Genomic DNA, 57,671 nt, shown 5'->3' with positions numbered 1-57,671 from the left:
AGGATCCTGCTTTTTTTTATAGTCAGTGCAACTATACAAGTACTTATTCTTTATCTTCTGGACGGAAAAAGCCTGATCGATTCGATATATGCTACTGCTGCTACGCTAACTACAGTAGGTTTTGGAGATGTGTCTCCAAGTTCACCACTGGCAAGGCTCCTGTACATCCCCACCATGGGTATAGGTGTGCTTATGCTTCCTATTGTTGCCGTGTCGATATATGAGATGCATCAGAAGAAGGTGAGAGGGTTGAATAAATCTAACCAAAAGGATCATGTTGTCATACTTGGAAGTTCGAATGAAATTATAACGGCTGCTGTACAGGAAATAGCTGATTTCCAGGAAATTTGTCTTGTCTCTGAGATATATAACCTGAATCCATTCCCAGACAAGGTGCATTTCATCAGGGGAAGTCCGATAGAAAAGGTTTTTCTGATCAAGGCCAACATAGCTGCAGCAAAACATATTATTGTTGAAACGGGAAACGACAGTACCAATATACTCGCCACGGCCCTTGCAAGAGAACTTAACCCAACGGCTGAGATAATTGCAACCATCACTTCAGAAGAAAGGTACGGAACCCTGAAATCACTTGGAGCTAACCATATCATTAATACTGATACCTTCACCGGGCGCTTACTTGCATCAGCAGTCTTTGAGCCTTCTGTTGTTAATCTCATATCAGATGTCACAACTTCTCTTGTAGGACATGATTTTGTGGAAATGAATATCACAGAAAAACTCCTGGGAAAAACAGTTGGTGATATAATAGTTGACCTTAAGGCAAAGGATGGCATGACCCTGCTTGCAATCTATAGGAACAGGGAAAACATAGTAAATCCTGCCATAGACATAGTACTTGAAAAGGGAGATAAGCTAGTGGTGCTGGTGTGATGGAATCGTATGATATCCTTATTCTAGAATTGAATCCATGTACTTTTTCAGATAAGTATGCAGGCCGTCTATTTCACGGTTATGCGGAAGACTATTGATCACTTTATCAATGTAACCTCTTTCCCTGACAAGCCTGAAAGTTTCGATGAAGTTCAGATCGAACAACCATGCAAGACGGGTGAGTTTCATATCATTGCATGTTCTGATATTTTTAACACTTAATACTTTGTTAGCGAAGATATCCTTTATCAAGTCTGGGGAATATTCCGAAATGTCAGATAACCCCATATCGATAGCAGGATTTGGGGATGTTTTTTTTATTTCATAGTAATCGGTCAGGACTTGATATATATCCAGTTTATCCGCATCCCTGATAAGTCTGGAATGAAGGAGTGTTCTTTGATCAAGACCATCTGGTATTCTTTGAATGTTATGATTCATGATGGCTGTAAGGATGATTTCCTGCTCTTCCGAAGGCAGATCTGAAAGAATTCCTGCTGCCTTCAATATCTCCATTCCCAGAAGGGCATGGTTTTCAGATTCAGAATCCTTGAAAGTCCTGTATTTAAGAATCTGTTCGAACCGGCCGATATCGTGGAAAAGAGCAATCGTTCTTGCAAGATTATAGTCTTCAGCATCCAGATTCTCAGACCTTGCGATCAGGGAGACATTATCACATACCCTGATACTATGCTCTTCCTTGAGTATGACATTCTGCTGAATAAAGGCATCATCTGAATAAAAAGACCTGACATAATGGTAGAACCATTCATTGAAATTGAGAAAATCTTCTTCTTTCATTGGTTTACCCCTTGCAGGTCCTGACTTTACTATCCTCTGATAAAAATCATTTTATCGCCGCTTTCACCTACATAAAGTACAAGCTGATCGTTTTCTATTGATATTGATGTGACATTGCCCAGAAAAGCTATGTATTTATAATCCAGTGATTCAGAGCCACAATATACTAATGTCATCGGACCTGGGGACAATGTCATTTGGTCTTCTTCCAGAACGTAGCTTCCACTTCCACTGTTACAGTCTGCCCTGATAAGATACGTTCCGTCTGCTGAAAAGGTAATCGTATACTTTTCCGGCTCCGGAACAAATAACTGGCCAGAGGGTTCTGTTTCAACTGACTCAGACCATTGCCATTTTGCGTCAATGATATTATTAAGAAGGATTATGTGAGACTCACCTTCTTCTGTTCTCTCGTCCAATTCAGTACATCCGGATACTGAAAGGGCAGCTGTGAGCAAGCTGAGAATAAGAAGTAAATATAATAATTTTGTTATAACATTCACTGTTTTCGCCTCTTTAAACCAGATATGTATTCTTACTATTTATGCCCATTCTAAACCTCAAGCCAATTCAAAGTCACCTGATGTGTATTTGTATAAAGCTATTTAAAAGCACAATGGAATCAATCCAGACTGTATTAGCAACCGCCCAGCCCTTTGTCTCAAAGCTCTTTGCTGTTTTCAGGACTGGCAAATCCTCGATATTTGATACGATTATATGCTATACAAGAAACGATGAGGCCCCTGGTTTGAGATTTGTTTTATATTAGTAACCACATAATTAGTTAAACAAAAGCATATTGTGAGGGAAAAATAACAATGCCAGATGGAAAAACCCATGACCTGATAAATGCAACAGTACTGATAATTGTTTTATCGGGCCTGTATTATCTAGGCAAGGAAAGAACTATCGACCTGAGCTATCTGAACATGCCAATAATACTGGCATTTTCGACTGCCTACCTGTTTGCAACATTCTTCCTTAGCCCGGACCTTGATATTAACAGCAAACCCTACAAAAGATGGGGGATTCTCAGGATAATCTGGTGGCCATATAAAGTTGTTTTCAAGCACAGGGGTCTCTCACATCATCCGGTGGTAGGTCCTCTTTCAATAGTAATGAACCTTGCAATAATAGTTGCTTCACTTCTCCTGCTTGCTGGCTTTGAGTTGCATAAGATCCCCGGAACTTTTATCATAGCAGTCACAACCGGAATGATCATGTCAATGGAAGTTCACATTATATCGGATTGTCTCATCTCAAAACTTAAAAGTATTTTTTGACATGGCTTACAAAAGGATGGAAAAAGAATAAAACAGCAGGAAGTAAAGATGAAAGCAAGGGTTGGACCCTTACTTCTCTTTCCTGCGCTGCAGGAAGAATGCCAAACCGATTATTGCTGCCATTGGCAGTGCAATGGTCGGGAACTCCGGAATACTCTGATTTTCATCAGGAATGCTCTGGTCTTCACATGGTTCATCAAGCCATGTGAAAATATTGCGTGTAAGTTGCTCGTTGTCCTCCAACTTAATATAATAGTTGCCGCAGAAACTGGAGTCTCCTGTGATCACAACCTTACCCGGGCAGCTCACCACGGTCATAACAGCACTTCCATTACCGTCCCATGCAACTTCTTCAGAGGGATTCGAGCCTGAGATCTCACCTGCCGCACGGAAAATGAACCGGGATACACCATCATAGATGGGATGGGATGCCGTGTTTGTGATGTAAAGGTCCGATGGGCTAATGTACGATTCACCCAGCTGTGTGCCGAATAGGTCAGCCACAGGTTGGATATTTTTATTTGGAACATGTGTGTTATCCCCCGTTACCAGGAGACCGCCGCCGTTGACCACGAATTCTTCGATGGCAGCTACTTCGACTGGGCTGTATTGGGTGTCATTGGATGAAGCGATACAGATGACCAGAATATCATACTCTGACAGGTCGACATTATTTAAGCCGATATCTGTTGTCTGGACTGTGTACCCCATACCATTTAAAATAGTCACAAGATCAGTGTAGCGACCAGAAGGTTGGTAATCTTCGTATACTCCATGTGTCAGATCCCACAGGATCTTCTGATCAGAATCCTCCACCGGGGCAGAATGGGAATAAAATACTATATTACTTTTACTTTCCTCAATATACTCATTTCCGGTCATGAGGTCAATGCCAGCAGCAGATGTTGTTATTGTACCTGCCATTGCTATCATCAGGACTGCAATGACCACTAAAATTATTTTGCTTCTATTTGTTTTCACTTGTACCACCTATTTTCCATTATATACCTCTTAAGGACTATCTAACCCACAGAGATAGCTGTCAATAAGGCAGGAAATCCCAAAACAGTGCAATGCACAAATAAAAGGCAGCTCTGTCTCTACAGACAAAGATTAGTCTCTTCTCAAAAATGGATCTTGTCGTATATATACATTCTTAATTAATTATAATACTCCTCAAATATATTGTTATTGTGTGAGATGTTAATTATGGTGATCAAATACATGGTGATGAAATACAATTACAAAATGGTGATGTATTGTCTTTATCCATGATACTCCTCTTGAAGAGCTTCGTTTACATTGAATTTGAAGTAAAAGCTGCATCAGACCAGAGGGAAGCCCACATCGGTCAAGGTTTGTCCAGGTTATTTCTTATTTCCTTTTCAAGCGTTTCAGGGATTGGTGTATTCATGAAGAAATTTCTGATCCTCATGGACAGGTCCCACATCTCTTCCCAGCGCATATCCTTGATATCCTTTCTGGCAAGCTCAAGTGTTATCCAGCCTTTCAGTGAGCTGAACTTCAGGTATTTATCATAGGCTTTGGTGGTAATACATGTATATGGAGGAACTTTTAGTCCCTCATCATGAAGTACATGGAGGGAGAATGCTTTTGAGCCGATAAGTTCTCTGTGTTTTTCAGTTATATCCCCCATAGAAATAACAAGTTCCTTCATGCCATATCTATCTCCACGACATTCTGGAACCTGCTAGCAACAATATATCTCTTAACTTCCATTCTCATCAGGGCCGATGAAGGAGAATTAAGGAAATCTTTGAGATAGGGGTGTTTTTCCAGATAGAGTGAATTAAGTTCATCGGTTTTTTCAACTTCCAGAACAGTACCTTCTGCATTCACAGCCATAGCATCCTTAAAATCACTCTCCTTGTTAGACCTGTTATCTATCATCATTGAAGCTTTTCGGGAAGCAGTCAGATATGAATATTTTCTTGTGGCCATAGGGGTAACAAAAAAGATGTGTTTAAGGTCATCACTCGTCACGAAGGCTACAAGATTGGTATACGGTTCCCCATCATGGCATGTAGCGAGAACAGCAAGCCTTTGCTCTTTCATAAGGGCTTTCAGATTTTTTTCCAGGTTACTCTCAGACATTCAGGAATCACCACTTAAATCCACATTTTAAAATTGGTTCCTGTGTATTTATGTTTTATTGGATTTGTAGAAAATGTGTCAAATGACATTTATAAAAATAAGAAATGTAGACATCCTGTAAAAGAGATATCTACGAAACCAAAAAAGGATCATATCATGGAAATTGCTTTCTCAAATAATGCAATATTAGCAGATGAGTCTTCTTCAGTTGCTGCTTTTGCGGAGCTCATCTTCGTTATAGCAGCTAGCTTCACCTGAGCACCAAGACCGCCTTTTGCTTTTGCGGTTGCAAAATATGAAACTAATTTCTGGCCCATATTTACACACCACCTTCAATTGAATTTTGTTCAACTTCATCCGTAAGGAATTCTACTACTGCAAGAACGCTCCTCATACCTTCATTCAATTCGTATATCTCTGATTTTGACTTTATTTCCGGAAGGTCTACGTTCAATTCTCCATTTGAGATACTATTCGCAACTTTAGTGATGCTATTCAATTCCTTAATAATCGTTCTTGAGAAATACAGAATCACTGAAGTAGCAGCAAGTATTGAACCAACCAGTATATAGTAGACAAGGGAACTCAGGAAGTCCTGCTTCTCTTTGACTGTAGCGATATCAAAATCAACTCCAAGGACACCTGCAACATTACCATCTGAATCATATATTGGTGCATAGCCTGTCATAAACGTGCCCCATTCATCTGTATATGGCTCATCTGATGCATGGGGTCCAACCATACCTTTCTCAATGTCTTCAATTGGAGCATCTTCATAAAGATCGTCAGCGTAAACGTCTACGATTCCATCTTCAAGATAGTCGACATCTACAATGAATCTCGCATTTCCTTCATCATCCAGTCTCAGGACGTAAAGGTAAGTAATTATGTCAGTATTATCCCCTCTTAATTCGTCTAACTTTTTATAGACCTGTATAAATGCCTCATTTTCAGTATCTCCTTCACCGTGTATCTGGTTAAGAAGATCTCCATCGACCTGACTCGACATTATATTTGCAGAAAGGATCAATTCCTCCTTCATCTGATCGGTTATAGCTGTTTTTGCTTCCTGTACCGTAAAAGAGAATGTGCTCATTGACACAAGCAAAATTAAAACTAAAAAGCTTACAGTTAATTTTGTTTCCAAACTGTTGTACCATTTAACCATTTTCTACCTCTTTACTTAGAATGTATCGTTAATTGAATTGATAAACTTGTATTTTATTATAAGTATATAAATATCTGCTTGGATATCCTGTGTGATTTATCAGACTGGATAAATGGAATATCCGTGAGGTTCTCAGCATGGCAACATTTTTGGGAATTATAGGCGTTATATCTTCATTCATAGTTTTTTATATCGGACTGCATGTGCTGAATCTGGACCAGGATGTTTTGCAATCTTTCATATTCCTTAAACTTGCAGTTGCCGGGCATCTTACGATATTCCTTGCCCGCACCCGTGGTCCATTCTGGTCCATTCTGGTCCATAAGACCAAGTGGGATTCTTTTCTGGTCAACCATCGGTACGAAACTGCTGGCGACTCTTGTTGTGGTCTATGGTTTCTACATATCACCAATTGAATGGAAACTTGCAGTCTTCATCTTGCTGTATGCATTGGTGACTTTTGTTGTAACTGACCTCATAAAAGTGAGATTATATGACCTGCTGGATCATAGCGGCTTGATCTTCCATAGATAAAAAGTGGATAAAAAAATGATTCAATAACACACGATCATTGGATTATATTTCATTTCTTTTTCAACTATATGCTGAATCTCATATGTGCACAAAATATTAATAAGTTAAACTCATATTTTTTAAATGTAGGTGAATGATATCATGAAAGTCATAATTTTGTTAGTGATTGCAATCTTTTTTGTTTCTATGCTGCCTGTTGATGCGGATATAATGCCACCGGGTATGAAAGGTATCAAAAGATGTGTAAAAATAACAGATTTAAGTGATTTTCCAGAAGTGGCATTTGTAGGATACATAAGAGGTCCGGTCATCCAGTGTGAGAATCCATATATTATTACATCTGATGAATGCCTGACGCAATTCTATAAAGCCAATGATTTGACGATATATGCAATGGAAAAGGATTACCTTACTGCAAAAGGCCTTGAAAATATAGACTTTGATTCCGATAATAATATACGTGGCTATCAACTTGACTTAAATCCTGACTGGAGTTTAGTAGCTATAGTAAATCCGTTAAATGAAGAAGAAATCTTCTATTCAGTGGCAGGTTTCACAGATGATAAATTGGTACTCTATGAATCAAAAAAGATATCCAGATATGTAGCGGGTATACCAGACAAAGTGGAAATGTTCGGTAAACCTGAAGTATCCGGCCTGAAATTAATTTTTAACAATTCCTCTTCAATTGTAAACGAGAACATTTCAGATAAACTGGAATTTGAAGATGATACTGACGGAAATATTGAACAAGTGATAAATTCTTCTTTTTCCAGTAATCAAAGTATAGCCGGAGACAATATTCTTGAGAGGTTTATTCACTTTTTCCAGCGCCTATTCGGAACAAATCCTGATGATCACAGATGATATATGAATACAGATTTTTAGTGTCCCTGGTACTTACAATAGCTATAGAAACCATCGTTTTATTTCTAATTGCCAGATCTATTTTTAAGCTGGATAAATCTCATATCAAAGATAGAATACTGATATTTGCAGGATTCTTTTCTTCTTTCGCAACACTTCCATATCTCTGGTTCATATTCCCCCTCATAATAAGATCATACTATCTTCTTAATGTGTTTGGAGAACTTTCCGTTTTTCTGATAGAATCCATTATCTATTATTTTGTATTGAAAATAAGTATTAATAGGGCATTACTACTCTCTTTTATCTGCAATATTACTTCTTTTCTGTTGGGTTTGTTATTCAGTTATGTTTTTTGATGTCTTTCGCGTGAAAAATATTAAATAACATGTTGGGAACTTCTCTAAACTATGAAATGTCAGGATGAAGAGTTTCAAGAAGAAACCTTTGAGAACACCAATTTTACAGGTATATCCTTTAAAAATTCAAAATTCATTGATTGTAACTTTGAAAACTGCAACTTATCAAATGTAGATTTGAATAACACAAGATTTCAGGATGTAATATTCAGGAACTGCAAAATTCAGGGCCTGGATTTTTCAAAATGTAACAATTTTATACTTACAATCGGGTTTGAACATTCTTTCCTTTCCTATTCCATATTCTCAGACATTAATCTGGAAAATACTGTCTTTATTAATTGTCAGGTTTATGACTGTGATTTTATGAATACAAACCTTAAAAAAGCAAATTTTGAAGGCTCTGATCTAAAGAAAAGTCTCTTTCGAAATACAAACCTGAGCTTCACATCATTCAGGAATGCAAAAAACTATGACATTGATCCGAATAATAATTTCCTGAAAAAAACAAAATTCTCCATTCCTGAAGTAATCTCTCTGTTAAACACCTATGATATTGAACTGGAATGAGCAACTGCGAACCTAAATATTAGCAGTTTTTCGTGTTATGTTAACAATATTGATTTTTAGTAATTATTCAGCCTGATAAAAAACCATCATTCACCAACCTTAACACAAATTTGAGACGTAAATTATATAAGGATTGTTTATTTTGATTGTTGCTATTGATTGTTTTTTTGATTCTTAGGTTGTTATTGAGCAAACATCTCCGTTACGATGAGATCAGCATCTACCGGCAGATTTTTGTAGGCTGAATAGTTACAACTGTTTTTATATTGCATTAACAAGATCAAATCGAAAACTTATTATCCATATTCAGTATAACTTTAATTGTGGAGAGTCTGAAACTGGAAATAACCGAACCGCGAATGCTGGTGTTGACTGGTGAGAAATCTTTTGAGGATATGAAGGAACTTGCCTGGAACAAGAAAACTGCAGCATTTGGTGGACTCAAGAATCTATTATCCCGGCCAAAACCAGAGGATATCAACATAACCCATGCAGAAAAACAGTATAAGCCTTTCTGGCATGCTGTATGCTCAACTCATTTTGAATACAAGCGCAATACAGAGTTCATAATAAAGATCCGCGATCCTGCCGTGCAGAACGTAATTATCTGTAATGAGGAACGGGAAATAGATAAGGATCGAAATGTCAAACTTCATGGTATTGAACACTGTCTGGAATCAAGCACCAGGGAAGTTTTCATGGATGCATATACGGAAACAGAAGATGATTTCTCCAGGTACCTGAGCATGGAAACCCGTGCGATATCACAGACTGAAGAACTGGATGTTGAAGATAACATCGTAGTCCCGGTAAAAGTAAAAGCGGCATATCTTGTAAGGAAACTGCTGAACAGTATGATAAAGCCCATGGACGCTGACGAGGTGCTGGATGAGACTGTGCGAATAGAAAGCCTGGATCTATATTTCAGGCCTATATATGCTTTTGAATATACCTGGCTTCCAAAGAACAAACAGAATGTCCTGGAATTCGATGGTATTACAGGCGAATTCTATGCCGGCAAAGTACTCAGGGAAAAGATGGCAGAGATCTTCACCGAGGAAACATTGTTCGAGATTGGCGGGGAAGTAGCAGGAGCAATTATTCCGGGTGCAGGTATACCTGTGAAGATATTACAGGAATCACGAAAGAAAAAGGGCAATAAAGATTGATAACTATATTCCCTATTTAAAGGATGGATGTTTTTCCCGGTATTATGCTTTTTTCCAGTCAATCAGTACTCATTATTTTGGTCATAACTCACATTCTTTTTATATATTGATGCTTTCAGTAAACGATGACCTTGCTGATCAGTGATATACATGGTAACAAAAAAAAATGGTACCGGACCATCTGCTGAAGGCCCCGGACTATTTCCTGAGATTGTGGGAACAGACAAAAAACCTGCTATCCCTATACACAACACAGAAAAACAAATTGTACTTCTCATCGCGATACTTGCGGGATTCATTACCCCTTTCGATGGTTCGGCAGTAAATGTTGCACTGCCGACACTTGGAGCGGAATTCCATATGAATGCCATAGCTCTTTCCTGGGTTGCCACCGCATACCTTCTTTCTTCAGCAGTGTTCCTTGTACCGTTCGGAAAGATCGCCGACATCTATGGGAGAAAAAGGGTCTTTCTATATGGCATAATTATCTTTACGTTCTCATCCCTGGTAATGACAATGGTCCCTTCTACAGAAATGCTGATTGGGGTTCGGATACTCCAGGGTCTGGGAAGTGCCATGATCTTCGGGACCGGAGTAGCTATTGTTACTTCCGTTTTTCCACCTGGGGAGCGTGGACAGGCTCTCGGTATTTACATCACAGCAGTTTACATTGGGCTTTCCGCAGGTCCGTTCGTTGGCGGCATAATGACCCAGCATCTTGGCTGGAGGAGTATTTTCTTAGTAAATGTTCCCATAGGTATCGCAGCAATTATCCTGATTCTCTGGAAGCTTAAAGGGGAATGGGCTGAATGCAAAGGAGAACGCTTTGACCTGAAAGGTTCACTTATATACGGTGCATCGGTAGTGGCTGTAATGTATGGTTTTTCAACCCTTCCGGATCTTAAAGGCGCTTCTCTCATAGCAGTGGGAATTATCGGAGTCATAATATTTGCCCTGTATGAGATGCGAATTCCTTCCCCTGTGCTGGATATCAGGCTTCTGACTAAAAATAGGGTCTTTGCCCTGTCAAACCTGTCTGCACTCATTAATTACAGTGCAACTTTCGCAGTGACTTTTCTCCTGAGTCTTGACCTGCAATACACTAAAGGTTTCACCCCTCAACATGCTGGATTTATCCTTATAGTGCAGCCAGTTGTCCAGGCCATGATCTCCCCAGTCGCCGGCCGTTTATCTGACAGAATCGAGCCACGTATCATTGCATCAACAGGAATGACATTTACTGCAATAGGACTCCTGCTCCTGACTTTCATTACGGAAACAACACCCATGTGGTACATGATCATAGCTCTTCTGGTACTTGGTACAGGATTTGGGCTCTTTTCGTCCCCGAACACAAATGTTATCATGAGCTCAGTGGACAAAAAGTACTACGGCGTCGCTTCCGGGATGAACGGAACAATGAGACTTCTTGGCCAGATGCTTTCAATGGGCATTGCGATGATGATATTTTCAATTGTTGTAGGTCCTGTTGTAATAACGCCCAAATACCATCAGCAGTTTATGTCAAGTCTGCACTATGCATTTATCCTGTTTACGATCTTTTGTATTCTGGGAATATTTGCATCTCTTGCAAGAGGGAAAAACAATCATGCAGCTCATTTTGAGAAAAAGTAAGAGATACATTATTCATTGTTTTGCATTTCATTACATCTTATTTTTAAGTTTTATCTGATTTTTCAGAAAAATACAAATATATAGAAAACTCATAGGTATATGAGGATTTGAATGACTAAAAAAAAGGCAGATAACACAGCTTGTAATTCTTATGGTTTAGTATGTGATTGTAATCCGGATTCTGCATACAAGATAGAAGCAATACTTAGTGTGGATGAAAGGGGACAAATGGTGCTTCCAAAGGATGTGCGGGAAAAAGCTGGCATTAATAGTGGGAGCAAGCTTGCTTTGATAAGCTGGGAAAAGGACGGTAGCATCTGCTGTTTTGCCCTTATTAAGGCAGAGAACCTTAGCGGAATGGTAAAAGAAGTACTTGATCCATTGATGCACAAGGGTGATTAAGGGAAGGAGATAGTAGCACATGGATACAAATAGGACTAGAGATTCACAGTTTCTATGTGCATCGAAACCGGATACATTGCCATTCATAAATCTTATCAATAATAGTCCGCCATCTGAAATCACTACGATTACAGGTAAGCTTACGCTTAACGACAGGCTCAATCACTTCTTGGTCCGCTGGGGTGTAAACCGGATGGGACAGATTGTAAATCCCGGCCTTTACAAAATAGGAAAAACTGATGCTCATTCCATGATTTTTGTTTCGGCAAACTACACATTGAGTTTTGATGCGCTCCGATCTGCACTTGAAGACACAGATAGTTATATTCTTGTCCTTGATACAAAGGGAATTAATGTATGGTGTGCTGCAGGCAAGGGCACATTCGGAACAGATGAACTCGTGCGATGCATAGCATGGACAGGGCTTGCCGGAATTGTCAGTCACCGTACCCTCATACTGCCACAACTCAGTGCTCCGGGAATCTCGGCACATGAAGTGCAGCGCCTGTCTGGTTTCAGGGTAGAATATGGCCCTGTCCGTGCCAGTGACCTTACGAAATACCTTGAAACACACAAAGCAACACCCGAAATGCGCAAGGTTCAATTCTCATTCAGGGACAGGCTGGTACTCACACCAGTGGAACTGGTCCATGCAATAGTACCAACAATTGCTGCTGCTATCATTCTTTACTTCCTTGCAGGCCCTATTGCAGCCCTTGCTGCAATTACCACAGTACTTACAGGAACCGTTTTCTTTCCAATATTGCTTCCGTTTCTTCCCACGCATGATTTCAGTACAAAAGGACTCATACTGGGAGAGATTGTTGCCATTCCATTTGCAATTTCCTTTGCTGCTGATTCTGCAATGCCCCTCTGGACAACTGTGCTTACAGCACTGGTTCCACTTCTGCTAATTCCGGCAGTGACGGCATACTTAGCCCTTAATTTTACAGGTTGCACAACATTCACTTCAAGAACCGGTGTTAAAAAAGAAATTTTCCGATATATACCTGCCATGGCGCTTATGGCAGGATCCGGACTACTTATCACAGTCCTGCTGGGAATAATTAAGATCATGAAGGTGATCTGATGTTTGATTCTTATCGTGAAAACACTCTCCAGTATTATCCAGACAGGTGCATTAATTGCCTGCGATGTACGCAGGTCTGCCCCCGTGGAGTTTTTACTGAGGGAAAAGAACATGTTGAACTTACGCAGCCAGCCGCATGCATGGAATGCGGTGCATGTGCCCGGAACTGTCCTGTCCTGGCAATTGAAGTGCAGAGCGGTGTCGGCTGTGCATGGGCAATGATTGGCGCAACGATCAGGGGAAAGGACATGGACAGTGCTGATTGTTGTTGCGGAGGAGATACCGGTTCATGCTGCGGCGGGAGTGTTAAAAATAAAAGGGATCAATAAATAATTGAGTTTAAAGCCCCTTTTTTATTGCATTTTATAACTGCACATTTGGACTGATAAAACGTTTACTCTAAACTCACTGTTTTCTGTCACCAAAAATAGCAGAACCAACACGAACTATCGTTGCTCCTTCCTCTATTGCAACTTTGTAGTCACCGGACATTCCCATTGACAGTTCCCGAATCTCGATGTTATCCTGATTTTCCTGCTTTATCTCATCGAAAAGCAGCTTCATCTTCTTAAAATATGGACGCACTTGCTCAGCGGATAGAAAAGGAGGTATACACATGAGTCCTGTCACCCGGACATTTTTGAGTGAACGGATCTCTGTTATTGCCGGTCTAACATCGTTGAGTTTGAAACCGTATTTCTGCGGCTCATTACCTACGTTGACCTGAAGGAAGACTTCCTGTACTTTACCGGCAGCTCCAGCTTTCGTATCTATTTCCTGTATCAGTTTAAGCGAATCGACCGACTGGATAAGATCAAAAAATTGAACTGCCTTTTTAACCTTGTTCGTCTGCAAATGTCCTATCAGATGCTTTTCACATGGCAGGAGCTGATCATATTTCTCTTCGAACTCACGAACCCTGTTTTCTCCTATGATGGTGGCTCCTGCACAAATTGCCTCATTTATTCGTTCAGAGCACACTGTCTTAGTCACACAGACAAGCTTGGTGTTTTTGAGTTCATTACAGATAGACTTCAGATTTTGAGTGACTGACATTCGAATTCCCAACGATTATAGTATTATTAGTTAAATTAAATGCAGTTCATATAAAAATTCGTTTGGGTCCATTTTCTTAACATATAAGACTGAAATACAATACCGACCGGGGAAGGATTTTAATCTGGAAACGTTCAAATAAATTAAAGATCCAATGCAGCCAAAAAAAGGAAAAGAGGTCCCAGCAGACAGTCAAAATGAAGTGAAAATGTGTCCCCTATACGACGGAAAAGTAAGTACACGGATTATCTGGGTGATTATACTGTTCATTGTTTCGTGGTCAATTCTTCTTTACTATCACCCTCCTGAAGAACTTGTTGATAAACTGGGAGTAAATAATGTTTATATTTTTGTCTTTATGCTTGCTATGATTGGTGGTGTTTCCACATTTACCTCAACAACGTTCTATACAGCATTGATCACAATAGCACTGGGGGGAGTAAATACGATATTGATTGCAGTATTTGCAAGCGTTGGTCTTACTTCTGGAGATCTCCTTTTTTACTATATGGGTACTAAAAGTAAGAACTGTATCAAAAGCAGGTATGCAGATTATGTTCTTGCCCTGACAAAAAGAATTGAAAATATTGATGACAGAATGATTATGCTACTAATTTTCCTGTATTCTTTGACCCCCCTTCCAAGTGATATAATTGCAATAGCACTTGCAATAGCTGAATTTTCATTCAAAAAAATGATTGTTCCGTTGCTTGTAGGTAATTTTATACTTATAATTATACTTGTAGAACTTTCAAAATTAGGATACAGTCTGGTCTGAAAAACAGTATCTTTTTTCCCGATTAGCTAAGCGTATTATAGAAATAATATCGAATTATATATTTCAATATAGACCGGTATTTTTGATTTGCTGGTATGGATAGGGAGTTCCATGACAGCTGAGCATTTGTGTAATTAATGGTACCGGATTGAAGGGGGTTACAAATGAAATACTTACTTCTTTGTCTGTTCGTAATATCCTTTGTAGGAATATCAGGCTGTATTGGCGATATGAACGAAAATACCGATGTTACAAATGGGATCGATGATGATGAAATGGAGAACAATGGAACTGGAACAGAAATCCAGGTTGAAGGAATGGAAATCGAAATTGTCAGCGGCGATCTGACCTATCCTGTTTATATTGCTGCACCTTCAACAGGGGACAGGAAACCGGCAATTGTGCTTATACATTCATTCAACGGACTGGAACCAGGCTATATGGATCTTACTGACCAGCTTGCTTCAGAAGGCTATGTAGTAATATCTCCCAGGTGGCAGACCTTTGAGACATCTCCCGACGATGCAACTGTAGCACAATTGATCAGGGATTCCGTCGACTATATGGCAAACAGATCCGATGTTAACATTGCAAGCCTTGGTCTGACCGGTTTTTGTGCAGGCGGGCGTTACACTATGCTTTTCCTTCCAGAAATAGATGATTTTGTATCGGGGGTTGCATGGTACGGTTTCCCTTATTCGGGTGGGGAGGAACATCGACCGGACAGACCCGTTGATGTACTTGAAGAACTTGATGTTCCAATGCTGATAATTCATGGGACAAGCGACCAGGCAAGCAATATATCAAATATTTACAGTTACGCTGCTGAACTGGATGCCGCTGGCAAGTACTTTGAACTAAAAGTCTACCAGGGACAGCCTCATGGGTTCGTGCTTGAGGAAAGCCAGTTATCAAGGAGCTTTGAAGCAGAAGATGCTTACTGGCAAATGGTCACATTCTTTGATCGCACGCTAAAATAAAGGAATTGATGGTAGAGATGCAAACTGAAAACAACCAGATGAATAGAAACAAATGCTTTTTATTCATTGGATTCCATTTTTGTTATATGTTCAATTATCTTTGACGGGGATATTTGGAGAGCTTAATTATAAGTCTCTAACGATGTGCTTTTAAATAAGGAATTACCCTGTGAACTTTTTTCTGGTACTCCCTGTATTCGTCACCAAACTGTGCCACAAGCCTGCTTTCCCAGTGCAGAGACCCCATGAACAAGTATATGGTCGTCAGGATGTATATAATAAGTAGGTTGACGGTCATAAAAGGAGTGAGCCACATGATGACCAACCCGGAGAGAAGGAAAGGATCTCTTATCCATCGATAAACACCCCGGATATCCAGGGGAGTTGCTTCAGGAGCATTTGGCCCAGATAGCTGTGAACGTATCATAAATCTGTGAGGTGCATCCCTCAGAGCCCTTGGACCAATGATGGCAGCAATAATCTGTCCGCCGACCATAAACCAGCGCCAGGGAGATGGTATTATGTAGAGGAACGGTCCCGGATTCTTATAGAGCAGATAAATAAGCGGCAATAGCGTTACAACTGCGATGAGACTGTATACCGGCATATACAATTTGTCTGCTCTGGAACCTAAAAACTGCACGATTTGGCGTTTAAAGCGCAGGCTTGCAATAAGGCTGTGAATAGCTGCAAATCCCACCAGACAAAAAATAAGGATCACTATGGATGAAATCAATTTTTATATCCTCCCTTTAGAAATAATGATGGATTTCACTTCCCTTTATAGAAGTCGATGATCCATCCAATTCCAAGGATTATTAAAACTATGGGAAACCATGGAATATCAATTGTTAATATGTGCAGGTCATTTATTAACCACAAAATGCCAGTAACTAATATTATTACCGGAAACGTTGGAAAAACCCGTTTCTTGGGATTTATTTCATGTTCCATAATACTCCTCCAAATTAGATATGGTTTCAATTACGTATTAAAGCTTCTTATACTACGCAATTTTACAATACAACTCCCATAATATTATAAAAAACAGGGAAATTTTATTTATATATAAATTGATTTTTTTTAATTTATATTATTTTTAATTAAAATTACTAAAAATTATTAATCAAAAATAAAATATGATTTTTTAGAACTAGATAGCAAAACATATATTATTGTAGTAGACACGTCAAATACCTTAATTAGTTTGTATTTACGTATTCATTCGAATACAACAATATAAACTCTTCAGTTATATTTGGCTGTCACGGTTGGGATATTGAGTTAAATAGAATGAAGCCGAAATTATTATAATATTTTTAGAATAAGGGCTGGTGTTATAATTAGCAAAGAAAAAGGAAAACTCACGTATGTGTTATTAGCAGTTTTTGTATTAATTCTAGCTAGTGTATCTTGGGTCTATGCAAGTTTTTCATTACTTGGGCCTAAAGATCTTGGAGTTGACTACACTCATGAAGACTATTTAAGTGCCCTGGAAAAAACCGGTATGCAAATAGAATATGAAGGCATGACCGGTGCAGAACTGGAAGAGTATAAAAAAGATGCAGAGAAGAAGTCAATCAATGATTATGATTTCGAGTTTTCAGATTACCAAAGAAAAGAATTTACTTTAACTGCAGAAGAGTCAACGGCTTTACTGAATGAAATTGCACCTGGATTCTGGTGGTTTGATAATCTGCAAGTAAAAGTGTTACCAGATGGAACTATGGAAGGATCGAGTACTGCTGATATAAAGAGACTTAAAACCGATCTGTATTCAGATGTTGCAGACGATGTTCCTCTTCCGCTGCCAGATAGCCTGAATATCTATAGTAAAGGAAGGATCAGTGTTACAAACAATCAATTAAGCGGGGATCCGGAAAAATTCTCTCTTGGAGCCGTTTCGCTTCCGGATAAATATCTAGAGGATGAAAGCGTAAGTGTAATGGAAGATTACTTCCCCCGGATATATACAGTTGTTCCGGGGCTTGAAATAACCAGCTTGACCTCTAATTCAGATGGTGAATTTGTTTTTGACGGTGTTATTCCACAAAAAGTATCCGTGACTAAAAAATAACAATCGGGGTATTGCAATTGAAGTATTTAATGATCAACGGGAAAAGAGAAGAAATACCTCCTTTCCCACATCATAAAGCATACGTCTACCAGTGTAAGCAATTCTTTTTTGCTAAGAGTATGACCACTCATTTTACCATGAGCAATTTCGTTACTTTGAAAGAGCTATACAGAGGGTTCAAAAACAAAAGCTCCATTCCAAGGGACCTTATGATAGATCCGACCAGTGATTGTAATCTCAAGTGTAAAGGCTGCTGGTCTCAGGATTATAAGAGTGGCCATAACATTTCATATGAAAAGTTTGACAACATATTAGATCAAGCCGAAGAATTAGGGATAATGGAATGTTTAATGACCGGTGGTGAACCTTTACTCCGGAAAGATGATATCCTCAAATTATGCAAAAAGCATAACAAAATGACATTCGGTGCATTTACTAATGCCACTTTGATCGATGAAGAGTTTGCCAATGAAATGGCTGAAGTCGGGAATTTGAATGTCTTCATAAGTATTGAAGGCACAAAAGAAGAAACGGATTTCAGAAGAGGTGCCGGTGTTTATGATAAAGCGATCAAGGCCATGGATATTTTAAAGTTAAGAGGCATTGCGTTTGCTTTTTCAGCCTGCTATCATTCAAAGAATTACAAGACCGTAGCAAGTGATGAGTTTCTTGATCACATGCGAGCAAAAGGTGCCTGGTTTGGCTGGTTATTCCAGTATATTCCTGTCGGAAGCGATGCTGATCTTTCATTGGTATGTACCGCCCAGCAAAGGGCATATGTACAGGAAAAAATCAGGGATTACTGTATAAAACACGACTATGTGGTCATAGATTTCTGGAACAACGGTCATCTATCGTTTGGTTGTATTGGCGCAGGTGTTGGTTTTGCTCATATCAATGCTAAGGGTGACGTTGAGCCATGTGCATTCTGTCACTATTCAGATTCGAACATATATGAAGTATCGCTTGCTGAAGCTCTCAGGTCCAAATTCTTTACTGCTTTTAGAGATGCTCAGCCATTCTCACAAAACCCATTGAGACCATGCCCTTTAATAGATAACCCACAAGCAATCATTGATGTGGTCAATGCCGGAGATGCAAGATCGACTCATCTAGCCAACCCGGAATCCGCTGAAAATCTTGCTCAGAAAAGTTATGAGCGAGCTAAAGAATGGGAAGTAATATCAGACGAACTATTTAAGAAAATGCCAGAGTATAACCAGAAGAATTTTCCTATGTTTTTAAAATATTTTTCTTTTAAGAAAGGAATAACCGATGGCAGAAGAAAAAAGATTTAGTGCCCAGGTTTTTCATAAAAAAGATTCTGCTGAATGGATAGTGTTTATTCATGGTTTTGGAGGTAGTGCCAGAACATGGAAAAAACAGATCGAGTTCTTTTCAAAATACTATAACCTGCTTGTGCTTGAAATGCACAAGAACAAAGTAGATGAATATCTTGACCTGGATAAAATATGTAAGCTTATAACTAACACAGTGAATCATTATCAAATTAAGAAGGCTCATTTCCTGGGCTTTTCCTTTAGTTCTTTAATATGCTTACGATTTGCGGTATTATATCCCGAAAAAGTAAACTCATTAATTATGGGTGGAGGAATCATCAAATTCAATTTTAAAACAAGGTTCTTGCTGTTCTTAGCAATAACTTTCAAAAAAATGATCAATTATATGGTCCTTTACAGATTTTTCGCTTACATTATACTACCTAAAAAGAATCATAAAAGATCAAGGGATATTTTTGTAAATGAAGCACAAAAACTTGGTTACAATGAGTTTTGTAAATGGTTGGATATTATTCCACAAACAACACAAAGTTTAACCTGGCTGGATAAACTAAATGATGATATTAAGGTCCTGTATGTTTCAGGAAATGAAGACTATCTTTTTTTGAAAGACACTTTAAAATACAGTAAGAAAATAAGCAATTCCCAGATCGAGGTAATTGATAATTGCGGTCATGTATGCTCAATTGAACAATCGGATAAGTTTAATAATGTTGTTTTTAAGTATTTAAACTCAAATTAATGAAGTCCCCTATAGATCATAACGTTGGAGGGCGGAGGCCATCAATGTACAGTTATACTGCAATATTCAAAAAACAATAAATGTTGTTGTTGATGCCGATGACATCGGCACCCATTTATAGTATTAACTCCAGTTCTGAATACTTGAAATAAATTAGATACTCCTTAAGTGCATCAACAAAATATTTAAATGTCATATGCTGTTTCTTTACTTAGATTGTTTTTAAATGACGTGATAATAACAGAGAGTGAGCATGTTCCCAGGACTTCCTATACATGAGCCAGTACTGATCTTCGCGCTTTCGATGCTTGTGTTTCTCATAGCACCTCTTCTTTTGAAGTTATTCAGGCTGCCAGGGATGATAGGAATAATAATTGTTGGTGCCTTTATCGGACCAAACGCATTGCATATACTGGATCGTAATGAAACGATCATACTTCTTGGAGAAATAGGCCTTGTTTACCTGATGTTCATAGCCGGGCTGGAGATCAACATAAATAAGTTCATCGAGAAGATAGACAGAAGTCTGGTATTTGGTATATTCTCATTTATAATACCACAATTAGCAGGTACTGCCGCCGGATATTACATATTAGGCCTCTCTTTCCCTGCAGCACTTCTTTTTGCTTCTATATTTGCGTCACACACTTTGCTTGCTTATCCTGTTATCAAGAGATTGGGGATCGTTAACAACGAAGCTATTACAGTGGCAGTTGGTGGTACAATAATGACTGACACAATGGCCCTCATGGTCCTTGCAGTTGTTGTACCTTCCCTGGATGACAGCCTTGACATGTTCTTCTGGATAAGACTAGGACTCGGACTTACTTTGTTCTTTGTGGGTTCATGGCTAATTGTACCACGAATCGCCAGATGGTTCTTCAGTAAACTTACTGATGAGAGTTATTTTGAATTTCTTTTCGTGATGGCTGTGGCTTTTGTAATTGCATATTTTGCAGAAGTGGCAGGTGTTGAACCTATCATTGGAGCATTTCTTGCCGGACTCTTACTCAATCGCCTGATCCCAAGCAGCAGTCCTCTCATGAACAGGATAGAGTTCGTGGGGAATGCACTATTCATACCATTCTTCCTTCTTTCAGTAGGTATGCTGGTGAACATCCGCGCATTCGTTGAAGGCGGACACCAGCTCACACTTGCAATCTGGATGATAGGACTTGTGCTCATCACAAAGCTGGGAGCTGCATGGATCACAGGTCGTATGTACAGGTATGGCAACGATCAGATAATGAGCATGTTCGGACTATCGGTGGGCCAGGCTGCAGCAGCGCTAGCAATTGTGCTGATCGGCTTTAAAGCCGGTCTTTTTAATGAGAGTATGATAAATGCTGTAGTAATGATGATGCTTGTTGTCGCAATAATTAGTCCTCAGATCGTTGAAAGATATGGCAGCAGAGTTTCACTTACAGACAAGGCCACATACAATCCTGCAGAGATAATCCCTCGTATTCTCGTTTCTTTTTCAGCACAATCAACTTATAAACAGCTTTTGATGGATCTGGCCCTTATGATCCGGGACAGAAAGTCCGATGAGCCTTTGAATGTGCTTTCCGTCGTGAAGCGTGATGCCGGCAATTCCGAAAAAATGGTGGCAGAGGCCGAGAAGATGCTCCAGGAGACTCTAAACTATGCAGCATGTGCCGAGGTTCCTGTAAATACTCATGTGCGTCTTAATTATAACATAGCTTCCGGTATCATGGGGACGGTCATTGAGAACAGGATCTCAACCGTTGTGATCGGATGGGATGGAGTTCATTCTCCAAAGGAGAATGTGATCGGGTCGATCATTGACCAGTTGCTTCGCGGAACTGAGAAACTTGTGCTAGTTTCAATGATAAGGCATCCTCTGTGCAACACACAGGAGATTACCCTTATAATACCCCATGGCATTGATCATAATACAGGATTGTATTCTGTAGTAGATACAATTAGAAGGATTTCAGAAGGTACATCAGCACCTGTAAAAGCCCTTGTTGTAGGTGATGACCCGGCAATTTATAAAGAAATATTTAACAAATTAAGCCCTGACCTTCCTATCAGTTTTGAAGGCCTGGGCGGATGGAGGCTCCTTTTGGACATGTTGCATGCAAGAGGCGAATCTCCACATGAACTAATTATCAGTCTCAGTACCCGAAGAGACACTCCGGGTTGGCATCCCATGCTACAAGTGCTACCAAGGCGTATTACATCATATTTCAAGGGTAACCTCATTATAGCCTACCCGCCGATCGGGGAAAGACCGGACGATCTAAAGTTCTTTGGTATCGAATAATCCATTCCATTATGTAAAAGTTGGGTTTTATAGAAAACCATTAATGAACTATGAACTGTAGGTGTCTATCATTCAGGGAGATGGGTTCATCTGCAGTTCATGTTTGCACATCATCTTTCTATTGCATCGCTTATCGACAGAACTCAGTTCATGAGCCTTTGCGGTATAATTGCATCAGCCTGTTGCTTTTGAAGCATAGGTAAGCTATTTAATTGATTAAGTTTCAGATATTAATTAAATTTAAAGATGGGAGTGAGTAAATTGTCTGTACAGGCATATATAAATTATAACGGGAACTGCCGTGAAGCTGTAGAATACTATGCCGAGGTTTTCGGAACAGAAAAACCTCAGATCATGTTCTACAGAGATGTACCGCTTGATGAAGACTTTCCTCTGACGGAAGAAACGATGGATCTGGTAATGCATACCTCTCTTGACATCGAAGGAAGTACTGTGATGTTCTCTGATGTCCCACCCGGCATGTCCTTAATCACCGGGAACAATGTAAGCCTTGTAATTATTAGTAAGGACATGGATAAAATAAAGGCAATGTTTGACAAACTCAAAGGTGATGGCACCGTAGGCATGGACCTACAGGAAACATTCTGGAGTAAATTATACGGCTTTGTGACGGATAAGTTTGGGGTTGGCTGGCAGTTTAATTATGATAATGAATTAGAGCAATTCAACCAAAAATGAACTAACTACACATACATCAAATTTTGAAATTAGTTGACTATTAACTATAAAGGTGCTGGTATGAATGAAGAATGCTGTCCGAAATTCGATCCGGGATAAAAAAGCATCTTAAATTCCCTTGGGAAAAAGATGGATCATCTGAGAGCAAAGAGTTTATTTGACCCCCGGAAACACATCTTCCAGATAACTTACCAGGACTTGCTGAACGTTGGTATCCCTGGCTGGCATTTTACCACATTCATCTGACTCCATGATATATTTTAGGAAAAGATAAATCCAGCCACCTGTCATTTCTATGATTACGCGAAGCTTACTTCCCCCGACCGTAAGGGCGAATTTAAGCTGGGAAAGGCTGGACATGCCTTCCGGGACCATCAGAACAATGGAGCCTGTGAAGAAATGATAAATGAGGGCTTCCTTTATTGCAGGATCATAACCTATCGCAAATTTAGGATTGGAGGATGTGTTTTCCCTTATATAACCAAGGACTTCATCATAGAGGTCACAGCTTCGGCTAAATGGCTGAATGAATAGTACACCTTCTGAATGTTTACTGTGGAACAGAGACAAAGGATTTTCGATTACAGTGGCCAGGATGTCGGAGTAAGTGATGCCGAATATCTCAGTATCTTCTATAATCCGTGCCAGTGGAACTTCAAAAGTAAGAGGGTCTTCACGGGTCCTGGAAGATGGGTAGTTTTCAGTGTACTGGGAAATCATTGCTTCTATCAGGGCGTGTTTTATTGGTACGGGTAATTTCATAAGAAGACCCCTGGAATGGAAACTATTCTTTAAATATGGATGGGTGTATCGGATATTTAAAACAAGCAAATGATGTCATGAGGAAATAGATCCTCACAAACATCCTTTGATTTTAGTTCTGCCCAAATGATTGATCATTGAAGGAAGATAGCTTGGTTGATAGCATTAATGAGTATCGTCATCTGATAAAGGAATAACTATCATTCAACTATCACTGTGTACCGGATGCATGACTGTCCGGGATTGCATGTACTTTGTGTTCTGTTTTTGCATTGCTCAATTTGAATCCATGCAATACAGGTGGTAATGGTGAAGTAGTAAATACTCGCTCTTCTATTTTTTCAGACATAGATGTTTCTCCTTTATAGTCAAATGGTTTTTAAACGTTTTTCCGCTGTCCTTATTCGATAACCGGCATCCTTTAACTGATATATTATTATTTAAAGTTATCGTCTTTGCGGTTTTATTGCTTTAAGAATTTAAGGAGGATACTTTAATCGAAAAGGTTTAGTATAAAGTGATAGCTGCACGTACAAAAAAAGCAGGGGAATGATGTCTTGAATTTCCAGGTATTTTATCGATATGCTGGAAAAAGAGCGGCAAGCAGAGATAGGATTGCTGGTATGATCCTGCCAAAAACCAAATGCATTGATAGGTTTACTCACAAATGCACAGATTATTTTAATAGTCCTATAAATGATTTAATAAATCGAATGAGTTTTGTAGTATAGCTCCCAGGCTCATCAATGTTTTCAAGGTGACTATCATTGGTAGTTGTGTTATGTGATATTGTTGATTTGTCAATTAGATTGACAGCATTATTTTCAAGCACCATTGATCCGATATTATCATCAAGTTCTACTGTGGTGTTTCCGAGGTCATCCAGACTTATATATTCATAATCGAAAAACTCATCGCGGTTATCTTTCAACATTGTATATACTCTGACCACACCTGTTTCATTTGGAATGAAATGGAAATAAGTCCCGCTTTCCCAGTGTTTTGAGAACACGCCCGGGAAATCCTCATAATAGGGAACTGTCATAGTTCCATTCACTATCTCCAGCTCATATGTTATGTTTATCTGAGCTTCGTGTATCAAAAGCCTGTTAGCATCGATCTTGTAATTGGTCATATGAGGTTGAACACTAAAACGCGGTGACGGTGAAATAATAACTATTCCCCACCCGGGATTGTTCCTTGAGTAGTTCACTGCATGATCCACACACACCCAGTCATCTTTATTCTCATTCAGCAGGTCCCAGTTGTTCCTGTACGCAGTATAATCAATACTGTTTTCAGCAGCAATGACACCTAAGGGCAGTATCATCAAAAGTAGCAGCATAATAACCATTTTTTTTATTGTACCACACTTCCAGGTGTAATATTTTCATATGGTGTTCTATAGCTTAAATAGCTGATGAATTTCTGAGCCTGGATGCTAATGTAGAAGGAGGAAAAGATGTAGAATATTAAACAGTAAAATATTAAAGTTGTAAAGCAGTAAAACAGTAGTGATCACACTGACCTGAGAAGACGGAAACCAAATGAGTAGCAGCCGTAGTCCGGGTCGAAGCTAATTGCAATATGCCAATCGGCATTTTCTGGTACAGTTAACCAAGCCACTGCCATGCATATCATATAGTCCCCATGGATTCGTTTTCTTCTGGCCTACCGGGCGAGTTTTATGCTCAGAGTTGCCATAATACCGGGCATACTCACCCAATTAAAAATCTGCATCCAAAAATGAATATCTAGTAGTCGTTCCCGTCCTGCAGGCATATTCACACTCATCTTCTGATAAAGGTTATCTTACTTTGAAAGGAATGGTTCTGCTCTATGAAAAGCTCAGCAACAGTTAGTAACAGTTAGTAACAGCTTACAACGGAGTATTTTAGCACTCATGCCATTTCATGTAAATTGTCATTATCTCTTCCGCATTTTCCTTTCCCATCCTTTCACTTATCAATTCAAGGAAAATGGTCATGTAATGTGGTGGCACACACCCCAGACTCTCTTCTCCTGTTCTTATGAGTGACAGGAGATATTCAAGATCATCACCATTCAGAGCTGAGATGCGGCTTTTGAAATCATCTTCACTTTTAGCATAGTGGTTTGAAAGCGGAGGAAGTATGGATTTATAAGGAGCTTTTGAACCTGCACATTCAAGTCCTGCACACTCTGGAGCAACCTTTTTCAACACGTCTATATCCTTGGGGGAAAGTTCTCTTGCCATTTTCTCACCTGAATTTTTTTTTGTTCAATGCTTTCAATATTCTTAAATCAATATGAAGCGTCAGTTTCACGATATGTATGGCGATCTATAGCACGCCTTTGAAATAGTGGCCCCGATCATATTCCTCATTCCTTGATGATTTCAATTTGATCTGTTTACCGTCAAGCGCTCTTCTGAAATTACGTGTGATATCCTTCACGTCCTCTTTCCCGTAAAGTGACAGGTCAAGCCTCAGCACATCGACATCTGAGTCACAAAGTTTGCTAGTTTCCTCTACAGTGTTCAGGACAGTTGAATTATAGATCAGGGTACGTTCATCTTTCCTTTTCACCGGGAATGACCCTTTGGTGTTGTCTATAAGCAGTACATCACTGTCAGCTTCAATTACACCATCGTCAATGAGCGGTTTTAGCAGGTCATTCTTTGTCACAAGCAAAAGCTCACGCCCATAAGCCATGATCTCTACCTGGATATCAGGGTCTGTATTAATACAGACTTCACTTATTTCCTCAAGATTAAGTTCAGTTGAAAGTGTCACACGATAAGCACCAGACGAATGGAATGCACTTGCTGTCCAGGCATTGAAAGCATTGAATTCCTTCTGGGCAACGAACGGTGCATTCAGTTCATTTGCCAGTTGGACAGTTCCGTAATTGCAACATGCGACCTTGAATCCTGCATTAGTTACCTGTTGCATCAATTCTTTTAGAGCAGGCATTTCCTCTTCAAAGCATATCTGCGGTGTTATCAGGACAAATTCCACATCCTTTTCCTTCAGACCCTTAGTCCTGAGAATATTGTCCTCATTTATCAGTTCAGGAAAAAGGCCAATTGGGGCATAAACAATATCTGCACCTGACTTTGAAGCGGCAAATACAGACTCAATATCTGAAACTTCTACACTCAGCAGGGGTATTTCAGATCCCGTGGAAGATTTTTTCCGCTTATATCCTGTGGAAACATCAGGACACCTTCGATTCCTGCCCTGCACCGGGAATCTGGAATTGTACAATTCTTCAACTGCTTCCCTTCTTGTGCCGGAGAGTGCTCCCAGAGGGATGAATATATTGTCATCCACATCAAGAATGATGTCCTCTGCATGGAATGTCGTATCACCAAGTTTTCCAAGGGCTGTAATTATCTGTTCACGGCTGGTGGGTGAACTTTTTGCTTCCTGCACAACATAATCACTTGTGGCCTGGGTTCCCATGTTCCTGCTTTTGATATCTATATGCAGTTTTTCTCCCTTACGTGCACGGATCTTTATTATCAGTGGGGTTGTCTGCAGTTCCATATTCTGCAATCTTTCAAGTAACTGGGGGTCAGTAGACACATAGACCTCATCGTGCTTTCTTATTGATTTGCTTGTCTTTGCACTTATGAGCAAGGTTGCCTTTTCTCCTTTCCTGGCAATCTGTACAGCTTCCCCGTTAACGAGAATCCCGTCAACACGGCAACCTATTATCCTGATGCTTGTGTTTATGCTGATGCCATCATTTACCTTAATATCCTGAAGGGGCTGGATAGTGAGCTGACCCTCTTTTTCGGACTTGGTGATGTTCGCTACTTTTCCAAGATAAGCGCCGTAATTGGCACTGTACTTACGTTGTGTGACATCTTCTTCACCAAGCACAAAACCCCGTGTAAAGCCCCTGTAGAACAGTTTTGCAAGTTCTGTCTCCATTTCTTCCAGTTCGTCGCTGCCGAAATTCTCACCTGTATCACATACTTTTTCCACGACTCTTCTGTAGGTTCTTGCACTGGCGGTCACATACTCGGGTTTCTTCATCCTTCCTTCGATCTTCAGACTCTTCACACCGGCTTTTATAATATCCTCAAGTCCTGGAAAGGTACAGAGTTCGGCACAGCTGATAGGGTAGTCACCTACCAGTTTACTGTCTATGATCTGTCCGTTGGCAGACAACTTATAGGGTCTTCTGCATGGCTGGAAACAGGCACCCCTGTTTGCGCTCCTGTCTGTTAAGGCAGTACTGAACAGGCACCTGCCTGAAAATGAATAACAAAGAGCACCGTGAACGAAAAGTTCAATCTCTAAGGACGACTTATCGATGATGCTTTTTACCTGTTCAGTGGTAAGTTCTCTTGAAAGAATAACCCTAAAAGCGCCTGCATCTCCTATGAAATCAACTCCCTGCGGATTATGTATGGTCATCTGGGTGCTTGCATGCAAGGGAAGATCGGGGAAATGCTTTTTTAACAAAAAGAACAGGCCCAGGTCTTCAAGTATAATGGCATCAATGTTGTATGAATAAGCCTTATGCACGATATTTATGGCCTCTTGCATCTCTTTTTGCTTGAGAGGAATATTCAGGGCCATGAACACCTTAACACCATAGGAATGCGCAATATCTATGTTTTCCCTGAGCTCTCCAATTGAGAAATTCTTTGCACCCTGGCGTGCATTGAACTGCCCGACTCCCAGATAAACAGCGTCTGCTCCCCCTTTAATAGCAGCTCTCAGGGCTTGGGGGTCACCGGCAGGCGCCAGGACTTCAGGAGGTGTATAGTTTGAGGATTTATTACTATGCATGCAGATCAATTTTTTGTTAGATTAAATGTTAAAGCTATAATTATGTGTAAGCACGAAATAAGTATAAATGCCTAAATGGAATAAGCAAAATCAGTTCTAATCTTCCATATCATCATATTGGGATTCAATAGTGGTTCCTTTTCCTATGAGCAGGTTATATGAGTCATTTACTTCATTGTATTTGACAAGCACATTGAATATCTTAATTATACTTCCATATCCTGCTTTTGTGATAGCTTCGTTCTCTTCCATGAGATTATGGGATGGTAGCACGGCGTAGATTGCCTTTCTGGAAGTGCCGTCGCATATCCTGTAGAGTTTGTATTTATCATCACCAAGATCACCGGACATCAATGAGCATAAAACGTTTATACGTTTCTTGTCATGCATCTCCATTTGGGACATACGCGCGAATTTTGCTTTGGAAGGAAAGAGAAACATCTGCTTTGACAGTTTATCTTTCCTGAGTATAGCATATGAGTATTTGATATCTGTATTGATGTAACGATACGGCTCATCGCATTCTGCCAGCTTTTCCATAAGCCTTGTAGGTTTTATGTCTCTTTTATGCTCAAAGCTCCAGCATGTATCAAGAGTACATTCTCCTGACCACATGAATGTACATGGACTGTATATCTTGATGCCCATTCTTTTCAGCATTATGGTGAGTTTTCGCATCTCAGTGGAGTTGACCTTATCTGCAGGTTCTATTAGTATAATACTGCCATCCTCTGAGAGTTTTCCTGACATGTTCCTGACAAGCTCGGCTTTCTGTTCCATGCTCAGTTCTTTCATTTCATTAAGAACGTTGGAAAAGACCATAAGATCAATGTTATCAGGCAGTTTTTCGATATCTAGTTTATTTACATCAGCCCTGATTGGCTCTTCAACAGTGACATTTGATTTTCCACCGGCATACTGCGGTACAAGGAAATTGTATGCTTCGATGTTCTCGTCGAAAAGTTCAATGGTATGGATGTTTGCCTTACGATTATCAAGACGGTTGTACAGATCGATTATGGCCAATGGAACTGTACCTGGACCGGTTCCAACGTCCAATACCTTCATGCGGTTTTTCAACAAGCCGTCCTTTGCAAGTTCGTAGAGAAGATATTGGAACTGCACAAAATACACTGGAAACTGATAAGACAGATACCCAAGGACACTATATCCTTTTTCGTAGCTTATGTTCCTTGATTTATTTTCTTTCCAGTAACTAGCTTTTTGGGAACGGATTGCATTTCTTATTTTTTCCATTACAATCGGATCGTCCCAGTTTTTACTGGTCTTCTTTTCGATATATTGTTCAATAAGACGTTCAAGCTTCCTGGAAACGCCGGATGAATTGAAAAAGAGATCATTCTTTTTAATTTCGTCATCTTTCAGTTCCATTTTCTTTTGTGGAGCTGCCCGGATCAACCTGAAATCCTCCTCTTCTGCAACAGCATCGACCCCGAGGTCAAAAAGCAGGGGTTTAAGGATTTTATATATATGTGGAACCGATGCCTCTTCTTTCAGATAACTTCTAAGTTCCGATAACATGAATTCTGGTTTCATACGTAAAACGTATTTGAATGTAGATATGATCTCCCTGTCTGACATTATGGATTCATAGCCCTTTCCTCATGATAAATATACTGATAGAATTTTTTTGTGTCGTGCTTTACTTTTGAATTTAATGTCAACCGTGCGATTTATATAATATATGCGTCTACTAAACTTTAGTTGTCTTAAAACAAGTAAAATGGACTACCTCCAAAGATCAAGGCGACTAACATGGGTTATATTCCGAATGGACGAGGGGTATATCATAAATAAAAGAAGGATTGGTTATATGGAACCTGAAAGACCATTATTCCAGAAAATAATAGAAAAAGCACGGGATTCCATCTTGAATTTTGACAGCAGGGAAGCTGAATCTGCCGTACGGGAAGCGGTTGATGCAGGCATGGACCCTGTTGACTTAATAGAGCTTGGGTTCATCGAGGGAATGAAAGAAGTAGGAGACCGCTTTGAAAAGGGTGATGTTCCTCTTTTACACATATTTGCAGCATCTAAAATTATGGAAAAAGGTCTTTCACTGCTAAAATGTTGTGCGATTGAGAAGAAAATAGATTTCAGGCTGTTTGGCAATATATCAATGAATACATGAATCATGCCCGGCTTGAATCTTATTTATTTATTTATTTATTCATTGTCCCTTTTTTGTTTTCCGCTTTCTATTTTCGGGTCATTTACAGGACTTCAATGTTTATTACTGATGAACATCCATTTTTTACTATGAGCCGTTCTTCCATGCGTGAAGAATCCCTTCTGAGGAGGAATGAGATCCTGGTTGTAGATGGATCATATGAAAAAACCTTAAACCAGTAACTTTTTACGAAAACAGCTTCTATTTATTAATATGTACTGGTATGTAATAGATGCAGTTGATCATGCGATAGAAAGGACACGACAATGTCTCTTTGAGCCTTTTGACATCAAAAAGTGGTTAAAACTTGCTATCATAGTATTCTTTATTGGTGGCTCAGGAAGTTTTAATAGTGGCGGGAACGGCGGCTCGTATGATAGTTCATATGACGGATCTAACCCTGATCTTTCCTGGGTGCCACCGGGATTCCTTGATATCTTAAATAATTTTGCCGGTCATTTGATGTCCTATTCCACATGGGCACTAATAGCCGGATTCTTTGTAGTGCTCTTCCTTTTTATCATTATCATGGGACTGGTTGGAAGCGTAATGGAATTCGTCTTTGTGGAATCTCTTGTCCGCAATGATATAAGGATCCGCAAATATTTCTCGAGGTACATGGGTAAAGGATTGTCCCTGTTCGTCCTGCGTGTGCTATTATTACTGTTGTTTATGATCCCTGTTGTCATAGTATCCCTGCTGATCTTCTCTATGATCGTGACGACTGAAAAGGTAATGCTCGGCAGCATGATGTTCCTGGGTATTTTTTTATCGATTATCTCAATTCTTGCCATCGTTCTCTTATTTGTCGTTGCAGGAAGCATAATAGGTTCCTTTACCAGCATGTCAGTACCGGTTTCCATGTACACAGGATCTGGTATATTCTCAGCACTGTTCAGTGTTTTCAGGCAATTCAGAAGCAATTGGCAACAAATGATAATTTATTGGATAGGCCGTACAGTGCTTGCTATTGCAGCAGGCATAATCGTGATAATCCTTGGCCTTTTGGGACTGGTCATATCAGGAATAGTGTTTTTAATAATTGATGCTGCCCTTTATTTCATCCTTCTGGCAATAATGTCTGATGCCATGGTGTGGTTACTGTTCATTCCGATATTGGTAGTTGAGTTAATATTGATCATGTTCGTAATGGCTTTTATAGGAATGCCTGTAAACGTATTCATGAAATACCATATGCTCAGTTTCCTGGAAAAGTGGTATCCATTGAAAATGCCCATGTTCGATGCTCCTCATAAAATAGCTGACAGTAACCTTGATGAGTGGCTGGATAAGGCCGCATTGCCCGAAGACTGATCTTTTTTAAGGTCAAACGAATGTTTGATCTTAATGCTTTTTAAAAATCCTTAACTACATCCTTTTTTGGGTAAAATCACAAAACAGCAGTCTTCTTTTTGAAAGTATATGGAATTGTCATAAACTAGATATTTTCGCCTGTCTTTTGTATATTCATGAACAAGATAATCCTTGCTTCTGCATCGGCTAGAAGAAAAGAACTACTGGAGCAATTGCTCGGTACGGATTTTAATATCTGCATAAGTTCTTATGCAGAAGACACAGGAAAAGATCTGGATCCTGTTAATCTTGTTATGCATCATTCCCATGAAAAAGCATGTGATGTGGCAAGGAATCTCACAGAAGGCATAATTATCTCTGCTGATACGGTTATCATGTGTCATTATGAGGTACTCGGAAAGCCAAAAGATAAAGATGATGCAAAGGAAATGTTGAGAAAGATTAGCGGGCAACAGATACAGGCAATCACCGGGTTGACTGTAATGGATACTGCCAGCAGGATGAAAATTATGGAATATGAAATAACCAAGATCCTGATGAGGGAGATGTCTGAAAAGCTGATCAATGATTATCTTAGCACAGGTGAACCTCTGGGCAAAGCCGGTGCCTTTGCAATACAGGGAAAAGGGGCCATACTTGTTGAAAGTATTGAAGGTGATTTTTTCAATGTGGTAGGACTTCCGCTTTACAGGCTGTCAAAGATGCTTGAAAAATTCAATATTAGTGTCCTGGATTTACAAAGTTAGAAAGACACAAAAAAGAAAGGAAAGAAAAAGAGAAAATAAGATATATTTAGATTTCCCGTTTCTTCTTTCTTAGAATTCCAATGGCGAAGAGCATGGAAATTGCAAACATTATGGCCTCAAATCCTGGTGATGGAGCGGCATATTCAGCACTGTCTTCAACAGGTATTTCGTCAATTGCTTCATCATATGAAACAGGAGACCCGGATTCAATAAGTGCATATGTTGTTGGTGTTTTCAGTTTGATGTCATGAAGTTTTATTGATGTGCTTGTTTCTCCACTTGCAGTTATTTCACTGTCCACAATGACATTTACTTCGAAACTATAAGATCTGTCGGCAGGAACTGTCATTCTTACAGTAGCTCTTGTCCTCTGATTTTGTTCAAGATTAGAGGCAATTGCACTACCTGTATATCTTGTATACTCATCGGCAACTGCCGTAACAACTACAGTAACTTTATTTGCTTCATCACCCTGATTGTAAAATCCCGGCGATGCTTCAAATATAATGTCCTGTCCGTAGTTTGTTGCCTGTATGGTTTCTATCAAAAGATCGGTCAGGATCACATTTGGAACGGGTTTAACTGCTTCCTCGATCAACTGGACATAGGTTGACTGCTGATCTACCAGATTATTGTCTTCAAATAATTCTACAATGACCAGTTGTTCGCCACTTGTTGGTACATTAAAAAAAAGAGTCTTGTATGACTGTGACTTTGCTTTCAGGTAACCCACACTTTCCATATGTTCTCCAGTTATTAAGTTTGTATACTGATCCTTTGTTTTTACTTTAATGGAAAGTGAACCTGTATCTCTGTCCATTGGGTTTTGCATGTAGACAGTAACTTTAAGTCCGAACTCTTCATCTGCCGGTATTGACATTACATCCACATTGGTGATAAGAGGATGAGGGGCCTCTTCTTTTAGATTTTCATTTATACAGCCAGAAGAGATGCAAAAAATGAAAATTGAAAAGAAAATCAGAAGGTTCACAACTTTCATGTTATCGCCTACAATTTAACTGTCAGCACCAGCATCTGCTCATCTACGATATGGTCGCCATACATTAACCTGACATAGACATCAGTCTCGCCATTTGGTGAATCCTCTTTCACAGGTATCTGCATTCCTTTTGTATAGGATGTTCCACTTCTTGCCATTGCCTGGCTTATATTCATAGATGCCTGGTCGGCTATAAGCTTATTATCAACATCTGCCACAACCACCAGTATTTCGGCAGGTACAGTGCTCTGTCCTTCATTCTTCACGGAGAATGTAATGGTTGCATTACCGCCGGCTTTAAGCTCCCATGTCTGTGACGAAGCTGTGCGCAGTGAGTCCATATCCTCTACAAATCCAAGGAACTGCAGCTTCACATCAGGGAGTACAGTTACTTCTACAGGAATTGATTTTGTCTTGGTTATCTGTAGTCCTTTGTCATCTGCTCCAGAAAGGTAACTAACGGTGACTGCAGAGTCATTTACATCAGTTTCAAAAGCTGGTGCCTTGATTCTGGCATTAAGGATAGAAGATCCAATGACATCTGTTTTGCCTGCAATGTTAATTGAATCTGTTCCTATTACTGTGAATGGAAGAAAATTTGCGACCATTACTGAATCTATGGCTTGTGTATCATTGTTAGTTACTGTCAGGGATATGTCCTGCTCATGGAACTCTTTAATGACCACCGGAGCAGTATTAAGAAGTACATTTTCAGGACTTACTGGATCAACTGGTTCACTCGTTGTCGTGCACCCGGATATCAGTATCAAGGCTAACAGTGATGTAATTACTATTATTTTTTGAAATAATTTGCTCATAATTAGTACCTCACTGTTTAAACTACTCAAATGTTTAAAAAACCTTTGATAATTTTTATCTAGTTTAATTTTCGTATTAATATTTATATTATTGATAATGCATAATAAGAACACAACTAGAATAATGATAAAGAAACCTTATATCCGACTTTCCGCAGATGTCTAGAGAAAAACGGATATTTTCCTTTAGCGTACATTTACACATACTTATGTCAACTTGAAGTGATAATAAATGTTACTTCTCAATTGAATTATGTTACTATTAATTGATAAATAATTGCAATCCAGATAATTGGCAAAATTCGAGGACATCTGCGGAATATAAGTTATATTGATTTAGCAGTGATATTAATTTGAAAATCTACATTTATAGTACTCATGGAGGAGTCTGGCTGTCTGATCTAAGTTTAAAAGAGCGTTTTATTTATTCCCTGGAAAGAAAAAAAGTGGATAAAATACCTGTCTGTTCGGTAACTCAGACCGGAATTGTGGAACTTATGGAAATAACAGGTGCTAAATGGCCTGATGCGCATTATGATCCCGAGAAGATGGCAACCCTGGCTATTGCAGCACATGAGCTCATAGGGCTTGAAGCTGTAAGGTACCCTTTTTGTAATACAGTAATAGCAGAGACCCTTGGTTGTACTATCGAAACAGGGTCGTTGGACACCCAGCCCCAAATGCTTGATTTTCCATGTAAGAAAAAGGAAGATGTTGCCGGCCTTTCCATTCCAGACAAACTGCTTGAAAGTAAAAGAATACAAATAATACTTAAGGCTACAGATATAATAAAAAGCAGGCTCTCAGATGACGTTCCGGTAGTTGCAGGCATACTAGGTCCGGCGGCTATTGCCTGTTATCTATGTGGTGTGAATAATTACCTGCGATGGTGTATCACTTCACCTGAAGTCCTTAATGAACTGATTGCCCTTGGCACTAGTGTTTGTACAGAATATGCAAATGCCTTGTTTGACCGGGGTGTTGATGCTGTGGTTATAATAGATTCTGAGGCAGGACCAGATCTTTTGCCCCCGCCGTTATTTGAGTCACTTATACTTCCTCAGTATCGTCTACTCACAAAAAATCTGAACGGTCATTCAATTCTACATATTTGTGGTGATGCTACGGATGTTTTGGACATGATGGCAGCATCAGGATTTGAGGGACTCAGTGTAGAAGAAAAAGTAAATCTTACTTATGCGAGCCAGGTAATTTCAGGCAGGGCCTGTCTTATAGGCAATGTGTCACCTGCTGTCACATTGCTGGGAAAATCTCCTGAGAACATCAAAAAAGAAGCAAAACAGTGCATTGAGGATGGAGCAGGCATACTTGCTCCCGGATGCGGGATAGCCCCGCGTACTCCAATAGAGAACATCAGGGCTTTTGTGGCCGCAAGAGATGAATATTATTCCGAAAAAGGAGTTTGATGGTTATAGTCTATATTAGCCGTTTTTCTGTAATTCCCATATAATAGTTGTATGATCTTACAGTATTTTGTCGTACACATCTGTCCAGTGGAGCTGGGAACCGGCAGCAATGAACATTGTAACAGACAATGCCTCAGCAACTTCATCATCTGTTGCACCATTGTCTTTTGCTCTCTGGGCATGTATGGCAGTACATTTTTCACATCTTAGAAGCACCGAACATGCAGTAGCTATCAGTTCTTTGGTCTTGATATCAAGGGCAGCATTCCTGAATATAGATGCACGCATGTTTGCAAAGGCCTGGGCTGTTTCCGGCATTCTGTCATTTAAATAGGTCATGATCTTATCCTCATTTGGTAGAATGGCTCAATTGATTTAAGCCTATATATACGTTATATGTTTCTGTATGATTTTAGCCCGGATTTAATGTGTTGGGTTTTTGTTTAGTATATCTATTTTTATTAGTAGCGTGTATTACATGCAAGGCCTATAAAGGAGTTTTAGTGATTGAAAGGATGGATCCTGTATAAGACGCCTCAGAGTTCACTGAGTCCGGAAGCTTATGAAATTCATCGGCTTATAGATAGTGCCGGGAAAAAAGGAATAGAGATAGAAGTAATTTCTCCTGACCAGTTCGATCTTGTAGTAACAAGAGAAGACCGCAAGAGTATATTACTTGACGGAAAAGTTGTTCCGTTGCCGGATTTTCTCCTGCCGCGCATGGGTGCAGGTACAAGTTATTTTGGAATGGCTGTAATAAGGCATCTGGAAAGGCTTGGCGTATACGTTGTTAATTCAGCTCAATGTATTGATACTGTAAAAGATAAACTATATTCACAGCAAATACTGGCAGAGAACAACATACCCGTTCCAAAGACCATGCTTGGTAAGTACCCAATTGATGATTCGCTCGTTGAGAAATACCTGCAGTTTCCTTTAGTTGTAAAGACACTTTCAGGCTCTATGGGTAAAGGTGTTTTTTTATGTGATAACAAATCCCAGTTCAATGACCTGATGGAACTGGTTTATATAACAAATCCAAAGCTGAATATAATCCTTCAGGAGTTTATTGAGGCTAGCCGGGGAAAAGATCTTAGAGTATTTGTCGTTGGAGGAAGACCTATTGCCTGTATAGAACGTAGTTCTAGCGACAACAATTTCAAAGCAAATTTTTCCAGGGGCGGGCAAGTTGAAAAATTTGAGATGAGTCCTGAAATCAAATGGCTGGCAACGGAAACAGCACAACTTTTTGGATTGGAGATAGCGGGGATAGACCTTCTTTTTGATGGGAAGCATTTCAAAGTATGTGAAGCAAATTCCTCGCCGGGTTTTAAGGGTATTGAGAGTTGCTGTGACATCGACATTGCCGATGAGATATACAATTTCATAAAAGTACGTCTTGGAAAGTTCGAAGATTAGTTTTTTAAATGTGTGATACTATTTATCATGTGGCGTATATACAAAAAGCAAATATGTATATACAGAAATTATTTTTGTATTTAATCTTAAAAGTTAAAGTAAGCGTGAATTATTCAATTTATGCACAGTAATTTTTTATAAAATTCTGCTCGTGAGAATCATCCAATGATTTTATAGTTTACAACTTGTTTTCAAAGTGAATGATATCGATATTATACCTGTTCCTTGGATGCATTTTTTTGTTCGAACATACCAAAACAAAAACCTATCTTTATATATTAATAAGATATATATATCTAGATGGATGTAAGTAACTTATGCTCTGAAATTTCGAACGTGACGCTCACAATTGTTAATAATTTTAGAATAGTGTATATACAATTCAAGGATGTGGCAAATTGAATTTAAAAAACATTACGATCAGTAAAAAAATCATTGCATTTGCTTTGATACTTGCTATTTTGCCTGTGACAGCAGTTGGATTTTTTGCCTATGAACAAACTGCAACTGCTATAAGAGAACAGGTCTATGAGAGACTTGATGAACAGGTAAAAATGGAAGAACAGTATATTGATGCTGTATTTTCTGTAGCTCTGGAAAATCTTTACTCTAACATTGGTGTGGCCAGTAGCACGTTTAAAGGACTTGGTGATGCAAAAACATCAGTCGATGGCAAACTGATGTTTGGTGAATATATCGTAAACGGTAATTATGATGTTGTTGATGAGATCAAAGATGAAACCAGTGGAGAAGTAAGTATTTTCCAGGTAAAAGATGGTACAGCAACTCGTATATCATCCACTATAACTGATGCCAATGGAAAGCGTGTTATTGGAACCAGCATTTCCGATGCAGTTTATCAGACTGTTGTACTGGGCGGGCAGACATATACAGGAAGAGCTGATGTGCTTGGAGCATGGTATCTTACTTCCTATGAGCCAATAAGGGATGCCGCTGGAAAAACGATTGCTATTGTTTCTGTTGGTATTCCTGAAGAACGTTACAGGATCATTATCAAAGAACAGATGTCTGGTATTACTTTTGGTGAGACCGGGTATATGTATGTAATGAATTCCAAAGGTGATGTTCTTATCCACCCGAACATTGAAGGAGACAACCTTATCAGTCATGCCTTTGCAAAGGAAATGATTTCTAACAAGGAGGGCCGAATCAATTACATATGGGAAGGACGTGAAAAAGTAATGACCTACACTTACTTTGAAGACAAGGACTGGATCATTGCCTCAGGTACTTACATAGATGAATTCGAAGCTCCGGTAGTTGCTATAAGGAATGGTATAATAGCAGCCATCCTTGTATTCGTAGTCCTTGGTTCTGCAGCAGCATTCCTGGTTAGCAGGTCAATATCAAAAGGAATTGAGAAGATCGTTGCTGATTTTAAGAAGATATCCGACGACGCCCTTGAAGGTAAGATCAATAACAAGGCTAAGACCGATGTTGATATAGACTTTGTTGCAATTCCCAGTGGTCTGAACGATATTCTCAATACATTAACAGGTGTCATCAATGTCGTGAGCAAGAGTGCAAACAGTGTTGCTTCAACAGCAGAAGAGATGTCAGCATCTATTGAAGAAATGACCGCTGCATCCACCCAGATAGCCACAACTGTAGACGAGATTGCAAGGGGATCACAGGAGCAGTCTTCCAGGTCTGAAGATGTATCAAAGACTATGAATGACATGACCATTGGTGTCCAGGACATTGCAAACAATGCCCAGCAGGCAGCAGAAGCAGCAAACGCTGCAAAAGAGTTCATATCCAATGTTGGAAAGCAGTCCCAGGATATGCTGTTGCAGATGAATGCTATCCAGAGCGCTACAAACGACTCTGCAATTGTTATCAAGCAACTTGAAGGAAAGTCCAACCAGATAGGTGAGATCGTCGATCTTATAACCAGTATTGCCGACCAGACAAACCTGCTTGCACTGAATGCAGCAATTGAAGCTGCAAGAGCAGGAGAGCACGGCCGTGGATTCGCGGTTGTGGCAGATGAGGTCCGAAAGCTTGCCGAGAATTCCGGAACAGCAGCTGCCCAGATATCAAACCTGATCTCAGAGATCCGGGAAGGAACCCATTCAGCAGTTTCATCAATGGAATCCGGTACAAAAACAGTTACAGAAGGTGTCGGTGCACTTACTAGAACTGTTGGAGCTGTTCAGGAAATCGTAGAGCAAAGTAACAGGATTGCCCTGATGGCAGAGAACATTGCAGCTGCTGCCCAGGAACAGTCTGCTTCCATTGAAGAGATCACGGCGACAATTGATGAAGTGGCATCAATTTCACAGGAAACAGCATCTGGCACAGAGGAAACATCTGCGGCTGTAGAGGAGCAGAATGCATCTATGCTTGAGCTGGCAAAGAGTTCGCAGGAACTTGCACAGATGGCTTCTGAGATGCAGGAAATAGTTGCAAAGTACATTACTGAGTAAGAAAAAAGAGAGGTCTTCCTCTCTTTTATTTTGCTTTTAAAATTGTGATTTGACCACTATTCTTTTTTGTTTCCATTTTTCATCATTTTTCTTTTTTGATCTCCACAACATTGTGTGTGATAGATTTAAATGGGATTTACTGAGGGATGCATTCTGTTATACAACATTAAAGAGTCTAAATAATGCCCTTAGACACAGATTTCACAGATATACGGATTTTAGATGAATAAGGTCCGTGTCTGGAAAATAACTGATACAATTCATGCCGACATTGCCAACATGATGTTGAAGAGAAACTCTTTTTATCTGTTCTTTATTCTTCCATCTAATTTCCTAACGTTCTAACTCGTCAAATATAAGTATTTGAACTCAAAAACTATCAATTTGAGTGTATAATAATAACTTGAATCTGGTTATGGGGAATCGTACCGGAAAGTTGAAAAATGATATGGATAAGTTGGATACTAAAGTGATAATATGTCAGGATCGTATTTAGATAGTAAAAAAATTTTGATGGTTGTCGCACAGGAAGGATTCCGGGATGAGGAGTTTTTTGAGCCCCTTGATCTATTTGAGGATATGGGAATCTCTATTACTATTGCAAGCAAGACTACAGATGACGCTACCGGAGCACTTGGTGGAACTGTAAAGCCTGATGTTCCTATAGATAAAGTAATTATTTCAGATTTTGACGCAATTGTTATTTCAGGAGGTTCTGGTTCAAGAAAACTACTGTGGCCGGACAAGAAGTTGCAGAAACTTGTTGCCGACGCTTTTGAGCATGAGAAGATCGTTGCTGCTATCTGTGTATCTCCTGTTATACTTGCAAGAGCAGGGGTACTTGAAGGCAAAAAAGCTACTGTTTTTAAGGACCCCGCATGCATCAAGGAGCTTGAGAAGGGTGGAGCCATCTATGAGGATGCAGATGTCATCGTCACGGATAATATAATTACAGCGCGTGATCCTGCTAGTGCCGAGAAATTTGGCGAGGCAGTTATTGAGGCTCTTGGATCATTGTAAAATAACAGATTTGGCTTTTTACAATGTGTATTTTATGAGATCCGGCAAAAGAACTAATGTGCAGGGTTTTGGTTCATTCTTTGCAGAACAGGACATCTATATTAAGGATTGAAAACACTCTTAAGTGCATGACCTGTTTGCCTGTACTCATGAACGAAGACACAAATATGATGTATTGTGACCACCATGAGAGCTAATGTAGTTCTGGGTGTATTGGGTCCAATTCTCTGGCTGCTTGCCGGGTTTATGGTCTTTCCATTATTAGTTGCTGTTTATTATGGAGAATCGTTGCACATTTTCGTTTTTCCTCTTATAATTACAGTACTTTTAGCATCTTTCTTTACATTGTTCTTTAAGAGAAAGGAAGAGGAATGGAACCTAAAGGAAGGTTTCTTCATTGTAGCATTCGGATGGCTTCTTGCGGCAATGATCTATTCCCTTCCTTATATACTGGAGGGTGTACCTCCTATAAATGCCCTGTTCGAATCCATGTCCGGGGTAACGGCTACAGGAGCAACGGCACTAAAGGATATTGAGAGCCATAGCAAAAGCCTGCTTTTCTGGAGAAGTATGACCCAATGGCTGGGAGGTATGGGAATAATCATGCTGTTTATCGCTATCCTGCCAAAACTTGGTGTTGCAGGAAGGCAGATGTTCCGTGCTGAGGTTCCGATACTGCAGGAGGAAAAGCTGCGTCCGCGGATCAGAGGAACCGCTAAGATCCTATGGCTTGTTTATGTTGTGTTGACTGCAACTGAATTCATCATACTTAGCATTGCAGGACTTTCTCCTTACGATGCTATCACTCATACATTCACTTCTATCTCATGTTCTGGTTTTTCCCCTTATTCTGATAGCATAGCAGCTTTTGGCAATCCTCTTGTAGAGTTAGTTCTCATGGTGTTCATGTTCCTTGGAGGGGCAAACTTTGCCTTGCACTATAAGACAATATTTTCCGACAGGAAAAGCCTGGTAAATGATCAGGAGTTCAGGTTCTACTTTATAATAATTGCCGTTGCTACTCTTCTACTTGCCCTCATGCTCTTTAGCAGCGAGGTCTATTCGCTTGCTGATGCTTTCAGGTATAGCAGTTTCCACGTGATCTCTATCCTTACGACCACAGGCTATGCAACAGCAGATTTTAATATGTGGCCGGACTCCTCCAGGTTCATACTCTTTTTGCTCATGTTCATAGGAGGATGTGCCGGCTCAACGTCAGGTGGTTTTAAAGTGGTGCGCTTGCTCCTGCTATTAAAACACGCTAATAATGCTCTTTTCAAGGCAATTCACCCAAAAGCCGTCAAGCCGATACGTTTCAATAATAAAATAATACCCGAAGAGATCATAAGTTCCATCGTGTCGTTTTTGGTAATCTATATTGTGATCTACTTTGCCAGTTCAACATTGCTGGTATTTATGGGTATGGATATTATCACCGCCCTGAGTGCCTCTATCGCAACGCTTGGCAATGTCGGACCGGGTCTTGGCCTTGTAGGCCCCATGGAGAGCTTTGACAACATCCCTGATCTGGGAAAGTTGATCCTGACTGCGAATATGTGGATAGGAAGGCTTGAGGTATTTACTGTAATGGTATTACTGACGCCGGCTTTCTGGAAAAAATGAGAGGGATCAGTTTGTTTATAATTCAAAATTGATTCCCACTTTGCTTCTGATCAGAGCTTGATCTCCATCAGGTCCTTTGCGATCATCACTTTGCCGTCAAAATATTTCCTTATGTGATCGACAGCCTCTCTCTCATGTCCCTGCATGTGAGGATAGATGTGTGTCAGGTACAGTTCCCTGACGTTGAGAGGGTATTCTTCCATCATGAGAGTTAACATGTCAGGAGTGGTGTGGTTGGTCATTGGAAAACCCAACGGGAAGGAGCATTCGTGTATGAGTACATCCGCACCCTCTGCCAGTTCCATTACTGCTTCACATGGTTCAGTATCCCCTGTGTAGACCACGCTTTTGCCCTTGCTTTCGATCCGGTATGCCAGGGAGTTGCCGGTGTGAACGGTCTTTGCACACCTGATACTGCAATCGGCACCTCCGGGTTTGAACTCATCCCCCGGCGAGAGTTCCGTTATTTCTACGGTGAACCTGTCCCTGAGATAGTCGTAGACGTCCAACGTCTTCTCAAACCATTCCCGGGTGCCCTGTGGCCCGTATAGCCGCATGTCCGTGCGCCCCACAAGCCAGTTGGCCTTGATAAGCGCCAGTACATCACTCACATGATCAAGGTGAAGGTGCGTGAGCACGATGCCTTCTATATCCTTATGAGCATGCCCGCTCTCATATATTCTGCCAAGAACACCGCACCCGCAATCAAAAAGCAATGTCTTGTCCTCTATATCCATAAGCACACCAGACTGTACCCTGCCAGCCTGAGGTATGCCAACTCCTGTTCCAAGAAACGTGATTTCCATACCTGACATAATAAGACTTAAGTAACTTAATTGTTATTATCTCGTGTTTAAAACAAAAGGACCGGCACACCACACTTATTCTAACTGCGAGGGTCGCCCAGCCAGGTCAAAGGCGCTGGACTTAAGATCCAGTATCGAAGGATTTCGAGGGTTCGAATCCCTCCCCTCGCACTTGGTTTTTGGGATATAGTTAACAAGAAAAAAGTGTACGCTTAAAAATTATCTATATCATACTAATAAATCTCATTTTATATATTTCGTCAATTTATCTCATGAAAAAATTATTTATACCAAAGAGAATCAATACACAACATTAAAAATACTTGGTAAATGACTATGGTAAATACTATCTCTATTTTGAGATTTTTATCTTTTCTAGGTTTTTTATTTGCAAATTTAATTTCATTAATCTTTTTTAATCATTTTATATCCGAAGTTCCAATTTTCGCATATATAGCTCCTATTTTTATTTCTTTACTCATATTTAAAGCAGATTTCACAATTTGGGCACATTATTCTTTAAAAGAAAGACTTTTCTCGAAAAATAAGGATCCTGCAAAAGATCCAGCTAATAAAAAGACTATAAAAGTAAGTGTTGGTAAATTGCTTAGTCTAAAGTACTGTGTTGTTTTAATGAAGCAAACGTTCTTTAACACGTTATATGAGTTATTCCCTGTTTACTTTATTTGGCTTTCAGTTTTTGGTTTTTTCTTTTGGATTGATGTTTTGAAAATTGCACCGAATGCTATATTTTATCAGGTTATAGCAATTTTTGGAATTTTGCTTGGGATTTTTCAGTTTTCTTTGAAACGTTATGAAGATAAAATAGCCATAAAAATGGCTATGAACACAAAAATAATAACAAATATCTTAAACGAGGAAACATCATTTGATGAATTTTATCAAAGCTTAGACGATAATAATGATAAAGCTTTAAAAAATTGGATTAATAACAGTGTCGATCCTAAAATACAAACAATTGATTATTTGAAATCAATAGCAAGAGATGATGATGCAGTAAAAATGCTAAAAACGATTATGAGAAAAACCCGGACTACTGGTTTAATCAATGTAAATTATTCTCCTCAAGATTCAAATCAAAAATTTCAAACTATTGAAAACATGTGTGAAACGGATAAAAAGCGGAAAGAAGAATTAATTAAGGCTTATAGTTCTTTTTTTGAAACCGAAGAAACAATAAAAACAATCGTGAAGAAAATTAAAGATGAAATTGATTTTAAAGAATTCGGAATAACAGCAATAAGTAACATCAATATTATTTCTGAAGTAATTCCTCAATTTGCAAGCTCCAAATTTAGGAACTTATTTGATGATATGCTCACCGAAGCGACAGAATTTCCAGAAAAAGGAGATGAATTAACTCATTCTGATGAATTGATTTCTTCAAAAGAATTGCGAAACAATCTGTACAGTGAAATTCTAAAACGTTTAATTGCTGAAATAATTAATTAAACCTCTCCAAAAGTAAACTTCACTCCTTTTTATGTAGAATTACATTCGACATCTTCAACTCCTGCCATCCTGTTATATCTCAATTCACTTAATATTTTCACTATGAACTTATTTATATCCGTAAATAGAATATGTTGTAAAGTTTATTTGCTTCCACTATCGAGGAATTTCAATGCAAAATCTCACCGAAAAGCAGACAAGGAAAAAACTTATTGATCCTTTGCTGGTTGCAGATGGTTGGAAGATTGTACTGTATGACAACGCTAAGAAGATATCAGAGTACAATAAATGTGCAGTAGAGGAATATCCTACTGATAATGGTCCTGCTGATTATGCGTTATGCATAGACGGGAAGATACTTGGAATCATTGAAGCCAAGAAAGTCACTTTAGGACCACAAAATGTCCTCACACAGGCAGAAAGATACTCAAAAGGAGTGTCTAATAGTGGGTTTAATTTTGATGAGTTTAAAGTTCCGTTTTTGTATTCAACAAATGGCACAGAAATATGGTATCATGATGTTCGTAATCCTCTGAATCGCTCTAGAAGAGTATCAGGTTTTCACACACCAGAAGCTCTAATTGAAGGGCTAAAATTTGATGTTGATGAGACAATAACTAGCTTCTTTTCCATTCCAGATAATCAATATATGAGACCATACCAATGTGAAGCGTGTGATTCTGTTGGGAAGGCTATTACCAATAAGAAAAGAACAATGATGCTTGCAATGGCAACAGGAACAGGAAAAACGTTCACTGTTGTTAATCTTATCTATCGATTGATGAAAGCAGGTGTCGCTAAAAGGGTTTTGTTCTTAGTAGATAGAAGGGCTCTTGCTGCACAGGCTGTTAGGGCTTTTTCATCTTTTGAAACTGAACAGGGTTTAAAGTTCGATAAGACCTATGAAGTTTATAGCCAGCGTTTTCAACGGGGAGATCTTGGAGAGGATGAGGCTTTTGATGTAAATGCAATGCCTGAATCTTACCTGACTGACCCCAAACCAGAACACAGTTTTGTATATGTATCCACAATCCAGCGAACGACTATTAACCTGTTTGGAAAAACATCTGTATTCTCATGTTGTGATGAAAGCGAAGATGAAGATGCAGGACAACTTGATATTCCAATTCATGCTTTTGATCTAATTATTGCAGATGAATGTCACAGGGGTTACTCTGCACAGGAAATCTCCACATGGAGAAAGACACTTGATCACTTTGACGCTATAAAGATAGGACTTACAGCTACTCCTGCCGCTCACACATCTGCATATTTCAAGGAAATTGTTTACAAATACAGTTATGATAAGGCTGTAAGTGAAGGTTATCTTGTTGATTATGATATTGTAGCCTTAGAATCCGGTGTTCGTATGAATGGTATTTTCCTTCATGAAGGGGAATCTGTTGAAGTAATAGACCCAGAGACCGGACTTCGTGATATTGACATGCTTGAGGATGAAAGGGAATTTTCAGTTGAGAAAATAGAACGAGAGATTACGTCTATTGATTCAAACAAGAAGATCCTTGAAGAAATAAAACGTTATGCTGATGAGCATGAAAAGAGATATGGACGTTTCCCGAAAACATTGATTTTTGCAGTACAGGATTTACCTTTTACTTCTCATGCTGACCAAATAGTTGATCTTGCAAGGGATGTCTTTGGCAGAGGCGATTCTTTTGTTCAGAAGATAACTGGAAAGGTAGACCGCCCTTTGCAGAGGATAAGAGAATTCAGGAACAGAAAGATGCCTGGAATTGCTGTGACTGTTGATCTTCTCTCAACAGGAGTCGATATTCCAGATATTGAATACATAGTTTTCTTGCGTTCTGTTAAGTCACGAATCCTCTTTGAGCAGATGATGGGAAGAGGAACACGAAAAGGGGAACATTATCCTGATAAATCTCATTTTGTGGTTTTTGATTGCTTCGGAGGAACTCTCTTTGATTACTTTAAATCCGTTACAGGTGTGACGGCAGAACCGCCACAAAAAGAGGTCAAGCCTATTAGTAGGGTTATTGAAGACATCTGGAACAACCGGGACAGGAAATATAATACACGTATCCTTACAAAGCGATTTAACAGGATAGACAAAGAAATGAGCGGGGAAGCACGTGATATGTTCAGTGCTTTTGTTGAGAAAGGAGATCTCAAGAGCTTTGCAATCTCTCTTGAAAGAAGGCTTGAAGAGGATTTTACCGCAACTATGGAACTTCTAAGGAATAAGGACTTTTTGAATCTGCTTGAGAACTATCCACGACCAAGAAAGACATTTTATGTAGATTATGGAACGAGTGACGAGGTTTCATCTACATGGATAGTAAGAGATGCTTCAGGTAACGAATATAAACCGGATGATTATCTGGAATTGTTCTCAGGCTTTGTAAAGGAGAATCCTGAAAAGATAGCCGCTATCAGTATTCTTCTTGACCGTCCGCAGGAGTGGAGCACAGATGCTCTTGAAGAGTTGAAAAAGAAACTAGAATCCTCTCAGCAGAGATTCACAGTTGAGAACCTTCAGAGGGCTCATGCCGTCAAATATAACAAAGCCCTTGTAGACATCATTTCGATGATAAAACATGCTGCTCATGAAGAAGAGATTTTATTTACAGCAGAAGAACGTGTGAGCAATGCTTTTGACAAAGTTACGACTGGAAAGAGTTTTACAACAGATCAGCTTTTATGGCTTGAACGCATCAAATCGCACCTAATAGCAAACCTCTCAATAGATAAAGATGACTTTGATTCTATCCCGGTGTTTGTTGATTATGGTGGATGGAACAAAGCCAACCGTGTCTTTGAAGGCGAACTTGTGAATTTAATGTCAGATTTTAACAGGGCAGTTGCAGCATGAGCGATATTGTACAAAAATTATGGGGTTTTTGCCATACTTTAAGGCATGAAGGCATTGATTACGGAGATTATATAGAACAAATCACTTACCTGCTCTTTTTGAAGATGGCCGATGAGCGAGATATCGAAATGCCGGAAGCCTGCGGCTGGAAATCCCTTAAGGAACATTCGGGAACAGAACTCACTGAACATTATAGTGATGCGCTCAGAAAGCTTGGTAAGCAGGATGGCCTGCTTGGAGATGTTTTTGCAGGTGCTCTATCCCGCTTCCATAACCCTGTGAGTCTCAAGAAGATGATCTCGCTTATAGATGAGACGGAGTGGACAGGGCTTGACATTGATGTGAAGGCCATGGCTTTTGAGGGCCTGCTGGAGAAGGCTGCCAGCGAGGGCAAGAAGGGAGCAGGCCAGTATTTTACTCCGCGTATTGTTATCCAGATGATCGTGAGGTGCATGAAACCTGACCCGCGCGGTCAGAGGGATTTCTCGATCATGGACCCTGCATGCGGTACGAGCGGGTTCCTTGTATGCGCCTACGAATGGTTGAAGGAGATGACCTCGGGAGGAGCACTGGACCGCGATCTTGCAAAACGCATTCGCTACAGTACGTACTACGGACAGGAGCTTGTGGAGCGCCCGCGCAGGCTGGCTCTCATGAACCTGTACCTGCACGGCATTGAACCTGAAATAAAACTCGGGGACTCTATTTATGAGATCCCTGATGCCAAGAAGTTCAACGTGATACTTACGAATCCGCCCTTCGGAACAAAGGGTGCCAACCAGTCTCCTGTGCGTGAGGATTTTGTGGTGGAGACCTCCAACAAGCAGCTCAATTTCATCCAGCATGTTATGACCATCCTGACACCCGGCGGCAGGGCAGCTATTGTTGTTCCTGACAACGTTCTTTTTGCTGATAAGGCGGGTGAGGTTTTTAAAGTGCTCTGCGAGGACTGCGACCTGCACACCGTCCTGAGATTACCTGACGGCACTTTCACGCCATACTCCCCGGGCACGAAGACCAACGTGATATTCTTCACCAAAGGCATTCCCACAGACCACACATGGGTCTACGACTGCCGCACCAATGTCCCCAAGATCACAAAGAAGGACCGCCCGCTTACCAGGGAGCATTTCGCACAGTTTGAGAAGTGCTTCGGCACCGACCCCAACGGCAGGTCACCCCGTGACCCCAAAGACTCCCCTGAGGACCGCTGGCACAGGTTCCACATCTCCGAGCTCCGGGAGCGTGACTACAAGATCGATTCCCTCAAGTGGCTGCGTGACGAGTCCCTGAGCGACACCGACGACATGCCCGACCCCGTGGAGCTTGCCGCCGAAGCCATCGACGAGCTCGAGTCCGCCGTCGCCGAGTTGAACGCAATCCTTGACCTCATGGGGAACGGCTATGCAGCAGAAGAGTGAATTGCCGGAAGGGTGGGCAGAGTATGAAATGGGCGATCTGTCAACTATTGTAGGTGGTGGAACACCAACTACTTCAGAGCCTAGCTATTTCACTGAAAACGGAATTTCATGGATTACTCCGGCAGATCTTAGTGAATATACAAAAATGTATATTTCAAAAGGAAAACGTTCACTTAGTGAAAGCGGACTGAAATCCTGTTCGGCTAGAATAATGCCCGCCGGAACAGTCCTTATGTCCAGCAGAGCACCCATAGGTTACCTTGCAATAGCTTCAAATCCACTATGCACAAATCAAGGTTTCAAAAGCTTTGTTTGCAAAGGCGGAGTAGTACCTGAATATGTTTATTTTTGGTTAAAGTTCAAAAGACCATTGATTGAATCTATGGGTAGTGGATCTACATTCAAAGAGGTATCTGGAAGCCGTGCTAAAACAATACCAATATGCATGCCACCAACTCCAGAACAGCACCGCATAGTCGCAGCAATCGAGGCGCTATTCGCCCGTATGGATGCGACAAGTGAGAGGCTTGACAGAGTGCCGGAAATCATGAAGGCTTTCAGGCAGGCGGTGCTGGCGGCTGCTTATACTGGAAATCTAACAAGTTACTGGAGGGAACAACAATCTAACCTCCTAAATGCAAAGGATTTAATGGTGAAAATTCAAAGAGAGCAGGAACAAGCTGAAGGAAACACCGGCAAGAAGATTAAAACTGTGAAGTCTCTAACCACGGAAGATATTGAAGAGTTACCAGAGATATCGAAGGAGTGGCAGTGGAGTAAACTTGGCAGTTTAATTGAGGAGCCTAAGTACGGAACATCAAAAAAGTGTGACTCCAACATGACAGGTAGAGGAGTTCTTAGAATACCAAATATTGTAAATGGCTCAGTAAACGATTTAGATATGAAGTATGCCCAATTTAGCCCTTCTGAAGAAGAAAGCTACCAGTTGAAAGAAGGGGACATACTTACTATTAGGTCCAATGGCAGTGTAGATTTGGTTGGAAAATGTGCACTGATTAGAAGACAAGATGAAAAATATCTCTATGCTGGCTACTTAATACGACTAAGACCTATCGCCTCACATATTGAATCTAAATATTTGCTGTATTGTTTCTCTTCGAGAAATCTACGCCAGCAAATAGAATTAAAAGCAAAGTCGACAAGTGGAGTAAACAATATCAATTCAGGTGAGTTGAAGTCATTAAGTGTTCCCTTCTGCTCTCTCCCCGAACAGCAGGAAATCGTCCGGCGGGTCGATGCGCTCTTTGGCTTTGCCGACTCCGTGGAAGCTAAAGTTGCAGCAGCCAGGGAGAAGACTGAGAGGCTCAGGCAGTCCATTCTTGCAAAGGCGTTCTCTGGGGAGCTTGTGCCGACAGAGGCGGAGATCGCAAGGGAGGAGGGGAGGGGGTATGAGAGTGCGGGGGAGTTGGTGGGGAGGATTAAAGCTGAGGGAGAGAAGTAATAACGCACTTATATAATTTTTTAACCGACAGATATTTATTCAAAATTTCCTATTGAAGAGTAGTTAGAAGAATGGAATTATCAATCAGAAATGTAATCTGTTAAAACACGCGTTTTCCAAATAAGTTAAGGAGCTTGTTTGTTAACTGGGTGCTTTAATATCTTATTTTTCTCGTTGCTAACTGTATTAGTTTAACTCTTAAACAAAGGGAACTGTAAATTGCAGATATAAGATACCAAAATACGCTGTTGCAGATAAAATTTTAATCTTTATTTGTTACATGGTGTTTTGATATCTTATTTTTGTTATTTCTGGTTCCTTGTGTTTTTGTCATAATGTACGTGATAAGAATTACAAGGAGATAACAGAAACATGTTACAAGATTATCTAACTGCAAGTCTGAACGAGTTTCAGGATATAATCGGTGTTGACTTTGAAGATTCCAGTTTTTTGATAGAAGCATTAACACACAGTTCACTATTCAGTGGGCTTAAGTCGGGTACGGACCAGTTTAAGCAAATATATGGTCTTAGAAACGCTAATTACGAAAAATTAGAATTCTTGGGAGATTCAGTATTAAGCCTTATTATTGCTGAAGACTCTTACAAAAACGAGGAAATAGAAGAATATGCAAAAACCAGAGGCTTAAAGATAGAAAATATATTGACTAATGTCAAGACGGTGTTGACCAGCAACGAAAATTTAATCCCTGTAGCGCATAAACTGAATCTTGAGAAGTACATATTCCATGGAGATTTAAGGGACATTGAAGATGTATATGCAGATGTGATCGAAGCACTTATAGGGGCAATTTATCTGGACCAGGGGTATCCTAGTGCAAAAATGTTTGTCAACAGGTTCTTTGATATCAGAAGTGCTTTAGGGAAAACAAGTTATTCTAATCCCAAAGGAGCAGTGAAGGAGATTTGTGATAGAACATTCAGTACGATTGAGTATATCGTGATTAAGGAAGAAGGCCCGGATCACAACAAGTGGTTTACTGTTGAGTTAGTTATAGATGACATTGCTGTATCCACCGGAGAAGGGAAGAACAAAAAGAAAGCAGAAGCAGAGGCCGCCGAAAAATATCTTCTAAACCTGTGAGAAACAGGAAATCTTAACTGAATGGCCTAGTTGATAAAGTTAAGTGTGGCGATTTCGTCATATTCTTTTTTAAGTATAAGTGGCAATCTAAAAACTCCTCTTCGCAGACTTTCTAGCCTTCCTGATCTTCCCTGCATCCTGATACCAGAAACCATAATCTGTCCGTGATGCTAAAATGATGAACACCCACGCAGCAGTAACCGAAACAACAATGAGCGGATACAGTGACCATTGGCTGAAATCTATGATATCAAAGGAAAAACCAAGAACCAAAAGGATTGTAATCAGCCACAGGGTCTGCTGATAGACCATCGGCCTGATGTCTTTTTTCCCTTTTATTTTGGGAAAAGTGTGGATCTTTCCGTTTACCAGCTTAGTGCCGAAAGGGAACTTCCAGTTTATCCCTGCAACGGTGCACGAATCTTCCAGCAAGTGAAGGAACTGGCCAAACAAGAGGCCGAGAAATATAAACAGGATAATAGCTGCGTTTATCGCCTGATAGATTGCGAAACCGATAATTGCTGCAATGAGTGTCAGGATGAGGGAGCTAATAAAAATTCCTATGGGAGCATGCATGATTCCCCTGTGCCTGCTGTTAACTTCGTGTTCCAGGTTGAGTTCATACTTCAGGCTAAGGTTTTTGAAGGCAAAGATCACTGCCTTTTGTAAAGGGACCATGATGTCGTAGACAAGTTTGAAGTCGTAGTACAGCTTGGGCTTGCCCCCGCAATCAGCGTCCGGTGTCAGGGAACCGACTGTCACTGCAATCAGTAAGGTGATGTAGTACAACTGATAATCAACATTACCGGAAAAAATCAGCGGGACAATGAATGGGATAACTGTTGCTACTGATATGGAGACATGTTCTCTTCCCAGCATATTTAAAATATTCACACTTTCGGATATAAATTTATTGATTTAATCCAGATTATTTCGTGATAGAATTTACAAAACCTGGAATTAGTCTAGGGGTAGCGCAGAGAAAGTGCAATTATACTTACCCATTTTTGACAGTTGATAGTCAAACTTGGGTGAATCTAAGCGATAATAAATTACAAGGAGAAGAGAATTACATACTCCCTTCATTGCTTATTTTGATTCCGAGCAGCTGATTGACCCCTCGCCCCCCTCTTATACTTCTCATACCTGGCACAGGCCGTGATATACGGTCCCCACGAACAGGCATTGCCCATTGCGATATGCCTGTAGCCTGACTTCCGTTTTTTTAGGCTCATAAAAGTCTCTTGATACGGAAATATGTGCTTGTATTTTACTACATTATTTAGTTTGGCAAGAAGTAAAAATCAAATTCTAGTGGCATTTTCTATTTACATCTCCTGTTGATATGCGCTTAAAACTTGGGAACTCAGGCTGTAGATCTTCCGGGGCTCGATGTCGTGTATATGGCATGTTCTCATGAACTGCTGGATGTCGAAGGGTGTAAGGGAATCGGCCTTAAGTTGTGTTCTGTAGTCGTTCAGCCTGTCGTACAGTTCCTGTTCAGCTAGTGTCGGGTTCATAATGGGATATTGATGCGGGGGAATATCCGTGTGTTCCAAGCGGGGCGAAAGTGAGTTGTCCGGTCCCTCGGTGTCCCATCTCGCATTAATCGCAAAAAAACCATGTTTTCTCCCTGAAGGGAAGCCTAAGTCCCGAATTCCGACAGGTATTCCCGGTCATATCTGCCGGCTTGCTGTCTAGACTATGATGTCCGCATAATCACAGATGAGATCCTGCGGAGTCACACTGTATGTCCCGCTTCCGGTGAATGATAATGCGTCCTATGTAGACCGGAACATAATTGATACGGGTTTCAGTGAGGATGATCCTTCTCTGGCTACAGATACCTTTTCTATTTATCAATACGCGTAAAATACGCGTAATACGCGTAAAAAATAGGTTTTTTTATTCCAGTTCTTTTAGTGATATAAGGTTAAATATAATTTTGCTCCGGTGTTGTAGATATTTTTGGTTCTTCATTTCTTCGCCCCGCTCTTATACTTCTCATACCTGACACAGGCCGTAAGATACGATCTCCACGAACAGGCATTACCCATTGCGATATGCTTGTAGATCTTCCGGGGCTTGATGTCGTGTATCCGGCATGTTCGCATAAACTGCTGGATGTCAAAAGGTGTAAGGGAGTCAGCCTTAAGTCGTGTTCTATAGGCGTTCAGCTTGTCGTACAGTTCCTGTTCAGCCAGTGTCGGGTTCATAATGGGATATTGGTGCCGGGGTAATATCCAGATGTTCCAAGCGGGGCGAAAGTGAGTTATCCGGTTCCTCGGTATCCCATCTCGCACATTTTTCGGCTCTGTAGAAATCCCCATTTGCATCGCTAAGTGTTCTCAGACAGGCTGCCTTTCAAATTAAACAATGCAATCCTCTGCGGCATCGTAAGTTATCTTCCTACGGCTTTGTAGAATTCCTGGTAATATAAGTAACGTAAGGACACTGAGTGTAACGAAAAACAATGCAACCATCCGCCGCAGGCGGCACATTCCTCTGCTGCCGTACCGAAACCATTGGATGTATTTTATTTGTCAGGCTACCTATCTTAAAGTTTCAAATTGCAGGATTTCGGCAGAGACTTTTACAGAAGTCCTGTGGACAATTTTAGTTATATTGAGGGAAAACGCCGGCTTCGCCGGATCCTTCGGGATAATTTGAGTTATTCATAACTCCGTAGATCGATTGGCAAACATTCCTCTGCAGAGCCCAAAAATGCAACCTCTCACGTAAAAAAGGAAGATCCGGGGGAGGGATATTCCCCGGTCTCAGACTTCACAGCCCAGGCTGGCCGTCCTTGATGAAGAGCACCTTATATGCTTGGCAAGCAGCTCGAAATAGACCACGATGGTGACTGCCATTACCAGTGCAAGGATCGCATATACTATGGAACTGCTAAGCACAACATCATATGCGAAGGCACCGAGAACTACGAATGCAACCAGCGGACAGATCAGTCCCCATTGGGTCACGTAGAACTCCTTGAAATGGTTCTTCCTGAAATAGTCTGTAAGCAGTGCCATTCCAAAAAGCATGTACCATATCTCGAATCCGAACGAGAGCCCGATCACCATGTAGAAGTATGCACCCAGGTCAAACCCATGGGCATGCTCCAGGAAGTGGCCGAACCTGAACGCACTTATTGCAAAGAGGGTTATATTGGGTATAACTATGAGGAAGCTTGGGAGGAAGTGCTTTTCCGGAAGGCCCTGCAACTGGAAATGGCTCTTGAACAGGATGATCATCTTGACCAGCAGAAGGAAGATTCCCATGGAACCCGAGATAAGACACAGGAATGCTGCAGCGTTTGCAATAGCAAGGTCCTCAGACATGGCTGCGATGCCTGTCCCAACGACTGTGAGCATGCCCAGCAGGAACGGGTGCAGCAGCCATCCGAAATTGATCTTAGTTATGTCAAAGCCACTGCGGAAGGATATCTCAAGAAGCTTGATCTCAGTAAACATAACTACCACAAAGACCAGTACCCAGAAGATCATTGCCGGGAGGAACAGGGACTGGAAGTTATCCGACAGTACGGGTATGAAATATCTCAGAGGTCCGATCATAACATTCATTGTCATGAGCAGGGATATCAGAGGGGCGAGTATAGCTGTGTTCTTCAGAGGGTTCCTGATAAGTTCCCTGAAACTGTCGGTCCTCATCCACGGGAACAGTTTGGCGGCAAACCATACCGTCAGTGCGAGGTGAATAAGTGTGAACAGGATCATTGTAGCCTCAAATGAGGAATAGTAGACTGCCGATATGCCTGATAGTCCCTGTGACCACAATTCTGACCTCGTTATAAGGCCGGGTCCATGTTCGATGGTGTACTGCATCAATACAAAAGGCATTACTGCAATCCCTCCAGCTCCGAGGGACGCCAGGAATACGAGGGGGGTAAAGTTCTTCGAGTTCATTCCATTACTTCCTGATTGTTTTATTTTCATCTTATGATTCCTGAACCTTGAATGGTCCGGATAATTGTTGTCAGTACTGGTAAAATACAGAAGTCTTATTTAAACAGTTTTAAGTGCAGCTAAAAATCTATGGAAAAAAGAAGTACTCTTTGTGCAGGCATGGGACAACATTGAATAAAATAATAATGTGTACAAACGAATTACGGATAAAAAAGGGGTGTACAAACAGAAAGGGTCTTGCTGGTTTCTGTAAGTTGTGCCAGGTATAAGAGTTCAAAATAATGTTAATAAATATTGATAACTCTTTATTTCTGTATTTCATCAAAAGAAGAACAGAGTACGTCAGCATTTCAAGACTTTTCGTATAACACTTTGGCTTTTTTCTCAATCTTGCCAGAAATGCCTAAATATGCTATTGTATCCTTCCACAATATATGTTTCAGCTTTGGATTGAATATGTATAGCCGCTGGAAAAAACTCTGCATATGCCCTCCAGTGATCAGTCATGACTTCTTTAATCTCCTTCTCCTTTAACTTTTCCCGGAGTTGTTGTCCAGTTTCCATACCTCTGTTACCAAAAGAGCAGTCGATGAACTTTTTCCCAACTCTATCAACAGCAATCCAGATCCAGCAATATTTTTTTGTTACCTATATAACTGTGAAAATTATTTATTAGTTGATTCTACTTTAATCTGGCATTCCGCAGGTCTATTGAAAATCAATCTTTTTTGCACTTTTAAAATGATGGTAAAGAAGTGTGTTTTTAGGATTTATATAACTATGATTGACGGTTTTAAAATCTCCAAATCATAGTCTTTGAGAAAAATGTCTGAGATTTAGGCTAAACTGGTCTTTATCTGGATTGATTTTCATATTGCTGAGTTGTCTGATGTGACGTGTAGAAATATTCATATAGAAATCCATTGATTTTTTTATCATGTACGAAAAAAGAAGGTTAAATGATTTTCCTTTTTTTGAAACTGTTCAGGAAATACTTTCACACTATTCATGTCCATCTACGTGTCCTGCGATCTGCTGTAAAATAGCAGATATCAATCTGGATGAAAATGATATGCAAATATTAAGGCAGGCATCAAAATATAAAGCCGATAAGATCAAGTCCTGCAACGAATACGGAGAACTTCATTACAAAATGTATCCTCCTTGCCCCTTTTTGGAATTTGATAAATGCAGCGTATATGAATGGAGACCAACTATGTGCCGAATGTTTCCGTTTAACATCTGCAATATGCCGGATGCGTTGCTTCTATTTCCATGTGATATGGGGGTAAGTATATTTGAAGACTATGTTGAATATTCAGAAAATATACTAAAGCAACCTGTTCCTGCAAAAACGATTGATGCTTTTGAACAATCGCATTGTTCTTTTGACATCAAGCTGAATAAGGGTTTGCCCATTCCTATGTTGATTATTAAAATTGATGAGTTAATATCTTTAAAAAATATATAGAATAATGATTAACTCGCATTCCACACGTAAATAACAAAACTTCATAGTTTTGCTTGATGCTTGTTTTGTTTATATATAATAAAAATTATATTTTATATGTCGTTGGAGGATCGTATCAAAACAAGATAATTATAAATATATAAATATATGAATGATGATCGGATTGCAAAAACACTAGTAAGCAACACTATCCAAAATTAATTTGTACATGTGGAATGTGAGTTTCAACCTAAAATATACATAGAAATCAATGAAGTAAAAATATAAACTTAAAAAGTTAGGACTTTTCATGAGCGCACTAAAAAATTAATACATTCAAAGTTCTGTTATTGGTATAGAGGTCTTCAGATAATGTTCAAAAAGATCCTTCCCCCATTCTAACACCTCTTTATCATTACAGAGAATATATCTTGTATCATGATCACCATTACTTTTTAATAGCCTAATCATAAAGAAATGATCATTACATGCCAAGCCAAAAAAACCCATATTTCCAAGATATACAGAAATATGAAAGAATTCATTTTGCATGAATGTTTCAAATATGGAGTGCTCAGTTCTAAATTTGTCAAGCACAGGTTGTAGCATTGATATACCGGTCCTATATCAAAAAACAGATGCAAATGAAAGGTCTTCTCAAGGATTACACGTTGCCGGGTCTATTGGATAAACTGGATGTCATTGAATGTTTTGAACAGCCAGGCAAATCGCTTCGGGTAGGGGAGATGCTGGAGAAACAAAAAGAGCTGTATTATGACATGGGAGTGAACCCGCCAGGCTCGTTATGAAT

Annotated in this window: 58 protein-coding genes, 1 tRNA gene and 1 pseudogene (1 of these 60 running past the window's edge); 35 read left to right on the top strand and 25 right to left on the bottom strand. The window is 40.0% G+C overall.

Annotation, left to right across the window (positions count from 1 at the left end):
• Positions 1–894: the 3' portion of a potassium channel family protein gene (locus tag BB781_RS12200; protein ID WP_164997877.1), read on the top strand. Its footprint begins 36 nt before the window's first position; 894 of the gene's 930 nt are visible here — the last part of the coding sequence; its start codon lies beyond the left edge, outside the window; the stop codon is at positions 892–894.
• Between the two features lie 18 nt (positions 895–912).
• Here BB781_RS12200 and BB781_RS12195 read toward each other — a convergent pair whose 3' ends face one another.
• Positions 913–1,695, bottom strand: coding sequence for an HD domain-containing protein (locus BB781_RS12195; RefSeq protein ID WP_094228756.1), 783 nt, complete (start codon positions 1,693–1,695; stop codon positions 913–915).
• A 29-nt stretch (positions 1,696–1,724) separates the two neighbouring features.
• Positions 1,725–2,114, bottom strand: a complete 390-nt coding sequence (locus BB781_RS12190; RefSeq protein WP_164997876.1) for an META domain-containing protein — start codon at positions 2,112–2,114, stop codon at positions 1,725–1,727.
• Positions 2,115–2,513: 399 nt separating this feature from the next.
• Between BB781_RS12190 and BB781_RS12185 the strand changes: the two genes are divergently transcribed.
• Positions 2,514–2,978 carry a metal-binding protein gene (locus BB781_RS12185; protein ID WP_094228754.1) on the top strand — a complete coding sequence of 155 codons (465 nt, stop codon included), beginning with the start codon at positions 2,514–2,516 and terminating at the stop codon, positions 2,976–2,978.
• Between the two features lie 69 nt (positions 2,979–3,047).
• Here BB781_RS12185 and BB781_RS16200 read toward each other — a convergent pair whose 3' ends face one another.
• From BB781_RS16200 to BB781_RS12165, 5 genes are all read right to left on the bottom strand, one after another.
• The gene (locus BB781_RS16200) at positions 3,048–3,959 is read right to left on the bottom strand and encodes a DUF4350 domain-containing protein (RefSeq protein ID WP_242492655.1); all 912 of its coding nucleotides are present in this window, start codon (positions 3,957–3,959) and stop codon (positions 3,048–3,050) included.
• Positions 3,960–4,329: 370 nt separating this feature from the next.
• The gene (locus BB781_RS12175; protein ID WP_094228753.1) at positions 4,330–4,656 is read right to left on the bottom strand and encodes a PEP/pyruvate-binding domain-containing protein; all 327 of its coding nucleotides are present in this window, start codon (positions 4,654–4,656) and stop codon (positions 4,330–4,332) included.
• On the bottom strand, positions 4,653–5,093 hold the full coding sequence (locus tag BB781_RS12170; RefSeq protein ID WP_094228752.1) for a pyridoxamine 5'-phosphate oxidase family protein: 441 nt from the start codon (positions 5,091–5,093) through the stop codon (positions 4,653–4,655). Before BB781_RS12170 ends, BB781_RS12175 begins: the two co-directional genes overlap by 4 nt.
• 149 nt (positions 5,094–5,242) lie before the next feature.
• Positions 5,243–5,410, bottom strand: a complete 168-nt coding sequence (locus tag BB781_RS15800; RefSeq protein ID WP_164997875.1) for a hypothetical protein — start codon at positions 5,408–5,410, stop codon at positions 5,243–5,245.
• Between the two features lie 2 nt (positions 5,411–5,412).
• Positions 5,413–6,261, bottom strand: a complete 849-nt coding sequence (locus tag BB781_RS12165; protein ID WP_094228751.1) for a HAMP domain-containing protein — start codon at positions 6,259–6,261, stop codon at positions 5,413–5,415.
• A gap of 137 nt (positions 6,262–6,398) precedes the next feature.
• Here BB781_RS12165 and BB781_RS15400 point away from each other — a divergent pair, with 137 nt between their 5' ends.
• The 8 genes from BB781_RS15400 to hgcB all read left to right on the top strand — a co-directional run bounded on the left by BB781_RS15400 (position 6,399) and on the right by hgcB (position 13,216).
• Complete coding sequence (locus BB781_RS15400) at positions 6,399–6,677, top strand: hypothetical protein (RefSeq protein ID WP_129582711.1); 279 nt, start codon at positions 6,399–6,401, stop codon at positions 6,675–6,677.
• A gap of 340 nt (positions 6,678–7,017) precedes the next feature.
• Positions 7,018–7,662, top strand: coding sequence for a hypothetical protein (locus BB781_RS12155; RefSeq protein WP_129582710.1), 645 nt, complete (start codon positions 7,018–7,020; stop codon positions 7,660–7,662).
• Positions 7,663–8,072: 410 nt separating this feature from the next.
• The gene (locus BB781_RS12145) at positions 8,073–8,591 is read left to right on the top strand and encodes a pentapeptide repeat-containing protein (protein ID WP_094228747.1); all 519 of its coding nucleotides are present in this window, start codon (positions 8,073–8,075) and stop codon (positions 8,589–8,591) included.
• 323 nt (positions 8,592–8,914) lie between these two features.
• Entirely contained in the window at positions 8,915–9,760 is an 846-nt protein-coding gene (locus BB781_RS12140) for a hypothetical protein (RefSeq protein ID WP_129582709.1), read from the top strand.
• 150 nt (positions 9,761–9,910) lie between these two features.
• A complete protein-coding gene (locus BB781_RS12135) occupies positions 9,911–11,395 on the top strand; it encodes an MFS transporter (RefSeq protein WP_094228745.1) in 1,485 nt (494 codons plus the stop codon).
• A 111-nt stretch (positions 11,396–11,506) separates the two neighbouring features.
• The gene (gene hgcC, locus BB781_RS12130; protein WP_094228744.1) at positions 11,507–11,797 is read left to right on the top strand and encodes an HgcAB-associated protein HgcC; all 291 of its coding nucleotides are present in this window, start codon (positions 11,507–11,509) and stop codon (positions 11,795–11,797) included.
• A gap of 19 nt (positions 11,798–11,816) precedes the next feature.
• The gene (gene hgcA, locus BB781_RS12125) at positions 11,817–12,887 is read left to right on the top strand and encodes a mercury methylation corrinoid protein HgcA (protein ID WP_094228743.1); all 1,071 of its coding nucleotides are present in this window, start codon (positions 11,817–11,819) and stop codon (positions 12,885–12,887) included.
• Complete coding sequence (gene hgcB, locus BB781_RS12120) at positions 12,887–13,216, top strand: mercury methylation ferredoxin HgcB (protein ID WP_094228742.1); 330 nt, start codon at positions 12,887–12,889, stop codon at positions 13,214–13,216. Before hgcA ends, hgcB begins: the two co-directional genes overlap by 1 nt.
• A 76-nt stretch (positions 13,217–13,292) precedes the next feature.
• Here the strand turns inward: hgcB and BB781_RS12115 are convergent, their stop codons facing one another.
• Positions 13,293–13,943, bottom strand: coding sequence for a YggS family pyridoxal phosphate-dependent enzyme (locus tag BB781_RS12115; protein WP_094228741.1), 651 nt, complete (start codon positions 13,941–13,943; stop codon positions 13,293–13,295).
• 154 nt (positions 13,944–14,097) lie between these two features.
• On the opposite strand from BB781_RS12115, the gene BB781_RS12110 reads away from it, so the two are divergent.
• Together BB781_RS12110 and BB781_RS12105 are read left to right on the top strand one after the other, a co-directional pair.
• Positions 14,098–14,721 (top strand): VTT domain-containing protein, encoded by a 624-nt coding sequence (locus BB781_RS12110; protein ID WP_242492654.1) that lies wholly within the window; start codon positions 14,098–14,100, stop codon positions 14,719–14,721.
• A 164-nt stretch (positions 14,722–14,885) separates the two neighbouring features.
• A complete protein-coding gene (locus tag BB781_RS12105; RefSeq protein ID WP_094228740.1) occupies positions 14,886–15,701 on the top strand; it encodes a dienelactone hydrolase family protein in 816 nt (271 codons plus the stop codon).
• A gap of 136 nt (positions 15,702–15,837) precedes the next feature.
• On the opposite strand, the gene BB781_RS12100 is transcribed toward BB781_RS12105, so the two are convergent.
• Together BB781_RS12100 and BB781_RS12095 are read right to left on the bottom strand one after the other, a co-directional pair.
• Positions 15,838–16,437 carry a methyltransferase family protein gene (locus BB781_RS12100; RefSeq protein WP_094228739.1) on the bottom strand — a complete coding sequence of 200 codons (600 nt, stop codon included), beginning with the start codon at positions 16,435–16,437 and terminating at the stop codon, positions 15,838–15,840.
• Between the two features lie 35 nt (positions 16,438–16,472).
• Positions 16,473–16,655: a hypothetical protein gene (locus BB781_RS12095; protein WP_094228738.1), complete on the bottom strand. Its 183-nt coding sequence runs from the start codon at positions 16,653–16,655 to the stop codon at positions 16,473–16,475.
• A 418-nt stretch (positions 16,656–17,073) separates the two neighbouring features.
• Between BB781_RS12095 and BB781_RS12090 the strand changes: the two genes are divergently transcribed.
• The 5 genes from BB781_RS12090 (at position 17,074) to BB781_RS12070 (ending at position 22,810) form a co-directional block, all read left to right on the top strand.
• Positions 17,074–17,778, top strand: coding sequence for a hypothetical protein (locus BB781_RS12090; protein ID WP_242492653.1), 705 nt, complete (start codon positions 17,074–17,076; stop codon positions 17,776–17,778).
• A 17-nt stretch (positions 17,779–17,795) separates the two neighbouring features.
• Positions 17,796–19,076, top strand: a complete 1,281-nt coding sequence (locus BB781_RS12085; protein WP_242492652.1) for a radical SAM protein — start codon at positions 17,796–17,798, stop codon at positions 19,074–19,076.
• The gene (locus tag BB781_RS12080; protein WP_094228735.1) at positions 19,054–19,821 is read left to right on the top strand and encodes an alpha/beta fold hydrolase; all 768 of its coding nucleotides are present in this window, start codon (positions 19,054–19,056) and stop codon (positions 19,819–19,821) included. Before BB781_RS12085 ends, BB781_RS12080 begins: the two co-directional genes overlap by 23 nt.
• 253 nt (positions 19,822–20,074) lie before the next feature.
• Positions 20,075–22,111, top strand: coding sequence for a cation:proton antiporter (locus BB781_RS12075; protein ID WP_094228734.1), 2,037 nt, complete (start codon positions 20,075–20,077; stop codon positions 22,109–22,111).
• Between the two features lie 261 nt (positions 22,112–22,372).
• The gene (locus BB781_RS12070) at positions 22,373–22,810 is read left to right on the top strand and encodes a VOC family protein (protein WP_094228733.1); all 438 of its coding nucleotides are present in this window, start codon (positions 22,373–22,375) and stop codon (positions 22,808–22,810) included.
• 153 nt (positions 22,811–22,963) lie between these two features.
• Here the strand turns inward: BB781_RS12070 and BB781_RS12065 are convergent, their stop codons facing one another.
• From BB781_RS12065 to BB781_RS12045, 6 genes are all read right to left on the bottom strand, one after another.
• A complete protein-coding gene (locus BB781_RS12065) occupies positions 22,964–23,572 on the bottom strand; it encodes a hypothetical protein (protein ID WP_094228732.1) in 609 nt (202 codons plus the stop codon).
• Positions 23,573–23,783: 211 nt separating this feature from the next.
• Positions 23,784–23,921 carry a hypothetical protein gene (locus tag BB781_RS15795; RefSeq protein ID WP_164997874.1) on the bottom strand — a complete coding sequence of 46 codons (138 nt, stop codon included), beginning with the start codon at positions 23,919–23,921 and terminating at the stop codon, positions 23,784–23,786.
• 327 nt (positions 23,922–24,248) lie between these two features.
• A complete protein-coding gene (locus BB781_RS12060) occupies positions 24,249–24,902 on the bottom strand; it encodes a hypothetical protein (RefSeq protein WP_129582708.1) in 654 nt (217 codons plus the stop codon).
• A 564-nt stretch (positions 24,903–25,466) separates the two neighbouring features.
• Entirely contained in the window at positions 25,467–25,808 is a 342-nt protein-coding gene (locus BB781_RS12055; protein ID WP_094228730.1) for a hypothetical protein, read from the bottom strand.
• Between the two features lie 85 nt (positions 25,809–25,893).
• The gene (locus BB781_RS12050; protein ID WP_094228729.1) at positions 25,894–28,359 is read right to left on the bottom strand and encodes a DUF3656 domain-containing U32 family peptidase; all 2,466 of its coding nucleotides are present in this window, start codon (positions 28,357–28,359) and stop codon (positions 25,894–25,896) included.
• Between the two features lie 96 nt (positions 28,360–28,455).
• Positions 28,456–29,916, bottom strand: coding sequence for a small ribosomal subunit Rsm22 family protein (locus tag BB781_RS12045; RefSeq protein ID WP_242492651.1), 1,461 nt, complete (start codon positions 29,914–29,916; stop codon positions 28,456–28,458).
• A 277-nt stretch (positions 29,917–30,193) separates the two neighbouring features.
• Between BB781_RS12045 and BB781_RS12040 the strand changes: the two genes are divergently transcribed.
• From BB781_RS12040 to BB781_RS12030, 3 genes are all read left to right on the top strand, one after another.
• The gene (locus BB781_RS12040; protein ID WP_164997872.1) at positions 30,194–30,511 is read left to right on the top strand and encodes a cobalamin B12-binding domain-containing protein; all 318 of its coding nucleotides are present in this window, start codon (positions 30,194–30,196) and stop codon (positions 30,509–30,511) included.
• A gap of 252 nt (positions 30,512–30,763) precedes the next feature.
• The gene (locus BB781_RS12035; RefSeq protein ID WP_094228727.1) at positions 30,764–31,864 is read left to right on the top strand and encodes a DUF7544 domain-containing protein; all 1,101 of its coding nucleotides are present in this window, start codon (positions 30,764–30,766) and stop codon (positions 31,862–31,864) included.
• A gap of 155 nt (positions 31,865–32,019) precedes the next feature.
• Positions 32,020–32,610 (top strand): Maf family nucleotide pyrophosphatase, encoded by a 591-nt coding sequence (locus BB781_RS12030; RefSeq protein WP_094228726.1) that lies wholly within the window; start codon positions 32,020–32,022, stop codon positions 32,608–32,610.
• 46 nt (positions 32,611–32,656) lie between these two features.
• Here BB781_RS12030 and BB781_RS12025 read toward each other — a convergent pair whose 3' ends face one another.
• Together BB781_RS12025 and BB781_RS12020 are read right to left on the bottom strand one after the other, a co-directional pair.
• Complete coding sequence (locus BB781_RS12025; protein WP_094228725.1) at positions 32,657–33,610, bottom strand: DUF7490 domain-containing protein; 954 nt, start codon at positions 33,608–33,610, stop codon at positions 32,657–32,659.
• An 8-nt stretch (positions 33,611–33,618) separates the two neighbouring features.
• Positions 33,619–34,428 (bottom strand): hypothetical protein, encoded by an 810-nt coding sequence (locus BB781_RS12020; protein ID WP_094228724.1) that lies wholly within the window; start codon positions 34,426–34,428, stop codon positions 33,619–33,621.
• 392 nt (positions 34,429–34,820) lie between these two features.
• On the opposite strand from BB781_RS12020, the gene mtaA reads away from it, so the two are divergent.
• A complete protein-coding gene (gene mtaA, locus BB781_RS12015) occupies positions 34,821–35,855 on the top strand; it encodes a methylcobamide:CoM methyltransferase MtaA (protein ID WP_094228769.1) in 1,035 nt (344 codons plus the stop codon).
• Positions 35,856–35,912: 57 nt separating this feature from the next.
• On the opposite strand, the gene BB781_RS12010 is transcribed toward mtaA, so the two are convergent.
• Complete coding sequence (locus tag BB781_RS12010; RefSeq protein ID WP_094228723.1) at positions 35,913–36,194, bottom strand: carboxymuconolactone decarboxylase family protein; 282 nt, start codon at positions 36,192–36,194, stop codon at positions 35,913–35,915.
• Between the two features lie 168 nt (positions 36,195–36,362).
• On the opposite strand from BB781_RS12010, the gene BB781_RS12005 reads away from it, so the two are divergent.
• The 4 genes from BB781_RS12005 (at position 36,363) to BB781_RS11990 (ending at position 42,367) form a co-directional block, all read left to right on the top strand.
• Entirely contained in the window at positions 36,363–37,274 is a 912-nt protein-coding gene (locus BB781_RS12005; protein ID WP_094228722.1) for an ATP-grasp domain-containing protein, read from the top strand.
• Positions 37,275–37,672: 398 nt separating this feature from the next.
• The gene (locus BB781_RS12000; protein ID WP_094228721.1) at positions 37,673–39,724 is read left to right on the top strand and encodes a methyl-accepting chemotaxis protein; all 2,052 of its coding nucleotides are present in this window, start codon (positions 37,673–37,675) and stop codon (positions 39,722–39,724) included.
• A gap of 477 nt (positions 39,725–40,201) precedes the next feature.
• Entirely contained in the window at positions 40,202–40,744 is a 543-nt protein-coding gene (locus tag BB781_RS11995; protein WP_094228720.1) for a DJ-1/PfpI/YhbO family deglycase/protease, read from the top strand.
• Between the two features lie 186 nt (positions 40,745–40,930).
• Positions 40,931–42,367 carry a TrkH family potassium uptake protein gene (locus tag BB781_RS11990; protein WP_094228719.1) on the top strand — a complete coding sequence of 479 codons (1,437 nt, stop codon included), beginning with the start codon at positions 40,931–40,933 and terminating at the stop codon, positions 42,365–42,367.
• 50 nt (positions 42,368–42,417) lie between these two features.
• On the opposite strand, the gene BB781_RS11985 is transcribed toward BB781_RS11990, so the two are convergent.
• The gene (locus tag BB781_RS11985; RefSeq protein WP_340637526.1) at positions 42,418–43,182 is read right to left on the bottom strand and encodes an MBL fold metallo-hydrolase; all 765 of its coding nucleotides are present in this window, start codon (positions 43,180–43,182) and stop codon (positions 42,418–42,420) included.
• A 77-nt stretch (positions 43,183–43,259) separates the two neighbouring features.
• On the opposite strand from BB781_RS11985, the gene BB781_RS11980 reads away from it, so the two are divergent.
• The 6 genes from BB781_RS11980 to BB781_RS11955 all read left to right on the top strand — a co-directional run bounded on the left by BB781_RS11980 (position 43,260) and on the right by BB781_RS11955 (position 51,484).
• Positions 43,260–43,344, top strand: a tRNA-Leu gene (locus BB781_RS11980).
• 165 nt (positions 43,345–43,509) lie between these two features.
• A complete protein-coding gene (locus tag BB781_RS11975; RefSeq protein WP_129582707.1) occupies positions 43,510–44,646 on the top strand; it encodes a hypothetical protein in 1,137 nt (378 codons plus the stop codon).
• Positions 44,647–44,818: 172 nt separating this feature from the next.
• Complete coding sequence (locus BB781_RS11970) at positions 44,819–47,497, top strand: type I restriction endonuclease subunit R (protein WP_094228717.1); 2,679 nt, start codon at positions 44,819–44,821, stop codon at positions 47,495–47,497.
• A complete protein-coding gene (locus BB781_RS11965; protein WP_094228716.1) occupies positions 47,494–48,918 on the top strand; it encodes a class I SAM-dependent DNA methyltransferase in 1,425 nt (474 codons plus the stop codon). The genes BB781_RS11970 and BB781_RS11965 overlap by 4 nt, the downstream gene beginning before the upstream one ends.
• A complete protein-coding gene (locus BB781_RS11960; RefSeq protein WP_094228715.1) occupies positions 48,902–50,380 on the top strand; it encodes a restriction endonuclease subunit S in 1,479 nt (492 codons plus the stop codon). The genes BB781_RS11965 and BB781_RS11960 overlap by 17 nt, the downstream gene beginning before the upstream one ends.
• A gap of 372 nt (positions 50,381–50,752) precedes the next feature.
• A complete protein-coding gene (locus BB781_RS11955) occupies positions 50,753–51,484 on the top strand; it encodes a ribonuclease III family protein (protein ID WP_094228714.1) in 732 nt (243 codons plus the stop codon).
• Positions 51,485–51,571: 87 nt separating this feature from the next.
• On the opposite strand, the gene BB781_RS11950 is transcribed toward BB781_RS11955, so the two are convergent.
• Positions 51,572–52,363, bottom strand: coding sequence for a metal-dependent hydrolase (locus BB781_RS11950; protein WP_094228713.1), 792 nt, complete (start codon positions 52,361–52,363; stop codon positions 51,572–51,574).
• A gap of 479 nt (positions 52,364–52,842) precedes the next feature.
• Between BB781_RS11950 and BB781_RS15790 the strand changes: the two genes are divergently transcribed.
• Together BB781_RS15790 and BB781_RS15785 are read left to right on the top strand one after the other, a co-directional pair.
• Positions 52,843–52,992: a hypothetical protein gene (locus BB781_RS15790; protein ID WP_164997871.1), complete on the top strand. Its 150-nt coding sequence runs from the start codon at positions 52,843–52,845 to the stop codon at positions 52,990–52,992.
• Between the two features lie 217 nt (positions 52,993–53,209).
• The gene (locus BB781_RS15785) at positions 53,210–53,356 is read left to right on the top strand and encodes a hypothetical protein (RefSeq protein ID WP_164997870.1); all 147 of its coding nucleotides are present in this window, start codon (positions 53,210–53,212) and stop codon (positions 53,354–53,356) included.
• A 104-nt stretch (positions 53,357–53,460) separates the two neighbouring features.
• Here the strand turns inward: BB781_RS15785 and BB781_RS11940 are convergent, their stop codons facing one another.
• From BB781_RS11940 to BB781_RS11930, 3 genes and pseudogenes are all read right to left on the bottom strand, one after another.
• A complete protein-coding gene (locus BB781_RS11940; protein WP_164997869.1) occupies positions 53,461–53,700 on the bottom strand; it encodes a hypothetical protein in 240 nt (79 codons plus the stop codon).
• A 561-nt stretch (positions 53,701–54,261) separates the two neighbouring features.
• Positions 54,262–55,410, bottom strand: a complete 1,149-nt coding sequence (tsoY, locus tag BB781_RS11935; RefSeq protein ID WP_129582706.1) for a selenoprotein TsoY — start codon at positions 55,408–55,410, stop codon at positions 54,262–54,264.
• Positions 55,411–55,699: 289 nt separating this feature from the next.
• Positions 55,700–56,071, bottom strand: a pseudogene (locus tag BB781_RS11930) (IS1 family transposase); the annotation flags it as partial.
• Positions 56,072–56,347: 276 nt separating this feature from the next.
• Between BB781_RS11930 and BB781_RS11925 the strand changes: the two are divergent.
• The gene (locus BB781_RS11925; protein WP_094228711.1) at positions 56,348–56,881 is read left to right on the top strand and encodes a YkgJ family cysteine cluster protein; all 534 of its coding nucleotides are present in this window, start codon (positions 56,348–56,350) and stop codon (positions 56,879–56,881) included.
• Between the two features lie 315 nt (positions 56,882–57,196).
• Here the strand turns inward: BB781_RS11925 and BB781_RS11920 are convergent, their stop codons facing one another.
• Positions 57,197–57,469: a transcriptional regulator FilR1 domain-containing protein gene (locus tag BB781_RS11920; RefSeq protein WP_449288763.1), complete on the bottom strand. Its 273-nt coding sequence runs from the start codon at positions 57,467–57,469 to the stop codon at positions 57,197–57,199.
• A gap of 29 nt (positions 57,470–57,498) precedes the next feature.
• Between BB781_RS11920 and BB781_RS11915 the strand changes: the two genes are divergently transcribed.
• Positions 57,499–57,669 carry a hypothetical protein gene (locus BB781_RS11915; protein ID WP_207205222.1) on the top strand — a complete coding sequence of 57 codons (171 nt, stop codon included), beginning with the start codon at positions 57,499–57,501 and terminating at the stop codon, positions 57,667–57,669.
• Positions 57,670–57,671: the final 2 nt, after the last annotated feature.

Origin of the sequence: Methanolobus psychrotolerans, assembly GCF_002243045.1 — an archaeon.
GTDB lineage: Archaea > Halobacteriota > Methanosarcinia > Methanosarcinales > Methanosarcinaceae > Methanolobus > Methanolobus psychrotolerans.
This window is presented reverse-complemented; position numbering and strand designations above follow the sequence as displayed.

Excerpts from the sequence above, each read along its gene's own strand:
- BB781_RS12195 (WP_094228756.1), bottom strand. The coding sequence starts at position 1,695 with ATGAAAGAAGAAGATTTTCTCAATTTCAATGAATGGTTCTACCATTAT.
- BB781_RS12185 (WP_094228754.1), top strand. The coding sequence starts at position 2,514 with ATGCCAGATGGAAAAACCCATGACCTGATAAATGCAACAGTACTGATA.
- BB781_RS12175 (WP_094228753.1), bottom strand. The coding sequence starts at position 4,656 with ATGAAGGAACTTGTTATTTCTATGGGGGATATAACTGAAAAACACAGA.
- BB781_RS12170 (WP_094228752.1), bottom strand. The coding sequence starts at position 5,093 with ATGTCTGAGAGTAACCTGGAAAAAAATCTGAAAGCCCTTATGAAAGAG.
- BB781_RS15800 (WP_164997875.1), bottom strand. The coding sequence starts at position 5,410 with ATGGGCCAGAAATTAGTTTCATATTTTGCAACCGCAAAAGCAAAAGGC.
- BB781_RS12165 (WP_094228751.1), bottom strand. The coding sequence starts at position 6,261 with ATGGTTAAATGGTACAACAGTTTGGAAACAAAATTAACTGTAAGCTTT.
- BB781_RS15400 (WP_129582711.1), top strand. The coding sequence starts at position 6,399 with ATGGCAACATTTTTGGGAATTATAGGCGTTATATCTTCATTCATAGTT.
- BB781_RS12155 (WP_129582710.1), top strand. The coding sequence starts at position 7,018 with ATGAAAGGTATCAAAAGATGTGTAAAAATAACAGATTTAAGTGATTTT.
- BB781_RS12145 (WP_094228747.1), top strand. The coding sequence starts at position 8,073 with ATGAAATGTCAGGATGAAGAGTTTCAAGAAGAAACCTTTGAGAACACC.
- BB781_RS12135 (WP_094228745.1), top strand. The coding sequence starts at position 9,911 with ATGGTAACAAAAAAAAATGGTACCGGACCATCTGCTGAAGGCCCCGGA.
- hgcC (WP_094228744.1), top strand. The coding sequence starts at position 11,507 with ATGACTAAAAAAAAGGCAGATAACACAGCTTGTAATTCTTATGGTTTA.
- hgcA (WP_094228743.1), top strand. The coding sequence starts at position 11,817 with ATGGATACAAATAGGACTAGAGATTCACAGTTTCTATGTGCATCGAAA.
- hgcB (WP_094228742.1), top strand. The coding sequence starts at position 12,887 with ATGTTTGATTCTTATCGTGAAAACACTCTCCAGTATTATCCAGACAGG.
- BB781_RS12115 (WP_094228741.1), bottom strand. The coding sequence starts at position 13,943 with ATGTCAGTCACTCAAAATCTGAAGTCTATCTGTAATGAACTCAAAAAC.
- BB781_RS12110 (WP_242492654.1), top strand. The coding sequence starts at position 14,098 with ATGCAGCCAAAAAAAGGAAAAGAGGTCCCAGCAGACAGTCAAAATGAA.
- BB781_RS12105 (WP_094228740.1), top strand. The coding sequence starts at position 14,886 with ATGAAATACTTACTTCTTTGTCTGTTCGTAATATCCTTTGTAGGAATA.
- BB781_RS12095 (WP_094228738.1), bottom strand. The coding sequence starts at position 16,655 with ATGGAACATGAAATAAATCCCAAGAAACGGGTTTTTCCAACGTTTCCG.
- BB781_RS12080 (WP_094228735.1), top strand. The coding sequence starts at position 19,054 with ATGGCAGAAGAAAAAAGATTTAGTGCCCAGGTTTTTCATAAAAAAGAT.
- BB781_RS12075 (WP_094228734.1), top strand. The coding sequence starts at position 20,075 with ATGTTCCCAGGACTTCCTATACATGAGCCAGTACTGATCTTCGCGCTT.
- BB781_RS12065 (WP_094228732.1), bottom strand. The coding sequence starts at position 23,572 with ATGAAATTACCCGTACCAATAAAACACGCCCTGATAGAAGCAATGATT.
- BB781_RS15795 (WP_164997874.1), bottom strand. The coding sequence starts at position 23,921 with ATGTCTGAAAAAATAGAAGAGCGAGTATTTACTACTTCACCATTACCA.
- BB781_RS12060 (WP_129582708.1), bottom strand. The coding sequence starts at position 24,902 with ATGATACTGCCCTTAGGTGTCATTGCTGCTGAAAACAGTATTGATTAT.
- BB781_RS12055 (WP_094228730.1), bottom strand. The coding sequence starts at position 25,808 with ATGGCAAGAGAACTTTCCCCCAAGGATATAGACGTGTTGAAAAAGGTT.
- BB781_RS12050 (WP_094228729.1), bottom strand. The coding sequence starts at position 28,359 with ATGCATAGTAATAAATCCTCAAACTATACACCTCCTGAAGTCCTGGCG.
- BB781_RS12045 (WP_242492651.1), bottom strand. The coding sequence starts at position 29,916 with ATGAAACCAGAATTCATGTTATCGGAACTTAGAAGTTATCTGAAAGAA.
- BB781_RS12040 (WP_164997872.1), top strand. The coding sequence starts at position 30,194 with ATGGAACCTGAAAGACCATTATTCCAGAAAATAATAGAAAAAGCACGG.
- BB781_RS12035 (WP_094228727.1), top strand. The coding sequence starts at position 30,764 with ATGTACTGGTATGTAATAGATGCAGTTGATCATGCGATAGAAAGGACA.
- BB781_RS12030 (WP_094228726.1), top strand. The coding sequence starts at position 32,020 with ATGAACAAGATAATCCTTGCTTCTGCATCGGCTAGAAGAAAAGAACTA.
- BB781_RS12025 (WP_094228725.1), bottom strand. The coding sequence starts at position 33,610 with ATGAAAGTTGTGAACCTTCTGATTTTCTTTTCAATTTTCATTTTTTGC.
- BB781_RS12020 (WP_094228724.1), bottom strand. The coding sequence starts at position 34,428 with ATGAGCAAATTATTTCAAAAAATAATAGTAATTACATCACTGTTAGCC.
- BB781_RS12010 (WP_094228723.1), bottom strand. The coding sequence starts at position 36,194 with ATGACCTATTTAAATGACAGAATGCCGGAAACAGCCCAGGCCTTTGCA.
- BB781_RS11995 (WP_094228720.1), top strand. The coding sequence starts at position 40,202 with ATGTCAGGATCGTATTTAGATAGTAAAAAAATTTTGATGGTTGTCGCA.
- BB781_RS11990 (WP_094228719.1), top strand. The coding sequence starts at position 40,931 with ATGAGAGCTAATGTAGTTCTGGGTGTATTGGGTCCAATTCTCTGGCTG.
- BB781_RS11985 (WP_340637526.1), bottom strand. The coding sequence starts at position 43,182 with ATGTCAGGTATGGAAATCACGTTTCTTGGAACAGGAGTTGGCATACCT.
- BB781_RS11975 (WP_129582707.1), top strand. The coding sequence starts at position 43,510 with ATGGTAAATACTATCTCTATTTTGAGATTTTTATCTTTTCTAGGTTTT.
- BB781_RS11970 (WP_094228717.1), top strand. The coding sequence starts at position 44,819 with ATGCAAAATCTCACCGAAAAGCAGACAAGGAAAAAACTTATTGATCCT.
- BB781_RS11965 (WP_094228716.1), top strand. The coding sequence starts at position 47,494 with ATGAGCGATATTGTACAAAAATTATGGGGTTTTTGCCATACTTTAAGG.
- BB781_RS11960 (WP_094228715.1), top strand. The coding sequence starts at position 48,902 with ATGCAGCAGAAGAGTGAATTGCCGGAAGGGTGGGCAGAGTATGAAATG.
- BB781_RS11955 (WP_094228714.1), top strand. The coding sequence starts at position 50,753 with ATGTTACAAGATTATCTAACTGCAAGTCTGAACGAGTTTCAGGATATA.
- BB781_RS11950 (WP_094228713.1), bottom strand. The coding sequence starts at position 52,363 with ATGCTGGGAAGAGAACATGTCTCCATATCAGTAGCAACAGTTATCCCA.
- BB781_RS15785 (WP_164997870.1), top strand. The coding sequence starts at position 53,210 with ATGAGATCCTGCGGAGTCACACTGTATGTCCCGCTTCCGGTGAATGAT.
- BB781_RS11940 (WP_164997869.1), bottom strand. The coding sequence starts at position 53,700 with ATGAACCCGACACTGGCTGAACAGGAACTGTACGACAAGCTGAACGCC.
- tsoY (WP_129582706.1), bottom strand. The coding sequence starts at position 55,410 with ATGAACTCGAAGAACTTTACCCCCCTCGTATTCCTGGCGTCCCTCGGA.
- BB781_RS11925 (WP_094228711.1), top strand. The coding sequence starts at position 56,348 with ATGTACGAAAAAAGAAGGTTAAATGATTTTCCTTTTTTTGAAACTGTT.
- BB781_RS11920 (WP_449288763.1), bottom strand. The coding sequence starts at position 57,469 with ATGCTACAACCTGTGCTTGACAAATTTAGAACTGAGCACTCCATATTT.
- BB781_RS11915 (WP_207205222.1), top strand. The coding sequence starts at position 57,499 with ATGCAAATGAAAGGTCTTCTCAAGGATTACACGTTGCCGGGTCTATTG.